The 49,382-nt window shown below is 49.4% G+C and carries 35 protein-coding genes, 2 tRNA genes and 2 pseudogenes (1 of these 39 cut by a window edge); 23 read left to right on the forward strand and 16 right to left on the reverse strand.

All coding sequences use genetic code 11. From position 1 onward, the window contains the following. Both hemH and tgt read right to left on the reverse strand, forming a co-directional pair. A protein-coding gene (gene hemH, locus HMPREF3139_RS07540) for a ferrochelatase (RefSeq protein ID WP_070461436.1) crosses the window boundary here: on the reverse strand, positions 1-687 show its 5' portion. Its footprint begins 324 nt before the window's first position; 687 of the gene's 1,011 nt are visible here — the first part of the coding sequence; it begins with the start codon at positions 685-687; the stop codon falls past the left edge of the window. An 85-nt stretch (positions 688-772) separates the two neighbouring features. Then, on the reverse strand, positions 773-1,888 hold the full coding sequence (tgt, locus tag HMPREF3139_RS07545) for a tRNA guanosine(34) transglycosylase Tgt (RefSeq protein WP_003745960.1): 1,116 nt from the start codon (positions 1,886-1,888) through the stop codon (positions 773-775). Positions 1,889-2,125: 237 nt separating this feature from the next. On the opposite strand from tgt, the gene HMPREF3139_RS07550 reads away from it, so the two are divergent. From HMPREF3139_RS07550 to accD, 11 genes are all read left to right on the forward strand, one after another. Next, positions 2,126-2,202 (forward strand) — tRNA-Val (locus HMPREF3139_RS07550). Positions 2,203-2,254: 52 nt separating this feature from the next. Next, on the forward strand, positions 2,255-4,168 hold the full coding sequence (gene thrS, locus HMPREF3139_RS07555) for a threonine--tRNA ligase (RefSeq protein ID WP_070461516.1): 1,914 nt from the start codon (positions 2,255-2,257) through the stop codon (positions 4,166-4,168). 17 nt (positions 4,169-4,185) lie between these two features. Beyond that, positions 4,186-4,707, forward strand: coding sequence for a translation initiation factor IF-3 (infC, locus tag HMPREF3139_RS07560; protein ID WP_079453677.1), 522 nt, complete (start codon positions 4,186-4,188; stop codon positions 4,705-4,707). 142 nt (positions 4,708-4,849) lie between these two features. Next, the gene (rpmI, locus tag HMPREF3139_RS07565) at positions 4,850-5,047 is read left to right on the forward strand and encodes a 50S ribosomal protein L35 (protein ID WP_003675505.1); all 198 of its coding nucleotides are present in this window, start codon (positions 4,850-4,852) and stop codon (positions 5,045-5,047) included. A gap of 12 nt (positions 5,048-5,059) precedes the next feature. Continuing rightward, the gene (gene rplT, locus HMPREF3139_RS07570) at positions 5,060-5,419 is read left to right on the forward strand and encodes a 50S ribosomal protein L20 (RefSeq protein ID WP_070461437.1); all 360 of its coding nucleotides are present in this window, start codon (positions 5,060-5,062) and stop codon (positions 5,417-5,419) included. Positions 5,420-5,667: 248 nt separating this feature from the next. Next, on the forward strand, positions 5,668-6,657 hold the full coding sequence (gene pheS, locus HMPREF3139_RS07575; RefSeq protein ID WP_003683075.1) for a phenylalanine--tRNA ligase subunit alpha: 990 nt from the start codon (positions 5,668-5,670) through the stop codon (positions 6,655-6,657). Positions 6,658-6,760: 103 nt separating this feature from the next. After that, the gene (pheT, locus tag HMPREF3139_RS07580) at positions 6,761-9,124 is read left to right on the forward strand and encodes a phenylalanine--tRNA ligase subunit beta (protein WP_070461438.1); all 2,364 of its coding nucleotides are present in this window, start codon (positions 6,761-6,763) and stop codon (positions 9,122-9,124) included. A gap of 115 nt (positions 9,125-9,239) precedes the next feature. Then, positions 9,240-9,542 carry an integration host factor subunit alpha gene (locus HMPREF3139_RS07585; protein WP_003680933.1) on the forward strand — a complete coding sequence of 101 codons (303 nt, stop codon included), beginning with the start codon at positions 9,240-9,242 and terminating at the stop codon, positions 9,540-9,542. Further along, positions 9,526-9,873, forward strand: coding sequence for a hypothetical protein (locus tag HMPREF3139_RS07590; RefSeq protein ID WP_063076401.1), 348 nt, complete (start codon positions 9,526-9,528; stop codon positions 9,871-9,873). The genes HMPREF3139_RS07585 and HMPREF3139_RS07590 overlap by 17 nt, the downstream gene beginning before the upstream one ends. Positions 9,874-10,199: 326 nt before the next feature. Beyond that, on the forward strand, positions 10,200-10,985 hold the full coding sequence (gene trpA / locus HMPREF3139_RS07595; protein WP_070461439.1) for a tryptophan synthase subunit alpha: 786 nt from the start codon (positions 10,200-10,202) through the stop codon (positions 10,983-10,985). A gap of 75 nt (positions 10,986-11,060) precedes the next feature. Next, complete coding sequence (gene accD / locus HMPREF3139_RS07600) at positions 11,061-11,927, forward strand: acetyl-CoA carboxylase, carboxyltransferase subunit beta (RefSeq protein ID WP_070461440.1); 867 nt, start codon at positions 11,061-11,063, stop codon at positions 11,925-11,927. Between the two features lie 63 nt (positions 11,928-11,990). Here the strand turns inward: accD and HMPREF3139_RS07605 are convergent, their stop codons facing one another. The 6 genes from HMPREF3139_RS07605 to HMPREF3139_RS07630 form a co-directional block, all read right to left on the reverse strand. Next, positions 11,991-12,437: a GatB/YqeY domain-containing protein gene (locus HMPREF3139_RS07605; RefSeq protein ID WP_070461441.1), complete on the reverse strand. Its 447-nt coding sequence runs from the start codon at positions 12,435-12,437 to the stop codon at positions 11,991-11,993. A 97-nt stretch (positions 12,438-12,534) separates the two neighbouring features. Next, positions 12,535-12,747 carry a 30S ribosomal protein S21 gene (rpsU, locus tag HMPREF3139_RS07610; protein WP_003680926.1) on the reverse strand — a complete coding sequence of 71 codons (213 nt, stop codon included), beginning with the start codon at positions 12,745-12,747 and terminating at the stop codon, positions 12,535-12,537. A gap of 277 nt (positions 12,748-13,024) precedes the next feature. Further along, positions 13,025-14,872 carry a lytic transglycosylase domain-containing protein gene (locus tag HMPREF3139_RS07615; RefSeq protein WP_070461442.1) on the reverse strand — a complete coding sequence of 616 codons (1,848 nt, stop codon included), beginning with the start codon at positions 14,870-14,872 and terminating at the stop codon, positions 13,025-13,027. A 178-nt stretch (positions 14,873-15,050) separates the two neighbouring features. Continuing rightward, positions 15,051-15,518, reverse strand: coding sequence for an FxsA family protein (locus tag HMPREF3139_RS07620; protein WP_070461443.1), 468 nt, complete (start codon positions 15,516-15,518; stop codon positions 15,051-15,053). 167 nt (positions 15,519-15,685) lie between these two features. After that, positions 15,686-17,203 carry a polyamine aminopropyltransferase gene (locus tag HMPREF3139_RS07625; RefSeq protein ID WP_349267094.1) on the reverse strand — a complete coding sequence of 506 codons (1,518 nt, stop codon included), beginning with the start codon at positions 17,201-17,203 and terminating at the stop codon, positions 15,686-15,688. Positions 17,204-17,327: 124 nt separating this feature from the next. Continuing rightward, positions 17,328-18,398 carry a porin gene (locus tag HMPREF3139_RS07630; protein ID WP_070461445.1) on the reverse strand — a complete coding sequence of 357 codons (1,071 nt, stop codon included), beginning with the start codon at positions 18,396-18,398 and terminating at the stop codon, positions 17,328-17,330. Positions 18,399-18,723: 325 nt separating this feature from the next. Between HMPREF3139_RS07630 and HMPREF3139_RS07635 the strand changes: the two genes are divergently transcribed. The 5 genes from HMPREF3139_RS07635 to HMPREF3139_RS07655 all read left to right on the forward strand — a co-directional run bounded on the left by HMPREF3139_RS07635 (position 18,724) and on the right by HMPREF3139_RS07655 (position 25,977). Then, complete coding sequence (locus HMPREF3139_RS07635; protein ID WP_070461446.1) at positions 18,724-20,343, forward strand: ABC transporter substrate-binding protein; 1,620 nt, start codon at positions 18,724-18,726, stop codon at positions 20,341-20,343. Between the two features lie 75 nt (positions 20,344-20,418). Further along, entirely contained in the window at positions 20,419-22,215 is a 1,797-nt protein-coding gene (locus HMPREF3139_RS07640) for an aminopeptidase P family protein (RefSeq protein WP_070461447.1), read from the forward strand. 231 nt (positions 22,216-22,446) lie between these two features. Then, positions 22,447-23,367 (forward strand): oligopeptide ABC transporter permease OppB, encoded by a 921-nt coding sequence (gene oppB / locus HMPREF3139_RS07645; RefSeq protein WP_036472303.1) that lies wholly within the window; start codon positions 22,447-22,449, stop codon positions 23,365-23,367. Positions 23,368-23,439: 72 nt separating this feature from the next. Continuing rightward, on the forward strand, positions 23,440-24,348 hold the full coding sequence (oppC, locus tag HMPREF3139_RS07650) for an oligopeptide ABC transporter permease OppC (protein ID WP_003683112.1): 909 nt from the start codon (positions 23,440-23,442) through the stop codon (positions 24,346-24,348). A gap of 24 nt (positions 24,349-24,372) precedes the next feature. Further along, a complete protein-coding gene (locus HMPREF3139_RS07655; RefSeq protein ID WP_070461448.1) occupies positions 24,373-25,977 on the forward strand; it encodes an ABC transporter ATP-binding protein in 1,605 nt (534 codons plus the stop codon). Between the two features lie 84 nt (positions 25,978-26,061). On the opposite strand, the gene HMPREF3139_RS07660 is transcribed toward HMPREF3139_RS07655, so the two are convergent. Next, a complete protein-coding gene (locus tag HMPREF3139_RS07660; protein WP_070461449.1) occupies positions 26,062-27,339 on the reverse strand; it encodes an O-acetylhomoserine aminocarboxypropyltransferase/cysteine synthase family protein in 1,278 nt (425 codons plus the stop codon). Between the two features lie 194 nt (positions 27,340-27,533). Between HMPREF3139_RS07660 and HMPREF3139_RS11270 the strand changes: the two are divergent. Then, positions 27,534-27,743 (forward strand): annotated as a pseudogene (locus tag HMPREF3139_RS11270) (IS30 family transposase); the annotation flags it as partial. Positions 27,744-27,985: 242 nt separating this feature from the next. Here the strand turns inward: HMPREF3139_RS11270 and HMPREF3139_RS07665 are convergent. Together HMPREF3139_RS07665 and yaaA are read right to left on the reverse strand one after the other, a co-directional pair. Then, positions 27,986-28,076: transfer RNA gene (locus HMPREF3139_RS07665), tRNA-Ser, on the reverse strand. Between the two features lie 79 nt (positions 28,077-28,155). Continuing rightward, positions 28,156-28,935 carry a peroxide stress protein YaaA gene (gene yaaA, locus HMPREF3139_RS07670; protein WP_070461517.1) on the reverse strand — a complete coding sequence of 260 codons (780 nt, stop codon included), beginning with the start codon at positions 28,933-28,935 and terminating at the stop codon, positions 28,156-28,158. Positions 28,936-29,105: 170 nt separating this feature from the next. On the opposite strand from yaaA, the gene HMPREF3139_RS07675 reads away from it, so the two are divergent. Both HMPREF3139_RS07675 and HMPREF3139_RS07680 read left to right on the forward strand, forming a co-directional pair. Further along, the gene (locus HMPREF3139_RS07675) at positions 29,106-29,495 is read left to right on the forward strand and encodes a RidA family protein (protein ID WP_003746001.1); all 390 of its coding nucleotides are present in this window, start codon (positions 29,106-29,108) and stop codon (positions 29,493-29,495) included. 69 nt (positions 29,496-29,564) lie between these two features. Then, positions 29,565-30,395, forward strand: coding sequence for a symmetrical bis(5'-nucleosyl)-tetraphosphatase (locus tag HMPREF3139_RS07680; protein ID WP_070461450.1), 831 nt, complete (start codon positions 29,565-29,567; stop codon positions 30,393-30,395). A gap of 55 nt (positions 30,396-30,450) precedes the next feature. Here HMPREF3139_RS07680 and HMPREF3139_RS07685 read toward each other — a convergent pair whose 3' ends face one another. Beyond that, a complete protein-coding gene (locus tag HMPREF3139_RS07685) occupies positions 30,451-31,824 on the reverse strand; it encodes an FAD-binding oxidoreductase (protein WP_070461451.1) in 1,374 nt (457 codons plus the stop codon). A 95-nt stretch (positions 31,825-31,919) separates the two neighbouring features. Then, positions 31,920-32,174 (reverse strand): hypothetical protein, encoded by a 255-nt coding sequence (locus tag HMPREF3139_RS07690; protein ID WP_070461452.1) that lies wholly within the window; start codon positions 32,172-32,174, stop codon positions 31,920-31,922. 508 nt (positions 32,175-32,682) lie between these two features. Here HMPREF3139_RS07690 and HMPREF3139_RS07695 point away from each other — a divergent pair. From HMPREF3139_RS07695 to HMPREF3139_RS07710, 4 genes and pseudogenes are all read left to right on the forward strand, one after another. Beyond that, positions 32,683-33,165, forward strand: coding sequence for an FKBP-type peptidyl-prolyl cis-trans isomerase (locus HMPREF3139_RS07695; protein ID WP_070461453.1), 483 nt, complete (start codon positions 32,683-32,685; stop codon positions 33,163-33,165). A 217-nt stretch (positions 33,166-33,382) separates the two neighbouring features. Next, positions 33,383-37,669, forward strand: coding sequence for a 1,4-alpha-glucan branching protein GlgB (gene glgB / locus HMPREF3139_RS07700; protein WP_070461454.1), 4,287 nt, complete (start codon positions 33,383-33,385; stop codon positions 37,667-37,669). Positions 37,670-37,814: 145 nt separating this feature from the next. Continuing rightward, positions 37,815-39,799, forward strand: a pseudogene (gene glgX, locus HMPREF3139_RS07705) (glycogen debranching protein GlgX). Between the two features lie 314 nt (positions 39,800-40,113). Then, positions 40,114-42,594, forward strand: a complete 2,481-nt coding sequence (locus HMPREF3139_RS07710) for a glycogen/starch/alpha-glucan phosphorylase (RefSeq protein ID WP_070461455.1) — start codon at positions 40,114-40,116, stop codon at positions 42,592-42,594. Between the two features lie 128 nt (positions 42,595-42,722). Here the strand turns inward: HMPREF3139_RS07710 and HMPREF3139_RS07715 are convergent, their stop codons facing one another. From HMPREF3139_RS07715 to tdfG, 3 genes are all read right to left on the reverse strand, one after another. Then, positions 42,723-44,216 carry a surface lipoprotein assembly modifier gene (locus tag HMPREF3139_RS07715; protein WP_070461456.1) on the reverse strand — a complete coding sequence of 498 codons (1,494 nt, stop codon included), beginning with the start codon at positions 44,214-44,216 and terminating at the stop codon, positions 42,723-42,725. 220 nt (positions 44,217-44,436) lie between these two features. Beyond that, positions 44,437-45,393 carry a Slam-dependent surface lipoprotein gene (locus HMPREF3139_RS07720; RefSeq protein WP_070461457.1) on the reverse strand — a complete coding sequence of 319 codons (957 nt, stop codon included), beginning with the start codon at positions 45,391-45,393 and terminating at the stop codon, positions 44,437-44,439. A gap of 152 nt (positions 45,394-45,545) precedes the next feature. Next, positions 45,546-49,166: a TonB-dependent receptor TdfG gene (tdfG, locus tag HMPREF3139_RS07725; protein ID WP_070461458.1), complete on the reverse strand. Its 3,621-nt coding sequence runs from the start codon at positions 49,164-49,166 to the stop codon at positions 45,546-45,548. Positions 49,167-49,382 lie beyond the last annotated feature (216 nt).

Here is a 49,382-nt window from a genome sequence, read left to right on the forward strand (position 1 = left end):
CAGCTTGGCAGTATGGTGGCACTCGTCAGGATAGGGATCGCCGTCGTCGTGATGCTTTTGCGGAATGCCGTGGAAACTCAACATCAGTTTTTCGCCGCGTCCGTTTTGGGCCCAATAGGCTTCAATATGCTGCTTCATGGCTTGAATATAGGCGGCATCGTCGTAATAACGGGAGACGGTGCGGACGCTCATTTGGTTGCGTTGCAGCAATAACTCTTGAAACACTTTGTCCAAAGCCGCGCCGGTAGAAGAGCCGGCATATTGTGGATAGAGCGGAATGACCAGCAACTTGCCCACGCCTTGGGCTTTGAGTTCCGCCAAAACATCGGCAACGCTTGGATTGCCGTAAGTCATTGCATGACGGACGATGACATCGGGCAAATGTTTGGCCAGGGCTTCTGCTTGGCGGTGTGTGTAAACCTCAAGCGGCGAACCTTCTTTAAACCAAACTTTTTCATAGGCATGCGCACTTTTTTTCGGGCGAAAAGTCAATACCAAGCCACGCAATATTGGTTGCCATAAGAGCTTGGGCAGTTCGACAACGCGTTGATCGGACAGAAATTCTTTCAAGTAAGGCTTGACTGCGGCAGCCGTCGGCGCGTCAGGCGTGCCGAGGTTGAGCAGCAGGACGGCGGTGCGGTTTTGTGCGGTGTAGGCTAAGGATGGTTCGGTATGGAAACGGGACATGATTGTGCTTTATTAATTAAGAATATTGAGGCCGTCTGAAAAGCAGTTTGAATTAAAACCTGATTTCAGACGACCTTTTAAAGGATTAATCCACACCGCGGGCGCGGTTTTCATGGAATTGCGCCTGCCAATCGGCAAATTTGCCTTGTTCGATGGCTTCGCGCATTTCTGCCATGATGACTTGGTAGAAGTGCAGATTGTGGATGGTGTTGAGCTGTGCGCCCAAGATTTCGCCGACTCGGTGCAGGTGGTGCAAGTAGGAGCGGCTGAAATTCTGACAGGCGTAGCAGGTGCAGCTTTCATCAATCGGACGCTTGTCGAGTTTGTGTTTGGCGTTTTTGATTTTCAAATCGCCAAAACGGGTAAACAGCCAGCCGTTACGCGCATTGCGGGTGGGCATGACGCAGTCGAACATATCCACGCCGTGTGCCACGCCGTACACCAAGTCTTCAGGCGTGCCGACGCCCATTAAATAGTGTGGTTTGTGTTCCGGCAGGATAGGGCCGACGGCGCGCAACATGCGGTACATTTCGGGCTTAGGTTCGCCAACGGACAAGCCGCCGATGGCCAAGCCGGGGAAGTCGAGCTCTTCCAAACCTTTCAGCGATTCTTCGCGCAAATCTTCATACATCGCGCCTTGTACAATGCCAAACAACGCATTCGGATTTTTCAGGTCTTCAAAAGCCTTTTTGCTTCGCTCCGCCCAGCGCAGGCTCATTTGCAGCGATTTTTGCGCTTGGCTGTGCGTTGCTTCGCCCGGGGTGCATTCGTCCAACTGCATCACGATGTCGGAATTCAACACAGTTTGGATTTTCATCGACACTTCTGGTGAGAGGAACAGTTTGTCGCCGTTGATCGGGCTTTGGAATGTACAGCCTTCTTCGGTCAGCTTGCGCATGTCGGACAACGAAAACACTTGGAAGCCGCCCGAGTCGGTCAAAATCGGCTTGTCCCAGCCGATAAATTCGTGCAGGCCGCCGAATTGTTCGATGACTTCCAAGCCGGGGCGCAGCCACAGATGGTAAGTGTTGCCTAAGATGATTTGCGCTTTGATGTCATGCAGGTTTTGCGGGTTCATCGCTTTGACCGAACCGTAAGTGCCGACCGGCATAAATACCGGCGTTTCGATTTTGCCGTGGTTCAGTTCCAAAGTGCCGCGTCGGGCATGACCGTCTTTTTTGTGTAAGGTAAATTTGAGCATAGTAATAATAGATTGGACGTTCGCGTGTGTGCGAAATGAAAGGGCAGATTATAAAGGATTTTTCGTTGGTTGACGGCTGGATTTTATCTTTGTCAAAACAATGTTTCAGATGGCCTGAATAATAGAGGAAATAAAAAATGAGACATAAATCAAACAAAAATATTCAGGCTGTCTGAAAAGTATTTACAGATGCTTGCAAAAGGGAACACGCTTCGTTACAATAAGCGACTTAGATGAAGGCACATAGCTCAGTTGGTTAGAGCACCACCTTGACATGGTGGGGGTCGTTGGTTCGAGTCCAATTGTGCCTACCAAATTTCCATAACGGCTTTATGCCGTTATTTTTTAATGTTTTGGAGCTTTCTGATGTTGAACATTACCTTGCCGGACGGTTCGGTCCGCCAATATGAATCACCCGTTACCGTGGCGCAAATTGCAGCGTCTATCGGTGCAGGTTTGGCAAAGGCAACGGTAGCGGGCAAGGTTAACGGTAAATTGGTGGATGCTTGCGATCCGATTACCGAAGATGCCCATGTTCAAATCATTACGCCTAAAGACAAAGAAGGCGTGGAAATTATCCGCCACTCCTGCGCGCACTTGGTCGGTCATGCGGTCAAGCAGCTCTACCCAGATGCCAAAATGGTTATCGGCCCGGTTATTGAAGACGGGTTCTATTACGATATCGCAACTGAAAAACCATTTACGCCTGATGATGTGGCCGCTATCGAAGCGCGCATGAAAGAGTTGATTGCACAAGACTATGACGTCATTAAAGTGATGACGCCCCGTGCAGAAACCATCCAAATTTTCCAAGATCGCGGCGAAGAGTATAAATTGCGTCTGATTGAAGACATGCCTGAAGTGGAAGCAATGGGCATGTATCATCATCAAGAATACGTCGATATGTGCCGCGGTCCTCACGTTCCCAATACCCGTTTCTTGAAAAACTTCAAGCTGACCAAGCTGGCAGGCGCATACTGGCGCGGCGACAGCAATAATGAAATGTTGCAACGTATTTACGGTACGGCTTGGGCGAGTAAAGACGAATTGAAAGCCTATATCCAACGCATCGAGGAAGCAGAAAAACGCGACCACCGTAAGCTGGGTAAACAATTGGATTTGTTCCACCTGCAAGATGAAGCGCCGGGTATGGTGTTCTGGCATCCTAAAGGCTGGGCTTTGTGGCAAGTGATTGAGCAGCATATGCGCAAAGAGCTGAATGCTGCCGGTTATAAAGAGGTGAAAACGCCTCAGATTATGGATAAAACCTTCTGGGAAAAATCCGGCCACTGGGAAAACTATAAAGACAATATGTTCGTGACCAGTTCTGAAAAACGCGAATACGCGGTTAAACCGATGAACTGTCCGGGTCATGTGCAAATTTTCAATAACGGTTTGCGCTCATATCGCGATTTGCCAATGCGTTTGGCCGAGTTCGGTTCTTGCCACCGCAATGAACCAAGCGGTGCATTGCATGGTCTGATGCGTGTTCGCGGTTTTGTGCAAGATGATGCGCATATTTTCTGTACTGAAGATCAAATCGTTGATGAAGCACGCGCATTCAATGAATTGCTGGTTCGCATTTACAAACAATTCGGCTTCCATGATGTTGCTGTGAAGCTGTCCCTCCGCCCTGAACAACGTGCAGGTTCTGATGAAGTTTGGGATAAAGCCGAACAAGGTCTGCGTGATGCATTGACCGCTTGCGGCGTAGAGTGGGAAGAGCTGCCTGGCGAGGGCGCATTCTATGGTCCTAAGATTGAATACCATGTTAAAGATGCCTTGGGTCGCTCTTGGCAGTGCGGTACCCTGCAGTTGGACTTTGTATTGCCAGAACGCTTGAATGCAGAATATGTAACAGAAAACAACGACCGTGCGCGTCCTGTAATGTTGCACCGTGCTATTTTGGGTTCATTGGAGCGCTTCATCGGTATTTTGATTGAAAACCATGCAGGCTCATTCCCATTGTGGCTTGCGCCGGTTCAAATGGTGATTATGAATATCACCGAGAACCAAGCAGATTATTGTCGCGAAGTGGCTGCCAAGTTACAGGCAGCAGGCTTCCGTGTCGAATTGGATTTGCGTAACGAAAAAATCGGTTACAAAATCCGTGACAACAGCCAATACCGTTTCCCTTATCAAATCGTTGTCGGCGATAAAGAGAAACAAGAAAACAAAGTTGCGGTACGCCGCAAAGCAGAAGACTTGGGTTCTTTGAATGTAGATGATTTTATTGCACAATTGCAGCAAGAAATCACTGACGCCCTCGTCAATCATTAATTTTTATAGGAGTATTCATCATCGCTCAAGAACGCGAAGCACGAATCAATGGTGAAATTACCGCCAAAGAAGTGCGATTAATCAGTGAGTCAGGCGATCAGCTTGGTGTCGTTTCAGTTCGTGAAGCTTTGGCTATGGCCGAAGAGCAAGATGTCGATTTGGTAGAAATTTCCCCGACTGCCAAACCGCCCGTATGCAAACTGATGGATTACGGTAAATACAAATACCAACAAGCCAAAAAGCGCGACGAAGCTAAGAAAAACCAAAAGCAGGTACAAATCAAGGAAATTAAATTCCGTCCGGGTACTGATGAAGGCGACTATCAAATCAAGATGCGCAACATCAACCGCTTCCTTGCCGATGGTGACAAAGTCAAAGTGACATTGCGTTTCCGCGGTCGCGAGATGGCCCACCAACAATTGGGCGCCCAACTGCTTGAACGCGTAAAAGAAGAGTTGGCTGAAGTGGCGCAAATCGAGTCCTTCCCTAAAATGGAAGGCCGCCAAATGGTGATGATGATTGCGCCTAAGAAAAAATAAAGCTATAATGCAAGGCCTATTTCGATTGCCGCTCGGAATAAGGTTTAATTAGCGGCAAAAACCGTGGTATTTTGGGTTCCAAGTGTTTGAAATTTATTTCAAAACCCCTTATACCTTATCTAATAACGAATGGAGTTTTCCAATGCCTAAAATGAAAACCAAGTCTAGCGCGAAAAAACGCTTTAAAGTACTGGGTAACGGTGGTGTAAAACGCGGTCATGCGTTCAAAAGTCACATCCTGACCAAAAAAACCACTAAAACTAAACGTCAATTGCGCGGCACCGCTATGGTGGATTCACGCGATTTGGCTTCTGTTGCTAAAATGTTGCCCTACGCTTAAGGAGTTTAAAATATGCCACGCGTAAAACGCGGTGTTACCGCTCGTGCTCGTCACCAAAAAGTCTTCGCGTTAGCCAAAGGCTACCGCGGTCGTCGTAAAAACGTTTACCGTGTTGCCAAACAAGCGGTAATGAAAGCCGGTCAATACGCATACCGTGACCGTCGCCCACGCAAACGTCAATTCCGTCAACTGTGGATCGTTCGTATCAACGCAGGTGCTCGTGAAAATGGTCTGTCTTACAGCAAATTCATGAACGGCCTGAAACGTGCTGCTATCGAAATCGACCGTAAAGTATTGGCTGATTTGGCTGTATTCGACAAAGTTGCATTTGCACAATTGGTTGAAAAAGCTAAAGCTGCTTTGGCTGCTTAATTCGATAAGATTATTTAAAAAGGAAGCTTATGCTTCCTTTTTTCTTTTCTTAAAGAAATCCTATGTAGTTGATTTTCTTTCTTTAAACTCTATTTTTTTATACTAATTTGCGATAAAATAGGCCTCTCTTATCAAACGGATTGGCCGCAGTAAGACAAAAGGCCGTCTGAACGGGTTTGTAATCAAATCCAACAGACGGCTTTGTTGTTTCAGACGGCCTGCCATCAACAAACAGACGATAAACCACCATGGAAAATGTAAACCGTATCGTTGCAGAAGGTATTGCCGCTATTGAAGCCGCGCAAGACTTCAATGCCTTAGAACAAATTAAAGCACGCTATCTTGGTAAAACCGGCGAATTGACCGGACTTTTGAAAACTTTGGGTCAAATGTCTCCTGAAGAGCGTAAAACCATAGGCGCGCACATCAATGAATGCAAAAATCAGTTTCAGACGGCTTTTAATGCCAAACGCGATGCCCTGAATGAAGCCAAGCTGCAAGCCCAATTGGCTGCAGAAGCCTTGGATATTACTTTGCCGGGCCGTGCACAAGAGCATGGCGGTTTGCACCCAGTGACTTTGACTTTGCAACGTGTGGTTGAGCTGTTTCACGGTATGGGTTTTGAAGTGGCGGACGGCCCTGAAATCGAAGACGATTTCCACAATTTCCAAGCATTGAATATTCCTGCAAATCATCCTGCGCGCGCGATGCAAGATACTTTCTACGTTGAAAACGGCGACGTTTTGCGTACCCACACTTCGCCTATTCAAATCCGCTATATGCTCGACAAAAAAGAGCCGCCTATCCGCATTATTGCCCCCGGCCGCGTTTACCGCGTGGACAGTGATGCCACTCACTCGCCTATGTTCCATCAGGCCGAAGGTTTGTGGGTAGAAGAGGGTGTCACTTTTGCCGATTTGAAAGCAGTGTTCACTGACTTTATCCGTCGCTTCTTTGAACGCGATGACCTGCAAGTACGTTTCCGTCCGTCTTTCTTCCCGTTTACTGAGCCTTCTGCCGAAATCGACATTATGGGTGAGAATGGCAAATGGTTGGAAGTAGGTGGTTGCGGTATGGTACATCCTAACGTGTTGAAAAATGTGAATATCGACCCTGAAAAATATACCGGTTTCGCTTTCGGTATCGGTCTCGACCGTTTTGCCATGTTGCGCTACAACGTCAATGACCTGCGCTTGTTCTTCGATAACGATTTGAACTTCTTGAAGCAGTTTAAATAAATTTCAGATGGTCTTTTGATAGGCCGTCTGAAAAGTGAATAGATATTACTGATTTCGTCTGATAAAAATTTGTTTCAGACGGCCTGATAGTAGAGAAAATAATATGCAATTTCCTTATTCGTGGCTGAAAACTCAAGCCAATCCTGATCTTTCTGCCGATAAACTGGAACATCTTTTGACCATGGCCGGTTTGGAAGTGGAAGAAATCGATACTGCCGCCCCTGCTTTCAGTGGCGTGGTTGTTGCCGAAGTAAAATCTGTTGAAAAACATCCTGATGCAGACCGTTTGAACGTTACCCAAGTTGATGCCGGTACGGGCGAGTTGGTTCAGATTGTTTGTGGTGCGCCAAATGTCAAGCCGGGTATTAAAGTGCCGTGTTCGTTGCCGGGTGCCGTTTTGCAGGGTAACTTTAAAATTAAGCCGACTAAAATGCGCGGCGTACCATCAAACGGTATGCTGTGTTCGACCAATGAACTGGGTTTGCCTGATGATGGTGTAGACGGTCTGCACATTCTGCCTGAAGATGCGCCTGTCGGTGCCAATATCCGTGAATACTTGGATTTGGACGATACGCTGTTTACGTTGAAAATTACGCCTAACCGCGCTGATTGCTTGAGCGTTAAGGGTATTGCGCGTGAGGTTTCTGCGTTGACTCAATGTGCGTTTAGGCCTGTTGAAATTCAGACGGCCTTTATCGGCAGTGAGAAAAAACAGGCTGTCCGTATTGACGCACCGGCCGACTGCGGCCGTTTTATCAGTCGCGTTATTGAAAATGTCAATGCGAAAGCGGCTACTCCCGATTGGATGAAACAACGTTTGGAACGCAGCGGTATCCGCAGCATTTCCGCATTGGTGGACATCGGCAACTATGTGATGCTGGAAATCGGTCAGCCTATGCATGTTTTCGATGCTGACAAGCTGTCAGGCAGTTTGATTGTCCGCCGTGCTCAAAATGGCGAGACTTTGGCGTGTCTGAACGAGAAGACGGTTACTTTGGCTGACAATACACTGGTGGTCGCTGATGAAAAAGGTGCGTTGAGCTTGGCCGGCTTGATGGGCGGCGAGGCAAGCGCGGTTTCAGATGACACGCAAAATATCGTACTGGAAGCTGCTTGGTTTGCTCCGGAGATTATTGCGGGTAAATCCCGTCAATACGGTTTTGGTTCGGATTCTTCTTTCCGTTTTGAGCGTGGTGTGGATTACCGCTTGCAAGCTGATGCCATTGAGCGTGCTACCGAATTGGTGTTGCAGATTTGCGGTGGTGCAGCCGGTGAAATGGTTGAAGCACAAGGCAAATTGCCCGAGGCAAAACAGGTCGAATTGCGTTTAGGCCGTCTGAAAACGGTATTGGGCGTTGAAATCCCTGCCGAGCAAGTCGAAATTATCTTGCAACACTTGGGTTTGCAGCCTGAGAAAACCGAAGAAGGCTTCCGTGTTACTTCTCCTAGCTTCCGTTTCGACATCGAAATCGAAGCCGATTTGATTGAAGAAATCGGCCGCGTTTACGGTTATGAGAATATTCCTGACGACTATACTTCAGGCCGTCTGAAAATGTTGGCCTTGCCTGAAACCAAACGCCCTCGTTTTGCGGTTTATAACGAAATGGCGGCTCGCGGTTACCGCGAAGTGGTCAGCTATGCGTTTGTGGATGAGCAATGGGAGCAAGACTTTGCTGCCAATACCAATCCTATCCGCCTGCAAAATCCGTTGGCGGCGCAGTATGCCGTCATGCGTTCTACGCTTATCGGCGGTTTGGTGGAAGTTTTGCAAAACAATTTGAATCGTAAGCAAAACCGTGTACGCGTATTTGAGATTGCCCGTGTGTTCAGCAAAGATTCGGCTGATCAATTTGTTCAAAACGAACGTATCGGCGGTTTGTGGTATGGCTCCGTGCTGCCTGAGCAATGGGGCGAGAAAACACGCAACGTGGATTTCTACGATATGAAAGCCGATGTTGAGAGCCTTTTGAAAAACAAGGAAGTATCCTTTGTTAAGACCGAACATCCGGCATTGCATCCTGGTCGTGCCGCCAATATTGTTTCAGACGGCAAAGTAGTTGGTTTTGTTGGCGAGTTGCATCCGAAATGGCTGCAAAAATATGATTTGCCACAAGCGCCGCTGGTATTTGAAATCGATATGGATACTGTATTGGGTCGTGAGAAAACCCGTTATCAGTCTGTATCCAAATTCCAAGCTGCACGCCGAGATTTGGCATTTGTAATGCCTGAAGCTGTGACGCATGATGATTTGTTAAATGCCCTGAAAGCGGCGGCGAACAAGCTGGTTCAAGAAATCAGCGTGTTTGACGTTTACCGCGGTACGGGTGTGCCTGAAGGCATGAAGAGCGTTGCTGTTAAAATTATTTTGCAGGATATGGAAAACACGCTGACAGATGAAGTCATCGAGCCTTTGGTTGCGAAAATGATTAAAGCGGCAGCCGAAAAAGACGCACAGCTTCGCGCTTAAAATTAAGATAAAAGTTGTCGCCAAAAATTGCCAATAATATTTGATTTTTTGGTGAAGACTTGATTTTTAAAAGAATTTTGGTAATAATTGCACCAGTTTGAATGAAGGTAAACACATGACACTAACTAAAGCAGAATTGGCTGATATTTTGGTCGACAAAGTCAGCAACGTCACCAAGAATGATGCCAAAGAAATCGTCGAGCTCTTTTTTGAAGAAATCCGCAGCACTTTGGCGCGTGGTGAAGAAATTAAAATTTCCGGTTTCGGTAATTTCCAATTGCGCGACAAACCTCAACGCCCAGGTCGTAACCCTAAAACAGGCGAAGAAGTGCCGATTACCGCACGCCGTGTGGTAACTTTCCATGCCAGCCAAAAACTTAAAGGCATGGTGGAGCATTACTATGACAAACAACAATAATCCGGTTATTCCTGCCAAGCGTTATTTTACGTTGGATGAAATGTGCCAATTGGTGCAAATCAGTCCGGCTCAGTTTGCCCAATGGCAACATGAAAATAATGTTGTGATTGGATACGGTGGCGATCGATATACGCGTTCAGATGTGGTTAAGTTGTTGAAACTGAAAGATACGTTTGAACCATATATCGATACGTTCAGCCGTGGTGCTTTGGATGCAAACGGCAATCCTGCTGCCAATGCAGAAGAAGTCCGTCATGGTCTGATGCAGATTTTGTCTGATTTGGAGCGTCATCTTGGTTCTGAACAACAAAATCACCATGTCGAGCTATAATCGATAAGAAAATTCTGATCAAAAGTGCGAAGGCATACAAAGATTTGCATAATTGATTCTAATAAAGGCTGTTTGAATGATTTTCAGACGGCCTTTATTGTTTTATATTGCTTTCAAAATATCAGAATCTTGATTGCAAATGATTCTATGAAATAGCCGTAAATGTTATACTTAGCCTCTTGTTTGCCGATTGGAAAGAACCAGTCATTAGATAATGCGGATAGATACCGCCTTTTCATGGCAGACTGAGGTTTTTAAAACAAATGTAACGGCAGAATAAACAGGCTGCCGGACAACATTCAAATCGATGAAATGGATAGCAGAAAATGAGCAGAATCCAACAAACTTTCTCAGCGCTCAATGGCGCAAAAGCACTGATTCCTTATATTACGGTGGGTGATCCCAGCCTTGAGACAACCTTGGCATTGATGCATAGCCTGGTGGCTAATGGTGCTGATATTTTGGAACTAGGTGTGCCGTTTTCTGACCCTATGGCGGATGGCCCGACTATTCAACGTGCGGCTGAAAGGGCGTTGGCAAATCATGTTTCTTTGCGCGATGTATTGGAAACAGTACGCTTGTTCCGCCAAACCAATGATAAAACGCCGGTTGTGTTAATGGGTTACTTGAACCCGGTACATAAAATGGGTTATCAGGCGTTTGCGCAAGCGGCTGCCGAGGCAGGCGTAGATGGCGTGTTGACCGTGGATTCTCCGGTAGAAACCATTGCGCCTTTGCATGACTCGTTGAAAGCGCAAGGTATTGATTGTATTTTCCTTATTGCGCCAACAACAACTGAGGAGCGTATTCAAACGATTGCCAAAGTAGCCGGCGGTTTTGTGTATTATGTATCGCTCAAAGGTGTAACCGGTGCTGCAAGTTTGGATACTGAAGAAGTTTCGCGTAAAATAGAGCTTTTGCGCAAATACATCGATATTCCGATTGGTGTCGGCTTCGGCATCAATAATGCGGAGAATGCGCGTAAAATTGGTGCGGTAGCGGATGCCGTTATTGTCGGCAGCCGTATCGTCAAAGAGATTGAAAGCCATGCGGGTAGCGAGGCCGAAGCAGTAGGTGCGTTGGTTAAAGAGTTGAAAGACGCGATTCGCTAATATTTTTTATTCCATTATTTCAGACGGCCTTACGTTTAACTGGCCGTCTAAATTCTGAATCCTAAGGAGTCATTCATGAGCTGGCTAGATAAAATTCTTCCTCCGAAAATTAAAAACCGAAGCAGTTCGTCCAGCGTCCCTGAAGGTCTGTGGCACAAATGTCCGTCTTGTTCGGCAACGGTTTACTCAACCGAGTTGAAACAAAACAGCGAAGTCTGCCCGAAATGTAATCATCACAATCCGCTTTCTGCGCGCGAACGTTTGGACCTGCTTTTGGATGAAGAAGGCCGTGAAGAGATTGCAGCCAATATTAAACCGACAGACCCGCTGAAATTTAAAGACAGCAAAAAATATCCGGATCGCCTTGCTGCTGCGCGCAAAGCAACCGGCGAAGACGATGCTTTGGTTGTTATGAAAGGCACCATGAACGGCCTGCCTGTCGTGGTGGCTGCGTTTGAATTCCGTTTTATCGGCGGCTCTATGGGTTCGGTCGTGGGTGAGCGTTTCGTTCAGGGTGTACGCCGTGCTGTTGCAGATAATTGTTCGTTTATTTGCGTGGCGGCTTCCGGTGGTGCGCGTATGCAGGAGGGTTTGAACTCTTTGATGCAGATGACGAAAACCAGCGCGGCTTTGCATTTGCTGACTGAAAAACGTCTGCCGTTTATTTCCGTATTGACCGACCCGACCATGGGCGGCGTATCTGCCAGCTTTGCCTTCTTGGGTGATGTGGTTTTGGCAGAACCGAATGCTCTGATTGGTTTTGCAGGTCCGCGCGTTATCGAGCAGACTGTACGCGAAACCTTGCCGGAAGGTTTCCAACGTGCAGAATTTTTGTTGGAGAAGGGCGCAATCGACCAAATTGTCGATCGCCGTTCCATGAAAAAACGTATCAGCGATTTGATTACTTTGTTGCGTCATGAAGGTAAAGTAACTGCTGCTTGATGAGCACAATAAGAAAGGCCGTCTGAAAATAATATTTCAGACGGCCTTTTTGATTATTGATGATTAAGCAGTCAATGCGGCTTTCAAAACCTTGTTGACTTCGCCCATGTCGGCTTTTCCGGTCAGGCGGGTTTTCAGTACGCCCATGACTTTACCCATATCTGCCATGCCTGATGCACCGGTTTCTGCAATAGTTGCTTCAACGACAGTTTTGATTTCTTCTGCAGACATCATTTGGGGCAGGTAGCGGTTGAGGATTTCGATTTCCGCGTTTTCTTTGTCAGCCAAATCTTGACGGCTGGCTTCGGTATAGATTTTGGCACTGTCTTTGCGTTGTTTCACCATTTTGGTCAGGATGGAGATGACTTTTGCGTCATCGGCTTCGGTACGCTCATCTACTTCAAATTGTTTGATGGCGGCATTAATCAGGCGAATGGTGCTTAAAGACACTTGGTCTTTGGCGCGCATGGCAGTTTTCATGTCTTCGGTTAATTGTGTTTTTAGGCTCATAATGTTCTCACTTTATATAAAGAGGCCGCCTGAAAAAACAAAACACACCACAAAGCTGCCCTTGCGGTGTGTCGTTTATCACAGGGCAGGCCTGTAATTAGTACATTTTAGGAGGCAGTTGTTGGCTGCGCAGACGTTTTTGCAGACGTTTGGCTGCAGCAGCTTTTTTGCGTTTGCGTTCAGTAGTTGGTTTTTCGTACGCTTCACGGGCGCGCAGTTCGGTCAACAGACCGGTTTTTTCTACGGCACGTTTGAAACGACGCATGGCAACTTCAAATGGTTCATTCTCTTTAACACGAATAGCAGGCATTTTATTTCCTTTAAATTTTGTTCAATCAAACCGTTTTAAGAAATAGAGGACGGTTTGTCATAATGGGGGAGTTGTTGTATCGCTGGTTTGCCTAGGGCAGGGCGGGATACGCGCCGTGATGTAAACATCACCTCCTAACAAGTCGGCTTTTGCCGTGCAAGTGACCTTTTCGGTCAGAAACAATCGGGCGATTATCTTATAAACCCGATAGTCTGTCAAGGTTGCAGGCCGTCTGAACGTTTGATTCTGTCTCACTTTTCAGACGGCCTATCTCGTATTAATAACGACCGGGAACCGTACCCATACGTTGTTTCAACGAAGTTTGCGGTTCGTTGAACAATGACGCGTAATAAGTCGCGTTGGTCATGACTTTTTTCACGTAATCACGGGTTTCGGTGAATGGGATGGTCTCGGCGTAGATGGCGCCTTCCAAAGGAGAAGAAGCCTGCCAGTTGCGGGCGCGGCCTGGGCCGGCGTTGTAGCCTGCGGTGGCCATCACTTCGTTATTTTGCAGGCGGCGTTTGGCATCTGCCATGTACCAAGTACCCATGCGGATGTTGCCGTCCATGGTGTAGAGTTCGCTGCTGCTCATGCCGATTTTGCCGGCGATTTCGCGGGCGGTCGCAGGCATGACCTGCATCAGGCCTTGTGCGCCGACGCTGGATTGTGCGCCCATGACAAAGCGGCTTTCTTGGCGAATCAAACCGTAAACCCATGCCGGGTCAATACCAGCCTGTGCGGCATAGCGGACGGTTAGGTCTTTAAACGGAGAGAGGTAGCGCAGTTTGTAGTTGAGTTTGTGGTCGGTACGGTCTGCACTGTTGATTGCCATGTCGTAGAACTGGTTGTCAAAAGCAACTTGTGCGGCAGTCAGCAGGTTGTCTTCGTTAAAGTCGCGGGTGGCAAAACGCCATTCTGCTTGTGCCTGACGGCGCATTTTAGAGTCGCCGTTGCTTTGGCTGTTTTTAAACAGAACCAATGCGCGTTTGATGGCACCGTCTTCGCTCATGCGGCGGACGTCTTTGGCATCGGCATCGGAAACATTGTTGCGCGTATTGATGCGGCTGCCTAGTTCTTCACCTGCCATTACGGCGTAGAAATTGCGGCCGGAAGCGGCGGCTTTTTCATACATTTCTTTGGCTTGGCTGCTTTTGCCTTGTGCGGCAAAGCTGCGGCCCAGCCAATATTGCCATGTCGGGTCTTTTTGCAGTTTTTCAGGCATATGCTGAATCACGCTTGCCAATTCGTCCCAACGTTGCAGGCGCAAAGCGGCGCGTGCGTACCATTCCAATTGTTCGTCGGTCAGTTGCTTGCGGTCGGAAACGCGGCCGTAGTAGCTCAAAGCAGTCGGCATGTTTTGGCTTTGTGCATGGTAGTGGCCCAATACGCCCCATGCAAAGCTGCGTTGTTCGAGGCTGAGGCCGGGTTCCATGTCGGACAGGGTGGCTGCGGCAGAAGCGGATTTGCGTGCATCTTTGCCGATTACGCTCAACAGGCTGTATTCGGTCGCACCTTGTGCGCCACCTTCAAAGGGGCTGCCCAATGCGGCGGCGAGGTTGCGTGCATCTGTGGTTTGGCTGTTGCTCAACAAGCCGCGCACGCGACGCCATGCGTCGTTGGTGTTCAGACGGCCTGAAGCTGCCGCGCTTTCAACCAAGCGGGTACAGCCGGCAGGCAGTTTGCTGGTCACGCGAACCAGTTCGGCGGCTTTGCTGTAATTGCCGCTGCTCAAATCAGCATAACATTGCACTTCTTGTGCGACGCCGGCAGCGTTCAATTTGCTGAATTCTTGACGGAACAAATCCCATTGGCCGCGCGCGCCCAAGGTTTTCAGCCATTCGTTGCGGACGTTTTCAGCCATTGCGCTGTCGCTGGCTTGGGATAAAAATTGTTGTACCCAAGCATCGTCGCCACGTTTGGCAGCATCGATGGCGCTTTGGTATTGGCTGTAATCGGACAGAACTTTGGATTCGCTGTCGGCGCGGCGTGAAGGAATAGAAGTAGATTTAGGCTGAACGACGGTTTCGGTTTTCGAAGCAGTCGGTGTGTTTTGGGTGGCGCACGCCGATAAAACAGCGGCGGTAATCAAGCTGAGGGAGAGAGGGAAAAGACGTTGAACGTTCATTGGATACCGTGTCGTTTTTAGAATCAAAATAGTTGCTTATTTTAAATGATTTATGCGGAATAACCGAATTACAAACCGATATTTACATTTTCAAAGCCTGGAAATGACTAAGGCCGTCTGAAATATGAAACACTTTTGAGGTATTCCTAATTCAGACGGCCTTTTATAAAGGAAGTCGTCAATCGGGTTTGTGTTCGATATAGTCTTGCGGTTTGTCGGCTTTGCTGGTGCGCGTAACCGTATATTCGCCTTCGATAATGTCTTCATCATCTTTGGCGGAGCTATAAGTCTGACGGCTTTGGAAAGACTGCGTAGAAGAAACGGCCGCGTTGCCTTTAAACGGAATCAGTAAGAGCAGGGCGACAGCGGTTGAAATAAAGCCTGGGCTGAGCAGGAAAACCGCGGCGGCGGTATAGCGAATCGGCCACAGCATCTGATAGAGGGAAATGTTTTGGCCGCTGCGGACGGCTGCGCCTGCGAGCAAAAGGCCGGAAATGCCGGTATGGCGCAGCATAAAGATACCGCTGATAAAGCTGAGAGCCATCACAAACAGCGTCCAGCCGCCACCTATCCAGTCGGCAACCCAGACGATGGACATGATTTCCAAAAAGATTAAAACCAAAAAACCGATTCCAAAATACTGCATAAGTGTTTGTTCCTTCATTCAACGGATAGTGTCGATTGTGTTTTATCTAGATAAAGATAAACCTTATTTTTTCAAGCAAATGCTTTGTGAAAAAGGGTAAACAGGCGATGAGGCCGTCTGAACGGAGATAAAAAGAAGACAGATGTTTCAGACGGCCTTTAGATATTCTATCGCATCACATTGTTCCAATCGCTTTCAAAATAGCTGACGAGAATTTGGTTGTTCAAATAATTTGCTTCAACCTTGCGCCTTGCCATATCGGGCGGAAAGCGGAACATTTCGGCGGCGGTCTGGGCATTGAGATAGCGGGTGGGGACGTCGAATTTTTGCGGAACGGAGAAGTTTTGGTCAAACCCTGCCAGCACAAATCCCCATTCGCCAAAGGAGGGGACGTAGACATGATAGGGCGCGGTATTCAGCTTGGCCGCTTCGAGGGTGGCGACGACCGACCAATAGGCGTTAGGGGCGAAATAAGGCGAAGTCGATTGCACAACAATCTTGCCCTGCGGCTCAAGATGGCGGGCAACGAGGCGGTACATGGGGACGGAGTAGAGTTTGCCCAGCGAAAAATTGGACGGGTCGGGCAGGTCGATGATAATAACGTCGAATTTTTCAGACGACCCTTCCAGCCATTTGGCGGCATCGTCGTTGATGACGTGCATTTTGGGATGGGACAGCGAGCCTTGGTTGAGCGCGCTCAAGGTGGCGGAGGTTTTAAAAGTAGCAGTCATGTCGGGGTCGAGATCGACCAAAGTAACATTTTTGACCTGCGGATATTTCAAGACTTCGCGTGCCGCCAAGCCGTCACCGCCGCCGAGAATCAGGACGCGTTCGGCATTGGGAACCATCTGCATGGCGGGCAGAACGAGTGCTTCGTGGTAACGGGCTTCGTCGCGTGAGGAAAATTGCAGGTTGCCGTTGATATAGAGGCGGGTGTCGTCTTTCCAGCGGGTAACGACGAGCCGTTGGTAGGGCGAGTGGCTTTGATAAACGACGGGATCGCCGAAATAGCTTTGTTCGGCTTTGAAGGAAATGCGGTCGGCGTAGGCGAAGAGCGTAATGAGCGCGGTCAATACGATAAACGCACGCGTACGGATGGCGTGGTAGCGGGGTAATTCGGATTTGAATACACGCGCGGTCAGATAGGCGACGGCGGCGTTGAAAATGCCAAACAACAAGGCTGAACGCGCCATACCGAGTTTTGGGGCGAGCAGGAGCGGAAATAATAAGGAGACGGCAAGTGCGCCCAAGTAGTCGAAGGTCAGGACTTTGGAAACGAGTTCTTTAAATTCCGCCCCTTTTTGGTTTAACACGCGCATGACCAACGGGATTTCCATGCCGACAACCATGCCGACAATCAGTACAAAAGCGTAGAGCAGGGTACGGAACGGGGCGGCGGATAAACCGAAGGCCACAAATAATGCCAGCGCGGAAATGCCGCCGATGATGCCGACCAGAAGTTCGATTTCGATGAAGCGGTGCAACACGTCTTTATCTTTGATGTATTGGGTCAGGTGGGCACCGATACCCATTGAAAACAGATAAAGCCCGATGACGGAGGAAAACTGCAAAATACTGTCGCCCAAAAGATAGCTTGCGAGAGCGGCGATGATGAGCTCGTAAGCGAGGCCGCAGCTGGCGACGATAAAAACGGAGATGATGAGGGTGCGGTGGGCATTCATGATGACGTTTTTGTTGCTTGAGTGTGGGCAATGTAATGATTTTTAAGGTGGGCTGCAAGTTTAATTATAGGATGTAGAAAAGGCCGTCTGAACAAATTGTTTCAGACGGCCTTTAATCTGTCAGGCATTAATAGCGGTGTTTGAATACCATGCCCACGGCGTAAGAAGATTTTTTCGGCAAATCTTCTTCGTATTTCGGATTGACGTTTTCTTTCAACCAGCCGGCACCGAGTGTGGCGGTTGTTCGTTTGGAGAAGCTGTAATCGGTGCTGACGGCGACGTGTTTGTAGTCTTCGCCGACAGAGCTTTTACCGTAGGCAAAGCCGATTTGAGGTTTGAAATTGCCCACTTTGTATGAGCCGGACACCATAAATTCTTTGGTGTTGTTGATTTCTTTGTCGTAAGAACCGGCTACGTTGCCTGCCGCATCTTTCCATACGCCCCAGCAGCTGAAGCCGTCGCAAGTATTTTTGGCGTATTGGAACGCGGCATCGACGGAGATTTTGTCTTTGCTGTATCCGGCCATAAATGCATGGGCTTGGAAGTCTTTGGGTTCGGTTGGGGAGTCGTTGGGTGCGTATTCGGCAGCGTAGTGGGCGTTAAAGCCGTTGTTTGGGTGGTAGTAGTCCACGCCCCAGCCGAAGACCCAGTCGCCGTCACGTTTTTTGTCCGGATTCCAGTCATTGTTGTTGCGCGCGGCATTGGAACCGGGGGAAACGTTGAATTTGAATTGGAAACCGTTTTTCCAAGGCGACTCATAAGCCATGGAAACACGGCGTTGGCCGAAGCGGGAAATTTTGCCGAATTCTAAAATTGGGCTGTTGGTGTCGAACGGGTTCAGATAAATGCTGTTCATGGGCGTACTGATGTAACCCATTTTGACGGTGCCAAGGTTTTTGTAGCTGTTGAGCGCGACGTATGAGTCGGCAGTACCCCAGCCGCCCCAGCGGTCGGAATCGAAGTAAATAAAGGAGCCAAGTTGCCATTTCAGCCATAAGTCGTCGTTGAGTCGTACTTCATCGGAGAGATAAAGACTGGAACTTTTATCGGAAATGGTTGTATTGGTTACACCGGTTTTATTGTTGTGTTCGACCTCGGTCATGATGTAGATGGTGCCGCTCATTTTAGGTTCGGCGTGGGCGAAGCTTATGGAAGAGCCGATGAGGGTAGTGGCAATAAAACAAGATAACTTGTTCATTTTGTTCTCCTTTTATGTCTTTTTCTTAATTGGGGACGGGAAATTCGGATAATCTTATTTGACAAATTATAAAAAATCAATACATTTGTAACTTATCGTAGGATAAATTGAAAAATAGTTTTCAGTTACGTATTTTTGTGTTAATTTGCCAACAATCTTGGACGGCTGCTTTTATTTCGATGGTATAGGTAGTTTTAAACACTATTTTTATATCTGGAAATAGAGGATTTAACTGGGTTTAAAAACCTCAAATATTTGTAGTTAAGTGTAGTTTGAATAATCAGGCCGTCTGAAAAAGAAGAATACCCAAAAGAAGGAATGAAATATGGCCGGAAAAACCTATCCGCTGTTGGCTGCATCATTGGCTGCCGTATTCGCGTTGTCGGCGTGCAGCCGTGATGTCAAGCCTGCTCCTGAATTTAAACGTACCGATTATGAGCGCGTGGTGGTCAGCAACGGCGTTGAGCCGGGTACGCTGGATCCTCAGATGAGCGGCGATATGGCGGCCGGTGCGATTATCCGTCAGTTGATGGATGGTTTGGTCGGTACGGATGCCGAAGGTAAAACCATTCCTGCTTTGGCGGAAAAATGGGAGAGCGAGGGCGAGCGTATTTGGACCTTCCATCTGCGTGATGCCAAATGGAGCAATGGAGATCCGATTACTGCCGAAGATTTCGTGTACAGCTTCCGTCGTCTTGCCGATCCGGCCACCGGCGCACCTTTCGGCAGCTATTTGGTCGATGCCCAAGTGGAAAATGCGGAAGATATATTAAACGGTAAAGCCAAGCCTGAGACATTGGGCGTCAAGGCATTGGACGCGAAGACCCTGCAATTTACGCTGATTGCGCCCGTGCCTTATTTCCCCGATATGCTGATTCAGCAATTCACATTTCCGGTGCACCGCGCCACTGTCGAAAAATACGGCAACAAGTGGACGCAGCCCGGTCATTATGTTTCCAGTGGCGCTTATCTGTTAAAGGATTGGAAAGTCAACAGCCACATCAATATGGAACGCAACCCCAATTATTACGATAAAGACAAAGTGGCCATTCCGAAGGCGGTTTTCTTGTCAGGTAGCGGCGAGTACAACCGTTATCGCGCCAATGAAATTGATGTGACTTACGGTATTCCCAGCGATCAGGTCAAAGTGGCGGATATTGAGTTTCCGGGACAAGTGAAACGTACAACTTCTTTGTGCAGCTGGTATTTGGAGCCGAACCACGAAGCGGCGCCGTTTAACGATCCGCGCGTCCGCAAGGCACTCAATATGCTGACGCGCCGCGACATCGTCGTCAAAGTGGGTGGCCGTGGCGATACGCCTGCGTTCCAATTGACGCCGCCGCAAATGCAGGGCGTGATTCCTGTTTATCCGGAGTGGAAAGAGTGGACGCCTGAAAAACGCATCGAAACCGCACGCAAACTGTTGAACGAAGCAGGCTACAACGATGACCATCCGCTTGAGTTCGATATTTTGTACAGCACCAGCGAAGCATCCAAAAAACAAATTACTGCCGTGCAGTCGGTGTGGAAAGCTGCCATTCCGTTTATCCGTCCGACTTTGTCTAACGAGGAATGGAAAACTTATTTGGATACGCGCGCGCAAGGCAATTTCAAGGTTTCGTTCAGTGGTTGGTGTTCCGATTTTAACGATCCGGCGGGCATGCTCAATATTTTGAAATCCAACAACTCAAACAATGCATTCCGCTACAAAAGCGCGGCGTTTGACACATTTATGAACAATACGCTGAAAGATGGCGTCAGCAAGGAAGCGCGCAGCCAGCTCTATGCCGATGCGGAGAAGCAGCTTCAAGAAGACGCTACACTGATTCCGTTGTATCATCAGGTTGAAGTGCGTATGGTCAAACCCGATATTATCGGCTATTCCGACAAAGACCCTTTACGGAACTACACAGTCAAGAACTGGTCGTTCGCACCGAAAAAATAGATTGATTATAGACAGCACAAGTTTTCAGACGGCCTTGATGACAGAGGCTGTCTGAAACAACAGGAGACATAACACATGAAATCTGTACAACAACGTTTGTCCGCTTTACGCGAAGCCATGAAAAAACATGGCGTGGACGCGTTTGTCATTCCTTCCGCCGATCCACACCTTTCCGAATACCTGCCCGAGCATTGGCAGGCACGTCGTGATTTTTCCGGCTTTACCGGTTCGGCCGGCACTTTGGTGGTGACCGCCGATAAAGCAGGCGTGTGGACGGATAGCCGCTATTGGGAACAGGCAGGCCAACAGCTTGCGCCAAACGGCATCGAGCTGCAAAAAATGGGCGTTGATGCGCCTTATACCGAGTGGTTGGCACAAAATCTGCCCGAGGGCGCAGTGGTCGGCGCGCCTGCCGATATGTTCGCACTCAGCGGCGAGCGCGGTTTGAAACAGGCACTTGCCGCCAAAAACATCCGCCTCGAATATCCTGAAACCTTGTTGGACGAAGTGTGGGACGACCGTCCTGCATTGCCGACTCCGGAAATCTACGTTCACCATCCCGACTATGTTTCCGAAACTGCGGCCGAAAAACTGGCTCGTATCCGTGCGGCTATGAAGGAGCAGGGCGCAGATGCGCATTTGGTTTCTTCTTTGGACGACATCGCTTGGATTACCAATCTGCGCGGCGATGATGTGCCGTTCAACCCTGTGTTCTTGTCCCATCTGTTTATCAGTCAAGACAAAGCCGTATTGTTTACCGATGCAGGCCGTCTGAAAGCCGAATCTGCCGAAGCCTTGAAAGTGGCAGGTTTTGAAGTATTGCCTTATGCGCAAGCGGCGGATTACTTGGCAAGTGTTAAGGGCGCATTGCTGATTGATCCGAACAAAACCGCCGTCGGTACTTTGCGCCGCCTGCCTGAAGACGTCCGTTTGATTGAAGCCATCCACCCAAGCACATTCTTCAAATCGGTTAAATCCGATGCCGACATCGCCCATATCCGCAATACCATGGCGGAAGACGGCGCGGCATTGTGCGGCTTCTTTGCCGAGTTTGAACAAATCTTGGCAGACGGCGGCGAATTGAGCGAGCTGGACATCGACGGCATGCTCTACAAACACCGCAGCCAACGTCCCGGCTTTATTTCGCCAAGTTTCGACACCATCGCCGGCTACAATGCCAATGCCGCCTTGCCTCATTACAGCGCGACACCGGAAAACAACAGCAAAATCAAAGGCGACGGTATGCTGCTGATTGATTCCGGCGGCCAATACTGGGGCGGTACGACCGACATTACGCGCGTGGTGCCTGTTGGCAATCCGAGTGCGGCCATGAAGCGCGATTACACTTTGGTGTTGAAAGCGCATATTTCTCTGGCGGAAACCATTTTCCCTGAAAACATCAAAGGCCCGATGATTGATGCCATCTGCCGCAAATCGCTCTGGCAGGCACAATGCGATTACGGTCACGGTACAGGTCATGGCGTGGGCTATTTCCTCAATGTGCATGAAGGTCCGCAAAGCATTGCCGTTGCCGCCGTGCCGCAACCGCATCACGCGATGAAGTCAGGCATGCTGACTTCCAACGAGCCGGGTCTTTACCGTCCGGGCAAATGGGGTATCCGTATCGAAAGTTTGGTAATCAACCGTCCGGTTGAAAACCCAGAGGAAACCGAGTTCGGCAAATTCCTGTATTTTGAAACTGTTACCCTCTGCCCAATCGATACGCGCCTTATCGATACCAAACTGATGACCGGCAGCGAAATCGAATGGCTGAACCAATATCACGCTGAAGTGCGCCGCCGTCTCGAGCCTTTGACAGAAGGCGCGGCCAAAGCATGGCTGATTGAACGCACCGAACCTTTGGCGCGTTAACGTGAAAGGCCGTCTGAAACGGCGGATACAAAGTTTCAGACGGCCTTATAACAACAATTATCTAAAAACTAAAAAACCTTACCCGACTCCGAATAAAAACAATAACCCGGTCGGAATAGAGAGAGAAACCGGCGCGGCGACGTTACAGATGCCTGCTGCCATTCATCCGATTTCCGCTTCAGGTCAGCTTGTTTTCACGAGTCCGGTATGTTCAGACAGGACAGCCTGATTATGTTGAAATTCATCATCAAACGGATATGTGCTTCCATCCCGACCATGCTGGTGTTGATTACCGTATCTTTTTTCCTGATGCGGCTTGCACCGGGCAGCCCGTTCACAGGTGAACGCAATTTGCCGCCTGCGGTCATGGCCAACATCGAAGCCAAATACCACCTCAATGATCCGATGTACCTCCAATATTTCCACTACCTCAAGCAGTTGGCACAGGGAGATTTGGGGCCGTCGTTCAAATATAAAGATTTCAGCGTTAATGAGTTGCTTGCCCAATCCCTGCCGGTATCGGCAGAACTTGGCTTCTACGCCTTTTTGATTGCCGCCATCTTCGGTATGTTTATCGGCATCATCGCCGCCTTAAAACAAAACAGTTGGCTGGATTATTCGCTGATGAGCGGTGCGATGACTGGTATCGTCGTTCCCAGCTTTGTGATGGCGCCGGTATTGGTGTTGGTGTTTGCCGTCAGACTGCAATGGCTGCCTGCAGGCGGCTGGAACGATGGCGCACTGATGAACTTGATTTTGCCTGTCGTTACTTTGTCCATCGGTTATGTGTCCAGTATCGCGCGGATTACGCGCGGCGCGATGATCGAAGTATTGAACAGCCCCTTTATCCGCACGGCACGCGCCAAAGGCCTGCCCATGAGCCGCATCATCCTGCGCCATGCGCTGCGTCCCGCCATGCTGCCGATTGTTTCTTTCTTAGGTCCGGCATTCGTCGGCATCATTACCGGCTCCATTGTGATTGAAAACGTGTTCGGTATTCCCGGCGTCGGACAATTATTTGTCAACGGCGCGCTTAACCGTGACTACGGCATGATTTTGGGTTTGACGATTTTGGTCGGCATCATGACCATTTTGTTCAACGCCATCCTCGATATTCTGTATGCCATTATTGACCCGAAAATCCGTTATTAATCCCATTTGCGCAAAGGCCGTCTGAAATGTTCAGACGGCCTGAAGAAAGAATAAAAAGCGAGAGAGAACATTATGTTATTTAAAAAGAAGCAGACTCAGGCCCTCGCAGAGGCAGCAGAATACGCCCAAGTACACGGCAAAAGCCTGTGGAGTGACGCATGGCGGCGTTTTAAACAAAACAAAGCGGCGGTGTACAGCATTATCATCCTGTTGCTGATCAGCATTTTTGTGATTGTGGCGCCATGGATTGTCCGCTACACCTACGACTTTACCGACTGGGACAATATGCAGATTCCGCCGTCCTTTTCTACCCATCACTATCTGGGTACGGACTTGCTCGGCCGCGATTTGTTGTCGCGTGCGGCAACCGGCGGACGTATTTCCTTGCTGGTCGGTGTGGCCGGCGCATTGGTGGCTGTTGTCATCGGTACGCTTTATGGTGCGATTGCCGGCTTTATCGGCGGTAAGCTCGATTCGCTGATGATGCGCTTTTTGGAAATTTTGAACGCGTTTCCGTTTATGTTTTTCGTGATTCTGCTGACCACGTTCTTTGGCCGCAACTTGCTTTTGATTTTTGCCGCCGTGGGTTTGGTGTCTTGGTTGGACGTGGCGCGTATCGTGCGCGGTCAAACCTTGAGCTTGAAGCATAAAGAGTTTGTCGAAGCGGCGCGTGTGAGCGGCGTGGCAAAACGTAAAATCGTGACGCGCCACATTATTCCGAATGTTTTGGGCGTGGTGATGGTGTATGCCTCTTTGCTGGTGCCGGGCATGATTATGTTTGAATCTTTCTTGAGCTTCTTGGGCTTGGGCGTGCAAGAGCCGATGACCAGTTGGGGTTCGATGTTGCAAGAAGGCGCGATTTCTATGGAAGCTGCACCATGGCAGCTGCTCGTGCCGAGTTTCTTCTTGGTAACCACTTTGTTCTGTTTCAACTTTATCGGCGACGGCCTGCGCGATGCGCTCGACCCGAAAGACCGCTAAACCGCAACCAAAAGGATAATCAAAATGACAAAACAGTTACTGGTTGTAGAAAATCTGGACATCAATTTTGAATTGCATGAAAAAAACGTGCACGCCGTGCGTAATGTCAGCTTTAAAGTGGCAGAGGGCGAAACATTGGCTTTGGTCGGCGAATCCGGCTCGGGCAAGTCTGTAACATCTATGTCCGTTATGCGCCTGCTGCCTGAGAAATTTGCCCGATACAGCAAAGATTCGCGCATTACTTTTGACGGCATTTCCATTTTGGATGCCGATGAGAAAACCCTGCGTGATTTGCGCGGCAACCGCATCAGCGTGATTTTCCAAGAGCCGATGACCTCGCTCAATCCGTTTATGCGTATCGGTGCGCAACTGATTGAAGCGGCGCGTGTGCACAATAGAAAGCTCGGCAAAAAAGAAGCAGGACAAAAAGCATTGGCATTGCTGGAGCGTGTGGGCATCAAAGAAGCCGAGCGCCGCATGAAACAATATCCTCACGAGTTTTCCGGCGGTCAGCTGCAACGCATTATGATTGCCATGGCACTCATTAATGAACCTGACCTGTTGATTGCCGATGAGCCGACCACAGCTTTGGATGTGACCATTCAAGCCGAAATTCTCGATTTGCTCCACGATTTGCAACAGCAAATGGGCATGGCGATTATCTTCATTACCCACGATTTGGGTTTGGCGGAACACTATTCCAAAACCGTCTGCGTTATGCGTAACGGTGAAATTGTCGAGCGCGGCAAAATCAAAGAAGTATTTGCTCATCCGAAACACGAATATACCGCCGAACTCATCAATGCCATTCCAAAAGGCATGAAAGAGCCGGAAGAAAACAACGCCGGTGTGTTAATCGATGCCGATAATGTCAATGTTTCTTTCGTATTGAAGCAAAACTTTTTCGGAAAGCCGCTCAAAACTTTTGACGCCGTCAAAGGCATCAGCCTCAAAATTAAAGAAGGCGAAACATTGGGCGTCGTCGGCGAGTCCGGTTCCGGCAAATCCACGCTGGGCAAAGCCGTCATGCAGATGCTGCCTTATACCGGCCATATTTCCTTTGAAGGCAAAGACCTGAAAAACTATACCGCCGAAGAAGCACGCCGTCTGAAATCGCAACGGCAAATTGTGTTCCAAGATCCGTTCGGTTCGCTTTCCCCACGCCTGACCGTTGGTGAGATTATTGGCGAAGGTTTGACGGTTCATCATCCTGAAATGACCAAAAAAGAACGTATCCAACGCGTTTTGGAAGTCATGAAGGAAGTGTCCCTGCCGCTTGATGCGCTCAACCGCTATCCGCATGAATTCTCCGGTGGCCAGCGTCAGCGTATCGCTATTGCACGCGCCGTTATCCTGCGCCCGAAATTCATCCTTTTGGACGAGCCGACCTCTGCACTTGACCGCTCCGTACAATCCAAAGTGGTCGAACTTTTGCGCGACTTGCAGAAGAAATACGGCCTGACTTATATGTTCATCAGTCATGATTTGTCTGTCGTGCGCGCTGTCAGTGATAATGTGATTGTGATGAAGCAGGGCGAAATGGTTGAGTACGGCAGCGCGGATCAGATTTTCTACCATCCGCAAAACGATTACACCAAACGTTTGATTAACGCCGCATTTGATTTGTAGAAAAGGAAAAGGCCGTCTGAAAAGAAATTTTCAGACGGCCTTTTTAAGCGGAGGCTTTTTTCATCTAATTAGCGCTGCTATTGCCTATGCCTGTGCGGCATCCAATGCCTGCGCCAAGTCGGCAAGCAAATCATCGATATGCTCGATACCGACGCTCAGGCGTACCATGTCGGGGCTGACGCCTGCTGCGGCGAGTTCTGCATCGTCAAGCTGACGGTGGGTCGTTGTGGCAGGATGGGTAGCCAGCGATTTGGCATCGCCGATATTCACCAAACGCAGGAAGAGTTGCAGTGCGTCAATGAATTTCGCGCCGGCTTCACGGCCGCCTTTAATACCAAAACTCAGCAAACCTGAGGCTTTTCCGCCGTAGTCGCGGTCAATCAAAGCTTTATACGGACTGTCAGGCAGTGCAGGATAGTTCACCCATTCGACCCGCGGATGTTTCTTTAAGAATTCGGCTACTTTTAGGGCGTTTTCGCAATGACGTTCCATACGCAGGGCGAGGGTTTCCAAACCTTGAAGCAGTAAAAATGCGCTGTGCGGAGACAGGGCGGCACCGGTATTACGCAATGGGACGACGCGAGCGCGGGCAATGTAGGCGGCTGCACCAAAATGTTCGCAGTAGTTTATGCCGTGGTAAGACGGATCAGGCTGATTGAAAGTTTTTTCAAAGCGCGGATTGCCTGCCCATTGGAATTTGCCGCCGTCGATAATGGCACCGCCAATCGTTGTACCGTGACCGCCGATGTATTTGGTCAAGGATTGGATAACAATGTCGGCACCGTGCTCGATCGGGCGGAACAATGTGGGCGTAGCAACGGTGTTGTCCACCATCAGTGGCAGCCCTTGAGCGTGCGCGGCTTGTGCGAATGCTGGAATATCAACGACATTGATGGCGGGATTGCCGATAGATTCGCAATACACCAGTTTGGTGCGGCTGTCGGTATTGGCAGCAATTTCTTCGGGTTTGGCCGGATCGATAAAGCGTACTTCTATGCCTTGGCGCGGCAGGCTGTGGGCAAAGAAATTGTAAGTGCCGCCGTAGAGCGTTTTGGTTGCGATGATGTTGTCGCCTGCTTCAACCAAGGTTTGAACGGCATAGGTAATTGCCGCCATACCGCTGGCGACAGCCAATGCGGCGATACCGCCTTCCAAACGGGCAACGCGTTCTTCCAAAACGGCAGTGGTCGGATTCATCATACGGGTGTAGATATTGCCCGCTACATCAAGATTGAACAAGTCTGCGCCGTGTTGCGTGTTGTCGAAAGTGTAGGAAGTGGTTTGGTAAATGGGGACAGCAGCGGATTTGGTAGTTGGTTCGGATTGATAGCCTGCATGCAGGGCAATGGTTTCCCGTTTCATTTAAATATCCTTGTAGCGATTAAATAATGATAAATAGAGGCCAGTAGTAACGGATTTGAAGGGCAAACTTTCTATAATGGAAAAGTTTGGATGCAGCAATATACGGCCTTTCCTATAAGAAAGATTACCATGAGCGACACGCAACTGACCCAAGAAGAACGATACCACATTCAAGACCTGTCCTACCACCACACCATCATCGAATGACACCCCATCATAATGCCGTTTACCGCGACCTTCTCAAGATGAAAGCAACGGCAGTACTCTGTGGCAACATCTTGGAATATGCAGCAACCCTACTGCAAACGATACGGCGGCACATGGCTCTAAGGCAAAATGCACGATCGCGTCTGCATAGAAAACGCCCCTCCATGGTCGAGCAAAAATTCTGCATTGGTGATAGGTAGGCCGATACCCTTGACGGCAAAGATTAGAAAAGTAAATACCTTTGAAAATTCCCCCAAATTCTTAAATGTCTGGGTGGGGCTTTAGGGATTTGGGGGATTTCAAAGGTATTAGGCCGTCTGAAACTATGTTATAGAAAGTTTCAGACGGCCTTTACGGGATTCTTTGGATTTGAAAATAAAAAAGACTTGAATCATCAAGTCTCGCATTTCATTTTCACTAGATAAAAAAATATTAAGAATGGCGGAAGCGGTGAGATTCGAACTCACGGAGGGCTATCAACCCTCGACGGTTTTCAAGACCGTTGCATTAAACCGCTCTGCCACGCTTCCATTCTTGAAGCCGTAATATTAATGGAACTTACGGTCTTTATCAAGAGGTATTTTAGAAAAAATATCTAGGATTCTGTTTTTATTTGGATTGTTCTTCACGCATGAATATCCATTCGGCTTCGTTTGAAGCTGCTTCATTGAATGAATAGCCCTCGTAGTCGAAATTTTTGAGCATTTCAGGCTCGGTAATGCCGTGTTCTGCCGCGTAGCGCACCATCAAACCGCGCGCACGTTTGGCGTAGAAGCTGATGATTTTGTATTTGCCGTTTTTCTCGTCTTTGAAAATCGGTGTAATCAGGCGTGCGTTGAGTTTTTTGGTGTTGACAGATTTGAAATATTCTTGTGAGGCGAGGTTGATTAAAACGTCGCTATCGGCCTGCTTCAGCGTTTGGTTGAGTAGGTCGGTGATTTTATCGCCCCAAAATTCGTAGAGGTTTTTGCCGCGTGAGTTGGCAAAGGCTGTGCCCATTTCCAAGCGGTAGGGTTGCATCAAGTCGAGCGGGCGCAGTACGCCGTATAAGCCGGAGAGCAGGCGGACGTGTTGTTGCAGGTAGTCGATTTGTTCCGGTTTGAGCGTATTGGCGGCGATGCCTTCATAGACGTCGCCGTTGAACATAAATACGGCCTGTTTGGCGTTTTCAGGGGTAAACGGCGTGTGCCATACGGCATTGCGTTCGGCGTTGAGCAGGGCGATTTTGTCGGAAACATGCATCAGTTCGGCGATTTGTTGAGGGGCAAGCTGGCGCAACTCCTGCATCAGGATTTCTGCTTCGGGCAGAAGGTCGGGCAGGGTAAAGCTGCTGATGGGGGAGGGGTCTTTTTCGTTGAGGTTTTTGGCTGGGGATAAGACAAAAAACATAATAATTTCGGCTTTGAAATGAATAATGTGTGGGATTGTAGGTTTAAAATCGAGGAAGAACAAGACGGGAGAAACGCATTAATTGAATGCTTTTATTGAAACGTATTTCTGTTGAAAGTAAAATTCGAAGCTTCCCCCTGTTTCTGACATTTCTATTTGAGGAGAATATCATGTCTAAAACCATTATCCATACTGACAAAGCCCCTGCCGCGATTGGCGCATACAGCCAAGCAGTCCGCGCAGGCGATACGGTTTATATGAGCGGTCAGATTCCTTTGGATCCGGCTACGATGACTGTGGTCGGCAATGGCGACTTCCGCGCCGAAGCAGTGCAAGTATTTAAAAACCTGCAAGCCGTAGCCGAAGCGGCCGGCGGTTCTTTGAACGATATCGTCAAACTCAATGCTTATTTGACCGATTTGGCCAACTTTGCCGTGTTCAATGAAGTGATGGCTGAATTTATCGAACAACCTTTCCCTGCGCGCGCGGCGGTTGGCGTAGCCAGCCTGCCTAAAGGCGTTCAGGTTGAAGCGGAAGCAGTATTGGTTTTAAACGCATAATTGATGTTTCAGACGGCCTGGGCTGGGCTTGAGGCCGTCTGAAAAGAATAACAACGGAAAACAATAATAATGGCACATTACGCAATCGGAGATATTCAAGGCTGTTTTGACGAGCTGACTTTGTTGCTTGCCAAAATCGGCTTTAATCATGGTACGGACACCCTTTGGCTGGTCGGCGATATTGTCAATCGCGGCCCGAAGTCCTTGGAAACCCTGAAATTTGCCAAAGAGCATGACAGCAGTGTGCAAATGGTTTTGGGCAATCATGATTTACATCTTTTGGCAGTCGGTTGCGGTGAAGGAACGCTCAAGCGCAGTGATACGGTTGAGCCGATTTTGACCCATCCTGATAGTCATGCCATGCTTGACTGGCTGCGTCATCAACCGCTTTTGGTACGCGGCGACAGGCATGTAATGGTGCATGCCGGTATTTTGCCGCAATGGTCGGTTGATAAAGCCGAAAGCCTTGCCAGAGAAGCTGAGGCTGAATTGCAAGGTAAAAAATACAGGAAATTTTTTGGCAAAATGTACGGCAACAAGCCGACCGAGTGGACGGACGATTTGACAGGCTATGAGCGCCTACGCATGATTATCAACGTCTTTACCCGTATGCGTGCGCTGACGTACAAAGGCGAATTGGATTACGAATATAAATCCACTCTGAAAAAAATGCCGCTTTACCTGCGCCCTTGGTTTAAAGCGCCCGATAGGCAGAATTTGGATTATATTACCGTGTTCGGACATTGGTCGTCATTGGGCTACGTTAATACCGATCAGGTTATCGCTTTGGATACCGGCGCGTTGTGGGGCGGAGAGCTGACAGCGGTCAATTTGGATACCAATGAAGTGATACAGGTACCGTCCTTGGGCGGATTGGATTGGAAAACGGCATTGAAATAGTTTGGATAAGATAAAAGGCCGTCTGAAATGTTTCAGACGGCCTTTTCGTATTTTGTTAATCCAGAGAAGGCAGGAGTTTGTCCGGATTCATAATGCCATAAGGGTCGAGCTGATTTTTGATGGCATGCATCAGAACGAGTTCGGCTTGCGTACGCACACGGGGCAGCCAATGTTTCTTGATGATGCCTACGCCGTGTTCCGCGGCAATCGTACCGTGGCAGGCAAGGATGTTTTCATAAACGATGGTATTGACGGCGTCTTCGTATTGGTAGGCTTCGTTACTCAATACGTTGGGCAGGAATGTATTGTAATGCAGGCTGCCGTCGCCTAAATGTCCGAAGCAGACAATTTTTATGCCGGGAAAACGGGTTTCCAAGGCAGGGGCGCATTGGCGGACAAAGGCGGCCACTTGGGCGATAGGGACGGCGATGTCGTGTTTGATGCTGGTGCCGAGTTTGCGTTGGGAAGCGGAAATATTTTCACGCAAGGCCCATAAGTCGGAGCGCTCTTGCTCGGATTGCGCCAAAATGCTGTTTTCCCATCCGCTTTGATAGAGAAATTCGGCAAGCTTTTCATCCAGTCCCGCATCGGGAACAGAGTCTGCAAGTTCAATCAAAATATGCCATTCCGCATCGGCAGGCTTTTTGAGTTGGCTGAATTCCGAAGATAAATCGAGGGCAAAGCGGCTGATCAGCTCGAAGCTGGTCAAGCGCTCGGCAAAATGGCCTTGCACCGCAGTCAAAAGCGAGACTGCGGATTCAATATCGTCTAAACCTACCCATGCGGTCGCTTTGGTTTTGGGCTGGGCAAAGAGTTTGAGTGTGGCGGCGGTAATGATACCCAATGTTCCTTCGCTGCCGATAAAAAGATGGCGCAAGTCGTAGCCAGTCGTGTTTTTGTGCAGGGGCTGAAGGTGGGAAACCAGTTCGCCGTTTGGTAAAACGACTTCCAAACCCAATACCAAATCACGCATGCTGCCGTAACGCAAGACATTTAAACCGCCGGCATTACAGGCGATATTGCCGCCGATTTGGCAAGAGCCTTCGCTGGCAAGGCTGAGTGGAAACAGTCGTCCGGCTTCGGCTGCTGCCTTCTGAGCATTTTGCAAAATCACGCCTGCTTCAACCGTCATGCTGTTGTCCGCAAGGTTGATATCGCGGATGCGGTTGAGCTTGGAGAGGTTGAGCAGTACACCTTCGGTGGTTACCGTTGCGCCGCATAATCCGGTATTGCCGCCTTGCGGGGTTACGCGGATGCGGTTTTCAAAACAGAAACGCATGATTTTCTGCACGCTTTCGACAGAGTTCGGCTGTAAGACAATATCCGGCGAAGAAACAAAACGGCGACGTTGGTCGTTTAACAAGGCCGGAGTGGCTTCGATGATTTCAGAGGTGGAAAGAAACTCAGCAAAACGGTCGTGAAGGTGCATGGCAGTCAGGCGGAAAAGTCGGGAAAGGGAGTATGAAGAATGTAAAAAAGCAGGATACGCAATGGTATCCTGCTTTTCTTATATTCAAAAGAATATTATTTAGCAGCTTCAGAAGCAGCAGAAGCAGCGGCTTCAGTAGCAGAAGCAGCAGCTTCGGTAGCAGAAGCAGCGGCTTCAGTAGCAGCAGCTTCGGTAGCAGAAGCAGCAGAAGCAGCAGCTTCAGTAGCAGATGCAGCGGCTTCAGAAGCAGCAGAAGCGGCAGAAGCAGCAGTTTCAGCAGCTTTATCAGCACCGCCACAAGCGGCCAAAGCTAAAGACAACAAAGCAGCAGCGAACAGAGATTTTTTCATTTTTAAGAACCTTTTTTAAATCGATTTAAACTAAAAATAGCCGTCAAACGGCCTGTACAGTAGAAATTCATTGCTGAATTTTTCGTTATTATGCCCCACGGGATTGGTCAATGCAACGTTGCTTAACCGTTTGCATACTAAAATCAATACAAAATTAGCGAAAATAATGTAAATCAGGGGAGTAGGTAAAAAATAATCTAAAAATATTCATAATTAATGAAAATTTTAAAAATCATTTGTATTCAATAGCTTGATTATTTTTAACTGTTGTTGGATTTAAGGGTTTGGAATGTTTTTGCGTTTGGGGATTTTTTTGTAATTTAGCAACTTTGTGTTGTGAAAAAGCAACTTTTATGGATTGGAATCATTCAATTTTGTTTTTTATATGGACTTTTTCGGTTTTGTTGTGTTCACCAAAAGTATTTGTTTAAGGTAAACCGATTGTTTAGTTACAGCTGTGATAGAATAGCCTGAACTTGACTTTTAAATATTGATTAAGGATGACATGATGTCTATTGTTAAAAATTCCGTAGTTTCCCTGCATTATGAAATGTACGATGCAAACAACCAGTTGTTGGACAAAACCGAAGAGCCGATTGCTTACCTGCATGGCGGTTATGACGGTATTTTCCCTTTAGTGGAAGAAGCGTTGCACGGCAAAAATGTAGGCGATACCGTTGAAGTGGCTTTGTCCCCTGAGGATGCTTTCGGCGAACAAGATCCTGAGCTGGTACGCATTGAAGATGTAAGTGTATTCCCTGTTGAAGTTGAAGTTGGCATGATGTTTGAAGCCGATGATCCGGAAACAGGCGATGTATTGATTTATCGTGTAACCGATGTTGCCGATGGTAAAGCCGTAGTAGACGGCAACCATCCTTTGGCCGGTATGAAAGTATTGTTCAAAGCGACCGTTGAAGGTGTGCGCGATGCGACTGAGGAAGAAATTGCCCACGGCCACGTACATGGCCCGCACGGTCATCACCACCACTAATCAGGCTTGAAACATGATAAAGGCCGTCTGAAAAGGAACGAAACCTTCCTTTTCAGACGGCCTTTAAGTTTTTACAAGACAGATAAATAGGAAATTTTGGCGCAGGTCAAATCAAACAGGGAAATATGGATTTTGTTAGAGACTACAATGAATTACATATAACGGTGCGACAAAATCTGTATTAAGATTCAGATATTGGTAAAACAGGCAGAATGCAATGAGTGAGACATTGGAGCAGCAGGCTCTAGAGGCCGGTATTGATTTAGGCTACCACGACATCAACGGTACATATCATGCGACCAAACCTGAAGTTTTGGAATCGATTGTCGCTGTTTTAGACAAAAGCAAACCGGATTTAGACGGCCTTTATCTGGATACGATGGTCGCGCATGAAAACGGCGAAGAATCTTTACAGATACCGTCTGAATTTCATGGTGCGGAAGCGGTCGTATTGATTGATGAGGCGGATGAGTACCAGACCTTGACTTTATATCCGGGCGACAACGATACGCTTTGGATTAAGCTGCCCCAACTGGCTTGCGGTTATTACATATTGTCGGCCGAGACCGGCGGTAAATGTTGTCTTGTACGCCTGATTGTTGCGCCTGAATCGGTTTACCAACCCAAACTGCTTGCCAATGGCGGTCGGATGAATGGTTTGACCATGCATTTGTACAGCCTGCGTTCCGAGCGCAACTGGGGCATAGGCGACTTTACCGATTTGCTGAACCTGATGAAATATGCGGCTGAGAAAAAGCTGGATTTCGTCGGTATCAACCCTTTGCACGCCTTGTTTACCAGCAAGCCTGCCTTTGCCAGCCCGTATAGCCCTTCTTCGCGCGAATGGCTCAATCCGATTTATTTGGATGTTGAGAAGGTCGGTGCGTTTACTTATAACGAACAACTGAAAAACTGGCTGGCACAACCGAAAATCCGTCAGCGCATCGCTGCTTTGCGTATCACGGAAACGGTGACTTATACGGCGGTTTGGGCATGCAAGCGTGATGCGCTGCACATGGCGTTTAACGCGTTTGAACAGGATACTTGCGAAGCTGCGGCAAATGAACGCGCTGCATTTGAAGCATTTGTTGCGGACAAAGGCGAGGCTTTGCAGGGCTTCGGTTTGTTTGAGGCTTTGGACCAGTATTACAGCCGTCCCGGACAAGTGGGTTGGCAGTCATGGCCGTCTGAATTTCATCAACCTGATGGCGAAGCCGTAGAAAAATTTGCGCGCAGTCATGAGCGGGAAATCCGTTTTTATATGTGGCTGCAATGGCTTTGCGCGGAGCAATTGCAAGAAGTCAACCAAGCCGCTGCCGAATACGGTGTCAAACTCGGCATTTACGGCGATTTAGCGGTCGGCGTGGCGCGAGGTAGCGCGGATACTTGGTTAAACCGTCAAGATTATTGTATGGACGTATCGGTCGGTGCGCCGCCCGATCCTTTAGGGCCGACAGGGCAGAATTGGAATTTGCCGCCGCTTAATCCGTCGATGTTGAAGCATACGGGCTATGAGAAGTTTGCCCATTTGTTGCGCGAAAACATGCGCCTGTATGGCGTGTTGCGGATTGACCATGTGATGGCATTGTGTCGTTTGTGGTGGGTTTTAAACGATAAAACAGCAGATTTCGGCGCATATGTGCATTACGATGCCGAAGTGATGTTTGCTATTTTGGCATTGGAAAGCCAGCGCAACCGTTGCGTCATCATCGGCGAGGATTTGGGTACGGTACCCGATCAAGCGCGTTATCTGCTCAACCGCTATCAGGTGTTCTCCTACAAAGTGATGTATTTCAGCAAGGGCTGGAACGGTTTTCAGTTACCTGAAGAATACCCCGAGCAGGCGATTACGGTCATCAGCACCCACGATGTCGCGCCGCTGGCAGGCTATTGGACAGGCAAAGATTTGGATACGATGTTCAAACTCGGTACTTTGCCTGATGCAGCCGCTTTTCAGACGGCCTTGGACGAGCGCGAACACGATAAAGCCGATTTGCTGGATAAATTGAAAGAAACCGGCTGTCTGGGTGCGGACGTACAAATGCCGGCAAAGGCCGATGAAACCTTGCTGGCGGCTTTGCATAAATACGGCGCATTGAGCCGCAGCAAGCTTTACGCCGTACAACTGGAAAACCTGCTGGGCGTCATTGACAATCTGAATGTCCCGGGTGTAACCGAAGGCTATCCGAACTGGGCACAAAAAATGCCGGTTTCTTTGGAAGATTTCCTACAACACCGCCTCATGGGCGGCCAACTTGCCATTATTGACGAGGTACGCATGAAAACAAACAGCCAAATCAAGGCTTATCATGAACTTGACCAAATCGAGCGCGATACGGTCGAAAGCCTGTTTCTTGCCACCCACAGCGATTTGTTCGCTTATTTGGGACGACACAGCCTTGCAGAGGGCGATGAAGTGGTGCGCGTTTTGATTCCCGGCGTAGTAAGCGTGGATATCGTGAACCGCCGCAGCGGCGAACTCATCGTGCCGTCTGAAAAAATTGATGAACGCGGTTTCTTTGTGGCCGTTTTGCCCGATGATGCGCCCGATTACGCTTTGCGTATCCGTTACACCGAAGACACCGAGCCAGTGATTGAAGAAGACCCTTATCATTTCGGCTCTGCGTTGCAAGATATGGATTCCTGGCTGTTGGCCGAAGGCAAGCACCTGCGTCCTTATGAGGCTTTAGGCGCGCATTTTGCCGAGTTGGACGGCGTGAAGGGCGTACGTTTTGCCGTATGGGCGCCAAATGCGCAACGCGTTTCCGTTATCGGCGAATTTAATAACTGGGATGGCCGCCGCCATGTGATGCGTTTCCACCGCGACAACGGCATTTGGGCCATCTTTATTCCTGCCGTCAAACTCAATGCCCTCTACAAATTTGAAATCCGCGATGCCAACGGCGATGTGCGCGAAAAAGCCGACCCGTATGCCTTCGGTGCGGAACTGCGCCCGACCACGGCATCTATCGTGCGCGGTTTGCCTGACGAAGTGGAAGAACCGGCTTTCCGCGCTCGCGCCAATGCCATTGATGCGCCCATCAGCATTTATGAAGTGCATTTGGGTTCGTGGAAACGCAATCCGGAAAACAATTTCTGGCTGACTTATGAAGAGCTGGCCAAAGAACTGGTGGCATACGTCAAAGACATGGGCTTTACCCATATCGAGTTTTTGCCTGTTTCCGAATATCCGTTTGACGGCTCATGGGGCTATCAGGCAACCGGTTTGTATGCGCCGACCAGCCGTTTCGGTTCGCCGGAAGAATTGCGCGCATTGATTAAAGCCGCACACGACGAGGGTATCAGCGTTATCCTCGACTGGGTAGTCGGCCATTTCCCAACCGACGACCACGGCCTGGCCAAGTTTGACGGCACTGCGCTGTACGAACACGCCGACCCGCGCGAAGGCTACCACCAAGACTGGAACACCCTAATTTACAACTTTGGCAGAAACGAAGTGAAAAACTTCCTGCAAGGCAACGCCCTGTATTGGATAGAACGTTTCGGCTTTGACGGTATCCGCGTTGACGCGGTTGCTTCCATGATTTACCGCAACTACTCGCGTAAAGACGGCGAGTGGATTCCGAACCAATACGGCGGCCATGAAAACCTCGAAGCCATCGCTTTCCTGCGTGATACCAACACCATGTTGAAAGAGGAAGTTCCGGCTGCGACTGAAATCGCCGAAGAATCTACTTCGTTCGCCAACGTCACCCGTCAAGAAGGTTTGAATTTCAGCTTCAAATGGAATATGGGCTGGATGAACGATACCTTGCGTTACATGATGGAAGACCCCATCAACCGCAAATATCACCACAACAAAATGACTTTCGGCATGATGTACCAGTACAGCGAGAACTTCGTCCTGCCGCTTTCTCATGACGAAGTCGTACATGGCAAACGCTCGCTACTCGGACGTATGCCCGGCGACTGCTGGCAACAATTTGCCAACCTGCGCGCCTACTACGGCTTTATGTACGGCTTCCCCGGCAAAAAACTCTTGTTTATGGGCAGCGAGTTTGCGCAAGGCCGCGAGTGGAACTACAACGAAGGACTGGATTGGTTCTTGCTGGAGCAAGAGGGCGGCTGGCACAAAGGCGTACAAGACTTCGTGCGCGAATTGAACCATGTCTATAAAGACAACGCGCCGCTTTACCAATTAGACCAATGGCCTGAAGGCTTTGAGTGGCTGGTTGCCGATGACGGCGACAATTCCGTATTCGTTTTCGAGCGCCGCGACCGTGAAGGCAACCGCGTTATCGTCATCAGCAACTTCACGCCTGTAGTGCGCGAAGGCTACCGTTTTGGTGTGAATTCTGCCGGCGAATACCGCGAAATCCTCAATTCAGACGACCTGCATTACAAAGGCAGCGGCGTTTCTGCCGGCGCAATGGTGGAGACAGAAGAAGTTTGGTCGCATGGCAAACCAAACTCCCTGTCTGTTACCGTACCGCCGTTGGCAACCGTGTACCTGTATCAGGCGGCAGTCAAAGACGAAGCGTAAATCAACTTTGAGGGTGGGCATCATGTCTGCCTAATCAGCTGAAAATTAAAAGATAGTGATATCAATATGATTCAAGGCCGTCTGAAAGATTTTCAGACGGCCTTATATTGGACACGAAACCAAATACATACCAAGGAATCATTCTATGACTGCCAAATCATGGCATATCGAGGAAGGCAAGCCTTATCCCATGGGCGCGACCCTGACGAGCAAGGGCGCGAATTTCACCTTGTTTTCCATCAATGCCGAAAAGGTCGAATTGTGTCTGTTTGATAAGGATAAAGAAACCCGTTTGGAGATGCCTTCGCGGCGCGGTTCGGTATTTTACGGATTTGTGCCAGACGTTAAGGCAGGGCAGCGATACGGTTTTCGCGTGTATGGACGTGAAAACGCAGAATACGGCTCATGTTTTAATCCCAACAAATTGCTGATTGACCCGTATTCAAAAAAATTGACGGCAAACCAAGCTACCGTACCGCTGAAGAAATGGCATGGTTCAGGCCGGAAGATGAACGCGACAATGCCGCCGTTGCGCCGAAAAGCGTCGTGGTCGGACGCAGCCGATTTAATTGGGCCAAAGATTGCCGTCCGGAAATACCGTGGGGCAAAACCGTTATTTATGAAGCCCATGTCAAAGGGTTGACCAAGCAGTTCCCCGATTTGAAATATGCAGGCACTTATAAAGCCTTGAGTGATAAACGGGTTTTGGCCTATCTTCAAGAGTTGGGGGTAACGACGGTCGAGCTGCTGCCGATTCATTATCATCTGGACGAATACCATCTTCAGCAGATGGGCTTGAGCAATTATTGGGGCTACAACACTTATTCTCATTTTGCCGTCGAGCCGTCTTATGCCGACAATCCCGAGTGTGCGGCGGCGGAGTTTAAACAAGCGGTCAAAGCCTTGCATCAGGCTGGTTTGGAAGTGATTTTGGATGTCGTGTACAACCACACGGCAGAGCAGGATGATAAAGGCCCGATGCTGTGTCAGCGCGGTATCGACAACACCTTATGGTATTGGCACACCCCTTACGGCAATTATGAAAACTGGTCGGGTTGCGGCAATACGCTCAATATTGTCCGGCGCGACGTTACCCGTTGGGCGGCAGACAGCCTGCGCTATTGGGCGGAAGAGTTTCATATCGACGGCTTCCGTTTCGATTTGGGAACCGTATTGGGACGCGAGCCTGATTTCCAATCGTACGGCCGTTTTTTCCAAGTCCTGTATCAAGACCCGGTTTTGGCTGGTTTGAAGCTAATTGTCGAAGCATGGGACATCGGCGAGGGCGGCTATCACTTGGGCAATTTCCCACAACCTTTTGCCGAATGGAACGGCCGTTTCCGTGATGATATGCGCGCGTTTTGGTCATGGGAAAGCGGCAATTTGGGCGCATTTGCCGAACGCTTGGCCGGGTCGTCCGATATTTTCAACCACAGCGGCCGTCACCCGTCTGCCAGCATCAACTTCATCACTGCACACGACGGCTTCACTCTGCGCGATTTGGTCAGCTACAACGAAAAACACAACGAAGCCAACGGCGAAAACAACCGCGACGGGCATAATGAAAACATCAGCTTCAACCACGGCGTAGAAGGCGAAACCGATGATGAAGAGGTTTTGCTCAACCGCGAATACACTTCCAAAGCGCTGCTTGCCTCCTTGTTTTTATCCAACGGTACGCCCATGCTTTTAGCCGGCGATGAGTTCGGCAACAGTCAGCAAGGCAACAACAACAGCTACTGCCAAGATAATCCGATTACATGGTTGGATTGGCAAAATGAGCCTCATGAGTTGCAAAATTACACTCAAGAACTGATACGCGTCCGCAGCCAAATCAAGCTGCTGACAGATGATTGCTGGTGGGAAAAAGAGCGTGTGCAATGGCTTAATGCCGACGGCAGCCCAATGACGGAATATTGTTGGCACAACAGGGGCAGCAAGGCGATTCAGGTTGTTTTGGACGATGAATGGCTGCTGTTGGTCAATGCCAAACGTAGTCGTCAGTTATTTAACCTGCCTCAAGGCAATTGGGAAATTTCTTGCGTACCATCTGAGAAATTTAATTACGAAGAGGCTGGGAAATGTGTTGTCGAACACATGGGGATTTGGGTTTTACATAAAACGAATTAAATGAAAACCAAGCCGTTATATTATTAACTCTTTGATATTTTGTTGGTATTTGTTTATTTTTGGCTTGGTGGTATAAATTGAAAATGCCGATAAGATGATAAATGGTTTAATTGTTAATTAAATGTTTTATAAAGAAAAATATATCTTTTTTTTAAATCTTTCCGCTATAATCTCCTTAGTTTGTAACAAATCTACGCACCATTCCTTTCAGACGGCCTGTTGCTGTTGTCAGGCCGTCTGAAAACCGAGTTTCGTTGTTTTTAATAAAACCATCAGGCGCGTTGTCCAGTGCCTCACGCTAGAGAAAGGCTTCCATGGCTAAGAAAAAACTCCCCATCTCCGGTTACGATTATGTAATGCCTAAACCGGACGCCGAAACCATCCGTAAATCCATCGTTTACAAGCTGATTTTCATCTTGGGCGTAGATCCGAAGGAGGCAACTTCACACCAATGGCTCAACGCCGCCATGCTTGCCGCGCGTGACCTGATTGCGGAAGATTTCCTCAAAACACGCCGCGCCCACATCGACAACAGCAAACGCATGGTTTATTACCTGTCTATGGAATTCCTGCTCGGCCGTTCGTTTGTCAACGCGCTGATTAACGAAGGCGTTTACGCCGAATTTGAAGAAGCCTTCAAGCAACTGGGCAAAGAATTTGCCGATGTCTGCGAACAAGAAGAAGATCCAGGTTTAGGTAACGGCGGTTTGGGCCGTCTTGCCGCCTGCTTCCTCGACTCTTTGGCAACCCTGCGCATTCCGGCCATGGGCTACGGCATCCGTTACCAATACGGTATGTTCAAACAAGAAATCGTGGATGGACAACAAGTTGAAAAACCCGATTTGTGGCTCGACCAAGATTTGGCATGGCAATTTGCCCGTCCGAACAAACAATATTCCGTCCGTTTCGGCGGTCAAGTATTGAACTTGGGCGACAAAAAAGAATGGCAGCCGAGCGAAGAAATTTCCGCTTGGGCATACGATGAAATCATTCCGGGCTATGGCGGCGAATGTGCCAACCCATTGCGCTTGTGGACCGCACACGCAGGCAACCTGTTTGACCTTGCCGACTTCAACCGAGGCGACTATGCCTCTGCCGTTCGCGCACAAAACAGCGATGAAAACATCTCACGCGTCCTGTATCCGAACGACTCTACCGATTCCGGCCGCGAATTGCGCCTGAAGCAAGAATACTTCTTGGTTTCCGCTTCCGTTCAAGACATCGTTGCACGTCACAAATGCCGTTTCCCAAGCATCCGCACTTTGGCGGACGAAGTCGCCATCCATTTGAACGACACCCATCCGGTGCTCGCTATTCCAGAATTGATGCGCATCCTGATTGACGAAGAAGGCATTGCGTGGACCGAAGCATGGAATATGTGCTGTAAGATTTTCTCTTACACCAACCACACACTGATGAGCGAAGCCTTGGAAACTTGGCCGGTCGATTTGATGGGCTGTCTGCTGCCACGCCACTTGGACATCATCTTTGAAATCAACGCCTACTTCCTCAATGCCTTACGCGCCATCGGTAACTTCGACGACGACTTTGTCCGTCGCGTATCCATCATCGACGAAACCCACGGCCGTCGCGTCCGCATGGCATGGCTTGCCGTGATCGGTTCGCACAAAGTCAACGGCGTGGCCAAAATCCACTCCGATTTGATGACCACATCCATCTTTGCCGACTTCGCCAAAGTATTCCCAGAACGCTTTACCAATGTAACCAACGGCGTAACCCCGCGCCGCTGGATTAACATCGCCAACCCGGGCTTGACCAAATTCTTGGACAAACATCTGGGCGACGAAGACTGGCGTCTGCATTTGGACAACCTGACCAAGCTCAACGATAAAGTGGACGATGCTTCCGTACAGGCAGAATTCGGTGAAGTGAAAAAAGCCGCCAAAGAGCGCCTTGCTAAATACATCGAAACCGAGCTGGGCATCAAAGTTAATACCGATGCACTTTTCGACATCCAAATCAAACGTATCCACGAGTACAAACGTCAAGCATTGAACGTGATGCACATCGTCGACCGCTACAACAAAATCCTGGAAAACCCGGATTTCGATTGGCAGCCGCGCGTGTTCATCTTTGCCGGTAAAGCCGCTTCCGCCTATTACATGGCGAAGAAAATCATCCGATTGATTAACGACGTTGCCAAAGTCATCAATAACGACACCCGTATCCGCGACCTGATTAAAGTCGTTTACATCCCGAACTACAGCGTCAGCCTTGCCCAAATCATCATTCCTGCTGCCGATTTGCACGAACAAATCTCACTGGCAGGTACAGAAGCATCCGGTACCAGCAACATGAAATTTGCCCTCAACGGCGCAATCTGCATGGGTACGCTGGACGGCGCGAACGTTGAGATTTTGGAAAAAGTCGGCGCGGACAACTGCTATATCTTCGGTAACACCGTAGAACAAGTCGAAGAAATCCGCCGCAACGGTTACGACCCGTTGAGCTATATCGAGCGAGACAGCGACCTGCGCCGCGTCGTCAACCAAATCAGCCAAGGCACTTTCTCTCCGGAAGAGCCAAACCGCTACAACGACGTGTTGCAACCATACGGCGACTTCTATCAGCTGATGGCGGATTTCCGCAGCTACATCGATACGCAATACAAAGCGGACGAACACTACCGCAACGTATCCGCATGGCGCAAATCAGCCTTGATCAACATCGCCAACATGGGCTTCTTCTCATCCGACCGCTCCATCGCCGACTACTGCCGCGATATTTGGTACATCAAACCATTGAGCGAAAAAGAATTGCCCGGCAAAAATTAAGCGTTGAGCAGATAGCGAAAGCCGATACATCGGGAAGGTGTATCGGCTTTTTTCAGACGGCATGATATAGAAACGAGTAAAACAGTATGGTTGTATCGCTGTTTTAGGGTATTGCTAAATGACTCAATTTAAAATCGGTATTTAAAATTTAGTAGCCATTCATTCTGACGGTAGCGGTAATGTGCTGTATTGCTATGGGAGATTGAGCGTCTAAAACGAAATTCAGGATACACACCTTTAAGGTTCCACTGCGGAAAGCCTACAGCGGCTATCATGATGTATTGATTGTCGCGCCGCCGTCTGTTGTCGCTGACAAAACTTGCAGCGTCATAAAGACTGCGGCGATGGAGCAGAATGGCGTTGAGATAAGTACCGCTTGAAAAAAAACTATATGCGCCCAGCCGTGTTGCATATTCCTTGCTGGAAGAAGATTTTTCGGGATAGGCTTTGCGTGTTGCATCAAAATTGGCGAACAGACCGCTTTGGGGTGTGAGAGAAAATTCTGCCCCTACGCCCAGTTCGTATTGCTTATAGTCGGCAAAATAATCTTTGTTTTGCCCACTGTATCCGGTCTTTTTTGCTCCGGCATGTGAGTTAATGCGCCAGCGAGGGGAGAGTGTGCGTGACCAGTCAACATCCGCGCCCCATGCGCGGTAGTGGGTGTGGCGGTTGCGGAAGTCGTATTCGAAATAGGGCAGCAGGGAAAAGGAGGAGCGTGCGTCGGCATAGGCGTATCCCGCGTACAGCGAACCGTTGTGATAGCCGTAATCCGGCATGGCCGCCGAATCTTTGTCTTTTTCCGTGTAGCGGTTGCCGTACAGCACACTGCGCACCTGTACACCGTGATGCCCTTTGAGCGGGACGGTTTTTTCGGCGGTCGCGCTATAGGATAAGAAGGTCGAATCCGTTGGCGCAGGCAGGGTGCGCTCCATCAGGCACATGCCCGCGATTTCCCACACGCATTGGTTGATGCCGTTGCCTTGGTTTACATTGCTGTTGTAGCCGTAGCCTAGACCGATTTGGCCGTGCCAGCGGCGGCGTTTGCCCAGTTCGGACAGGTAGTTTTCCACGATGGGGCGGGTTTCAGCAGGAATATCTGTTTTCAGAACTTTTTCAAATGCGGCGGCGGACTCTTTGTTTTGGTTGTCTTCGGCATAAAACCGCCCCGCTTCGAGCAGCAGGCGGGGGTTGTCGGGTTCGGCTTCCAAGGCCGTCTGAAAACTGTTCTCCGCCGCGCGAGAATCCCCTTCGGCCCGTTTTTGCAGTGCATCGGCCAAATAAATCAGCGCAGGTTTGTGCTGCGGCAGTTTGGCGTAGCGGGCGGCAAACTGTCGCACCTTGTACCACTGCCGCGCGTTGAGGGCGTGGTAAATCGCACTTTCCAGTTCTTCCGCCGTATCGCCGACTTGGTAGATTTCACCATCTATCGAAATATAGCCGTCGTTTTCTTCCACTTTCTCGCGGGCCTGTTCCGTGTCCAGCCAGTCACTTTCTCGATATTGCTGCGTTTGGCGGCTGCCCTCGTCCAGCAGGCGGCGGCGTTCGTCTGCGGCATCGTCGGACGGGGCGGCAAAGCAGACCGTACAGAGCGGCAGGAAAAGCAGGCAGAGGCGGTGGGTCATGTGATGGGGTCCTTTGGGGCGGGGAGGCCGTCTGAAAGAAGTAAAAAACAGAAATTCCGCAAGGCAATACAGGTTTGTACGGCACTTCGGAAACAGGTCAGCCGCAGTATATTTATGCCTACTGCGGCTGCGGTTAAAAAACGGCGGTTTTCCTGATTGCGGGAACGTACGGCCAAACGCCGAAAACACCGGCATTCCCTAATCGCGTAAGCGGACAAGGTTATTTTTTCGCGCCGCCGAAGGCTACGTCGTCGCCTTTGTTGTTGTCAGTTCCGCGTTTGGCATAGCCTGCCATGGCTGCCGCGCCATTGCCGTAGAATTGTCCGGTAATGCCTTCGTTATTGCGGCCTGGGATGCTGTTGAATGTACCTTTTGAATTGGTAATTTCAACACCGTTAAAGCTCAAATCCCTATCGCCCGCGCGTTTCAGTGCGCCGCTCATAGAACCTTTGTCGCCCGTACCGAATGTGGCTTTGATTTCACCGGTATAGAAATCGTTTTTGCCCGGCGTGTGCTTGTTGATACCGACAACGTTATAGGTAGCCGCAGCCAAGTTTCTGGTGTTTTTGGTCGGATTCTCACCCACGAACCAAACCGTACGGTTGCCGTCGTTCATATTCAAATCCGTGCTGTTGGCGATCTGATTGCTGTTGCCTTTGCGCGGTGCCCATTCGCCGAAGAAGACGTTGGTTGCCGCAGTCGGCACTTTGGCAAAGGTCATGCCGCCGAATTTCGGTGCAATCGGTAACTTTGGGTCGGCCATTTGGCGTACGCTGAACACTTCGGTGTTGTTGGCACGTTTTTCATACCACACTTGGGCGAGTTTGGTTTTCGAGAACCAGCCCGCAATCGGGTTGATGTCGCCGGGTTGCAGGTATTTCGGATTGGCCGTGCCATTTGCATTGGCGTTCTGATTGCCGCCGTTGATGGGCGTATTGCCGTATTTGTTGCGGATGCGCTGCGCGGGTCCGGCTTCGAGGTTGATGGAATTCGAATAACGGTTGTTTCCATCGCTGTCTATACTGATACCGGCACGGTTTGCACCAAACGGCAGCGCATCCGATTTTTGAGTTTTCACACGGTTTGTACTTGATTCTCCATATATATTCTCTACAGCCAAGGCAGAACCAAAAGCACCCATCAAAAGGGCGGCTAAGACGGTTTGACGCACATTCATGTTGAGACTCCTAAGAAATTGAAAAAAGCCTGCTTATCTTTGAAATATAGATGGCGGCAGAAAGCAGAAAAAAGACCGTCATATAAAAATAATATTGATAATCAATATTATATATACTAATTTGTTTTTGACAATAGGTCTGATTGAAAATTTTAGAATTTCGCTTTTAGGCCGAAGGTAACCGTCCTACCTGGGCCGGGAACGGGGGTGCTGGACATCGGGTCTAGATAATAGCGGTTGGCGAGGTTAGTAACGCCGAAATTCAAGTCTATATGTTTCCCTATGCGGTAGCGGGCATAGGCATCTAAAAGGGTGGCGGCATGCCAGCCGTAGGGTTTGCCGTTGCGCTCATACACCTGCCCCGCGCCGTCGGCAATCAGCTTGTCGTAGTTTTTCCGCTCCGCCTTGCTGTGATGGATGGCGCGCATGCCCAATTCCAGTTTTTTGTTGAAGAAGCGCGTGCCGACATCAAGGGAAAGCGAATATTTCGGCTGCAGGGACTGGAAGAAGCGGCTGAGGCCGAAGCCGCCTTCCAGGCATTCGGGTACGCGTTGCAGGTAATAGTCGAATTTGAAGGCGATTTGTTTGTCGCAAACCGCGTGTTTCAAGCGGTAAGTACCGCCGAAGGAGGCGAAGAAGCGGCCGCTGTCGAGGCGGCTTTGCAGCTCCACCCCCTTGCTGACTGCCCTGTCGTATTGGATCATGCCGCCGTCCATATTGGATGTGTCGATTTGGTTTTTGATTTTATTGCTGTAGTAGGTGAGGCGGAGGTCGCCTTGGCGCAGCTTGGTGAAATGCGGGGCGAAATTGAAATTGTAGCCGACTTCCCAGTTGGTGCTTTTTTCGGGTTTTAGGTCGTATTCGGCAACAACTTCCCTGCGGAGTAGGGCGTTGCTGCTGACTCCGGTCAATTCATACAGGCTGGGGAAGCGGCTCATGCGGGCATAACGGGCAAAGAGGCGGTGGTTGTCGGCAAGATCGTAGCTGACCGCCAGCATGGGCGACCAGGAATGCGCGCGTTGCTCCTGCGGTATGCGCCAGCGGTCGGCTTCGCCGAATTGATGCCTGACCCAAGCAAGGTTGTGTGGATGAGCTAACCGGTCTCTAGCAAAATCATTATCGTCTTCCGGTGGTGTCTGATTTGTATTGGCCAGTGCTTGCGATTCGGTAATCTGTCCGGGAGCAATATGTAAATTCGCCCCCGGAATATAGCGGCGGTGGCTGCCGCCCTTGCCTTGCGGATTATTTACCATTTCGCGGTATTTCTCGGGAGCAAGCTGTACTTTGCTGTTGTCGAATTTTCCCGAAACAATTGGGATAATCTGTTTGCGGCGTAGGACATATAGCACATCGGTATTTTTATCGCCATGTGTATATTCAACAAGCTGTCCATTTGGTTTGGCATACAAGCGTGTTTCCTGATCAACGAGAGTATCATGCGGATCAAAATCGTAACCGTTTTTTTCCTTAAAACGGCGGTTAAGGTCTTGATATTCTGCAACCTGTCCTCCGATTCTATCAGGGTTATAAAGCTGCAACATTCGCTTTTGGTTGGCAATATCTTCTTCATCCGCCAATTCAAAATACGGCATCATCAGGCCGGTAACATAGCTGTCCGAACCCAGGCCATACTGATACCAGGGGTTGCGTGCGGCACGCTGCCGCGCCAGTTCGATATTGCGTCCTTTAAAGTTCTGATAGCGCACGCCCGCCTGTATGTTCAGGCGGGAAGTCGGTTTCCAGTCGAAGACCAGGTTCGCGCCCCATTCGCGCTTTTTCGCCGACTGCGGGCCGCCCAAGGCCGCCATGCGAGTCAGTACGCCGAAAGTATTCATCAAATCATTGCTGTCGGCGGTATCGGTGCGTTCTTCCAGTGTTTCGCGCTGGTAGTCGGCGGCGAGGGTGAGGCTGAGTTTGTCGGAAAGGCGGAAGCGGTTGCTGAGGTTGAAGCCGTTGCGGACGACGTCGGTACGCTGCCGCGCACCGGGAACGATGATACGGTCGGGATGTTCGATGTAGTAGCGTTCCTGATTCAGCTTTTGCTTCAGTTCGGCCAGGTTCATCAGCCTGCCCAGATGGTTGGTCTGGTCGGTCATCACATTTTTATCGGCGGGCGTGATGGCGTAGTAGCCGCCCGTATGCCCCATCCAGCGGTCAGTAATCGCACGGTTGTTTTCATCGTATTCTGCCAGCTTGCGGGCGATTTTGTCGGGCGTGTCTTCTATCATGCGCAGCACTTCTTCATGGGTTCGCGCCGAACCGTAGGTGTTCGACGTCATCGCGCTTTCGCAGCTTTCCCCCCGCAGGTTAGGTGAGGGCTGTTTGCGTATGTTGCACCAATACCAAAGGTCGTACTCATAGTCGGGCGTAATGACGCCGACGACGGGGCCGCCGCTCTGATGGCGGTTGCTGTCGGTCTTCACCCGCCACATATCGGCCTGAAAATCTATCCATTTGTTGTTTTGCGGCTTCCATTCGTAGCCGATTTTGTAGGTTTTGCTGTCGATTTTCGTCCCTATGCCCGGTGCCTGCTGCGCAGGTTCGTCTAGGGATTGTTCGGCGAAACCGAGTATCCATGCCGTTATCAGGGGGTTGATTTCGCCGAAGCCGATTTTGTTGTCCATATATTGCAGGCTGATTTTTTGGTTGCCCGGCAGATACCAGTTGTTTTTCAGCAGCAGGGTTTTGGTGTCGGTGTGGCTGTTCATGATTTCTTCGCCCGGCCTGAACAGGACGGCCATATTCGGCACCAGGCTGGCGGAAGATTTGCAGAGTATGTCTTTTTCCCGTGGCGATTTGTCGGGATACTGGTCGTAACAGGCATCTGCACCGTAAATGGGGTTGTTGAGGTAGCTCTGATAACCGCGTTTGCCCGCGTAGTAGTTGCCTTTTTGGCGGTGGCTGTATGCGGCAAGGCCGTCTGTAATGTCGGTTTTGAAGGCGGCGGACAACATCAGCTGCCTGTCGTCTTTGAAGTTGGTGTGGCTTTTGCCGCCCGCATACTTGGTACCCGCGATGCCTTCGTCCAACAACAGGGCGGTGGGGGAAGGTTTGCCGGTATAGCCGGTCAATACATCGGGCATACCCGATACCCCGTCCGCCGTCGCGCCTATGGGCGAGAGAGTGCGGTAGTCGCGGCCTAAGAATTGGCGCAGGTCGTTTTTCTGCGCCACGGTGTTGCCGGAAAACTCGGTTTTGACTTCGATTCCCCAGTTTCTCCCTTCGGGGATGATGTCGGAAGGTTCGATGGTGCGGATAGACATCGCGCCGCCGACGCCCGATTTCACGCCGCGCGTGAGGGCCGGGCTTTTTTCCACCGCGATGCTGCGGAACAGGGCGGGGTCGAGGTAGTTGCGGTCGCCCACGCCGTAGTTGTTGAGCCAGACATCGACCGTCTGCTCCGTACCGTCCAGCGTTACGGGGATACGGCCTTTGCCGGTGATGCCGCGTATGTTGGGCGTAATCGCGCCGCCGGCGGTGCGGGTGTTCATGTTGTACACGCCGTTTAGGCCTTTGAGCACGTCGCCGGCGGATTGGACGCGGTAGCGTTCGAGGTATTCTTTGCCGACATAGGCGTTGGAGACGTTTTTGTAATACACGTCGTCCGCGCCTTTTTGGTCGTTGGTACGTTTGCCACTGACAACAACGGTATCCAATTCCTGGTATTGTTCTGGTCGAGCTGAGGTTTCGATGGTATTGGCAACGGTTAATGTACTGAACGCGCTGGCAAGGCTGAGAATGATTATTTTGGGTTTGGGAGTAAAAGCAGACATAGTTTCTCTTTGTTAAGAACTTAATATAATAGGTTAAAATACTCTTTTATATAAAAAATATAAAATTTTTAAATATTATTAATATTTATATCATAATTGATTATTCTTATCATTATTGAAATAATTTAATAAATAGTCGTTTTTATCATAATTTTATTTGGATAATATTCAGATAAATAGAGAGATGAAAAGGCCGTCTGAAAATTTTCAGACGGC

This window comes from Neisseria sp. HMSC15G01, from assembly GCF_001808255.1.
GTDB lineage: Bacteria > Pseudomonadota > Gammaproteobacteria > Burkholderiales > Neisseriaceae > Neisseria > Neisseria subflava_A.

Excerpts from the sequence above, each read along its gene's own strand:
- tgt (WP_003745960.1), bottom strand. The coding sequence starts at position 1,888 with ATGCTCAAATTTACCTTACACAAAAAAGACGGTCATGCCCGACGCGGC.
- glgB (WP_070461454.1), top strand. The coding sequence starts at position 33,383 with ATGAGTGAGACATTGGAGCAGCAGGCTCTAGAGGCCGGTATTGATTTA.
- rpsU (WP_003680926.1), bottom strand. The coding sequence starts at position 12,747 with ATGCCTGCTATTCGTGTTAAAGAGAATGAACCATTTGAAGTTGCCATG.
- HMPREF3139_RS07680 (WP_070461450.1), top strand. The coding sequence starts at position 29,565 with ATGGCACATTACGCAATCGGAGATATTCAAGGCTGTTTTGACGAGCTG.
- HMPREF3139_RS07695 (WP_070461453.1), top strand. The coding sequence starts at position 32,683 with ATGTCTATTGTTAAAAATTCCGTAGTTTCCCTGCATTATGAAATGTAC.
- rpmI (WP_003675505.1), top strand. The coding sequence starts at position 4,850 with ATGCCTAAAATGAAAACCAAGTCTAGCGCGAAAAAACGCTTTAAAGTA.
- HMPREF3139_RS07605 (WP_070461441.1), bottom strand. The coding sequence starts at position 12,437 with ATGAGCCTAAAAACACAATTAACCGAAGACATGAAAACTGCCATGCGC.
- HMPREF3139_RS07690 (WP_070461452.1), bottom strand. The coding sequence starts at position 32,174 with ATGAAAAAATCTCTGTTCGCTGCTGCTTTGTTGTCTTTAGCTTTGGCC.
- HMPREF3139_RS07590 (WP_063076401.1), top strand. The coding sequence starts at position 9,526 with ATGACAAACAACAATAATCCGGTTATTCCTGCCAAGCGTTATTTTACG.
- HMPREF3139_RS07585 (WP_003680933.1), top strand. The coding sequence starts at position 9,240 with ATGACACTAACTAAAGCAGAATTGGCTGATATTTTGGTCGACAAAGTC.
- tdfG (WP_070461458.1), bottom strand. The coding sequence starts at position 49,166 with ATGTCTGCTTTTACTCCCAAACCCAAAATAATCATTCTCAGCCTTGCC.
- HMPREF3139_RS07615 (WP_070461442.1), bottom strand. The coding sequence starts at position 14,872 with ATGAACGTTCAACGTCTTTTCCCTCTCTCCCTCAGCTTGATTACCGCC.
- HMPREF3139_RS07630 (WP_070461445.1), bottom strand. The coding sequence starts at position 18,398 with ATGAACAAGTTATCTTGTTTTATTGCCACTACCCTCATCGGCTCTTCC.
- thrS (WP_070461516.1), top strand. The coding sequence starts at position 2,255 with ATGTTGAACATTACCTTGCCGGACGGTTCGGTCCGCCAATATGAATCA.
- HMPREF3139_RS07635 (WP_070461446.1), top strand. The coding sequence starts at position 18,724 with ATGGCCGGAAAAACCTATCCGCTGTTGGCTGCATCATTGGCTGCCGTA.
- HMPREF3139_RS07685 (WP_070461451.1), bottom strand. The coding sequence starts at position 31,824 with ATGCACCTTCACGACCGTTTTGCTGAGTTTCTTTCCACCTCTGAAATC.
- accD (WP_070461440.1), top strand. The coding sequence starts at position 11,061 with ATGAGCTGGCTAGATAAAATTCTTCCTCCGAAAATTAAAAACCGAAGC.
- oppB (WP_036472303.1), top strand. The coding sequence starts at position 22,447 with ATGTTGAAATTCATCATCAAACGGATATGTGCTTCCATCCCGACCATG.
- HMPREF3139_RS07620 (WP_070461443.1), bottom strand. The coding sequence starts at position 15,518 with ATGCAGTATTTTGGAATCGGTTTTTTGGTTTTAATCTTTTTGGAAATC.
- HMPREF3139_RS07720 (WP_070461457.1), bottom strand. The coding sequence starts at position 45,393 with ATGAATGTGCGTCAAACCGTCTTAGCCGCCCTTTTGATGGGTGCTTTT.
- rplT (WP_070461437.1), top strand. The coding sequence starts at position 5,060 with ATGCCACGCGTAAAACGCGGTGTTACCGCTCGTGCTCGTCACCAAAAA.
- pheS (WP_003683075.1), top strand. The coding sequence starts at position 5,668 with ATGGAAAATGTAAACCGTATCGTTGCAGAAGGTATTGCCGCTATTGAA.
- yaaA (WP_070461517.1), bottom strand. The coding sequence starts at position 28,935 with ATGTTTTTTGTCTTATCCCCAGCCAAAAACCTCAACGAAAAAGACCCC.
- oppC (WP_003683112.1), top strand. The coding sequence starts at position 23,440 with ATGTTATTTAAAAAGAAGCAGACTCAGGCCCTCGCAGAGGCAGCAGAA.
- HMPREF3139_RS07715 (WP_070461456.1), bottom strand. The coding sequence starts at position 44,216 with ATGACCCACCGCCTCTGCCTGCTTTTCCTGCCGCTCTGTACGGTCTGC.
- pheT (WP_070461438.1), top strand. The coding sequence starts at position 6,761 with ATGCAATTTCCTTATTCGTGGCTGAAAACTCAAGCCAATCCTGATCTT.
- HMPREF3139_RS07640 (WP_070461447.1), top strand. The coding sequence starts at position 20,419 with ATGAAATCTGTACAACAACGTTTGTCCGCTTTACGCGAAGCCATGAAA.
- trpA (WP_070461439.1), top strand. The coding sequence starts at position 10,200 with ATGAGCAGAATCCAACAAACTTTCTCAGCGCTCAATGGCGCAAAAGCA.
- HMPREF3139_RS07660 (WP_070461449.1), bottom strand. The coding sequence starts at position 27,339 with ATGAAACGGGAAACCATTGCCCTGCATGCAGGCTATCAATCCGAACCA.
- HMPREF3139_RS07655 (WP_070461448.1), top strand. The coding sequence starts at position 24,373 with ATGACAAAACAGTTACTGGTTGTAGAAAATCTGGACATCAATTTTGAA.
- HMPREF3139_RS07675 (WP_003746001.1), top strand. The coding sequence starts at position 29,106 with ATGTCTAAAACCATTATCCATACTGACAAAGCCCCTGCCGCGATTGGC.
- HMPREF3139_RS07710 (WP_070461455.1), top strand. The coding sequence starts at position 40,114 with ATGGCTAAGAAAAAACTCCCCATCTCCGGTTACGATTATGTAATGCCT.